33 protein-coding genes (1 of these 33 running past the window's edge) are annotated in these 42,564 nt (G+C 73.8%); 16 read left to right on the plus strand and 17 right to left on the minus strand.

Annotation, left to right across the window (positions count from 1 at the left end; translation table 11 throughout):
* Together IE258_RS25100 and IE258_RS25105 are read left to right on the plus strand one after the other, a co-directional pair.
* Positions 1-79, plus strand: the 3' end of a protein-coding gene (locus tag IE258_RS25100; protein ID WP_189746934.1) for a glycosyltransferase family 4 protein. Its footprint begins 1,049 nt before the window's first position; the window shows 79 of its 1,128 coding nt (coding positions 1,050-1,128); its start codon lies beyond the left edge, outside the window; it ends in the stop codon at positions 77-79.
* Positions 76-1,233: a glycosyltransferase gene (locus IE258_RS25105; RefSeq protein WP_189746936.1), complete on the plus strand. Its 1,158-nt coding sequence runs from the start codon at positions 76-78 to the stop codon at positions 1,231-1,233. Before IE258_RS25100 ends, IE258_RS25105 begins: the two co-directional genes overlap by 4 nt.
* Positions 1,234-1,753: 520 nt before the next feature.
* Here IE258_RS25105 and IE258_RS25110 read toward each other — a convergent pair.
* The 5 genes from IE258_RS25110 to IE258_RS25130 all read right to left on the minus strand — a co-directional run bounded on the left by IE258_RS25110 (position 1,754) and on the right by IE258_RS25130 (position 6,218).
* Positions 1,754-2,623 (minus strand): 5-oxoprolinase subunit C family protein, encoded by an 870-nt coding sequence (locus IE258_RS25110; RefSeq protein WP_189746938.1) that lies wholly within the window; start codon positions 2,621-2,623, stop codon positions 1,754-1,756.
* Entirely contained in the window at positions 2,620-3,246 is a 627-nt protein-coding gene (locus IE258_RS25115) for a 5-oxoprolinase subunit B family protein (RefSeq protein WP_189746940.1), read from the minus strand. Before IE258_RS25115 ends, IE258_RS25110 begins: the two co-directional genes overlap by 4 nt.
* Positions 3,243-4,001, minus strand: a complete 759-nt coding sequence (locus IE258_RS25120; RefSeq protein WP_189746942.1) for a LamB/YcsF family protein — start codon at positions 3,999-4,001, stop codon at positions 3,243-3,245. Before IE258_RS25120 ends, IE258_RS25115 begins: the two co-directional genes overlap by 4 nt.
* 64 nt (positions 4,002-4,065) lie before the next feature.
* The gene (locus tag IE258_RS25125) at positions 4,066-4,899 is read right to left on the minus strand and encodes a putative hydro-lyase (RefSeq protein WP_189746944.1); all 834 of its coding nucleotides are present in this window, start codon (positions 4,897-4,899) and stop codon (positions 4,066-4,068) included.
* Positions 4,896-6,218 carry an MFS transporter gene (locus tag IE258_RS25130; protein WP_189746947.1) on the minus strand — a complete coding sequence of 441 codons (1,323 nt, stop codon included), beginning with the start codon at positions 6,216-6,218 and terminating at the stop codon, positions 4,896-4,898. Before IE258_RS25130 ends, IE258_RS25125 begins: the two co-directional genes overlap by 4 nt.
* A gap of 129 nt (positions 6,219-6,347) precedes the next feature.
* Between IE258_RS25130 and IE258_RS25135 the strand changes: the two genes are divergently transcribed.
* The 4 genes from IE258_RS25135 to IE258_RS25150 all read left to right on the plus strand — a co-directional run bounded on the left by IE258_RS25135 (position 6,348) and on the right by IE258_RS25150 (position 14,443).
* On the plus strand, positions 6,348-7,043 hold the full coding sequence (locus tag IE258_RS25135) for a GntR family transcriptional regulator (protein ID WP_159325187.1): 696 nt from the start codon (positions 6,348-6,350) through the stop codon (positions 7,041-7,043).
* A gap of 91 nt (positions 7,044-7,134) precedes the next feature.
* Positions 7,135-8,661 carry a hypothetical protein gene (locus tag IE258_RS25140; protein WP_189746949.1) on the plus strand — a complete coding sequence of 509 codons (1,527 nt, stop codon included), beginning with the start codon at positions 7,135-7,137 and terminating at the stop codon, positions 8,659-8,661.
* Positions 8,662-8,761: 100 nt separating this feature from the next.
* The gene (locus tag IE258_RS25145) at positions 8,762-9,643 is read left to right on the plus strand and encodes a hypothetical protein (protein ID WP_159325185.1); all 882 of its coding nucleotides are present in this window, start codon (positions 8,762-8,764) and stop codon (positions 9,641-9,643) included.
* A 105-nt stretch (positions 9,644-9,748) separates the two neighbouring features.
* A complete protein-coding gene (locus IE258_RS25150; protein WP_189746951.1) occupies positions 9,749-14,443 on the plus strand; it encodes a hypothetical protein in 4,695 nt (1,564 codons plus the stop codon).
* Here the strand turns inward: IE258_RS25150 and IE258_RS25155 are convergent.
* The 5 genes from IE258_RS25155 to IE258_RS25175 all read right to left on the minus strand — a co-directional run bounded on the left by IE258_RS25155 (position 14,440) and on the right by IE258_RS25175 (position 21,403).
* Positions 14,440-15,570, minus strand: coding sequence for an aromatic ring-hydroxylating oxygenase subunit alpha (locus IE258_RS25155; protein ID WP_189746953.1), 1,131 nt, complete (start codon positions 15,568-15,570; stop codon positions 14,440-14,442). The genes IE258_RS25150 and IE258_RS25155 overlap by 4 nt on opposite strands.
* A complete protein-coding gene (gene solA / locus IE258_RS25160) occupies positions 15,567-16,715 on the minus strand; it encodes an N-methyl-L-tryptophan oxidase (protein ID WP_189746955.1) in 1,149 nt (382 codons plus the stop codon). The genes IE258_RS25155 and solA overlap by 4 nt, the downstream gene beginning before the upstream one ends.
* Positions 16,716-16,735: 20 nt before the next feature.
* Entirely contained in the window at positions 16,736-19,189 is a 2,454-nt protein-coding gene (locus IE258_RS25165) for a GcvT family protein (RefSeq protein WP_189746957.1), read from the minus strand.
* Positions 19,186-20,271 (minus strand): S-(hydroxymethyl)mycothiol dehydrogenase, encoded by a 1,086-nt coding sequence (locus IE258_RS25170; protein ID WP_189746959.1) that lies wholly within the window; start codon positions 20,269-20,271, stop codon positions 19,186-19,188. Before IE258_RS25170 ends, IE258_RS25165 begins: the two co-directional genes overlap by 4 nt.
* Positions 20,272-20,575: 304 nt before the next feature.
* Positions 20,576-21,403 carry an IclR family transcriptional regulator gene (locus tag IE258_RS25175; protein ID WP_229892386.1) on the minus strand — a complete coding sequence of 276 codons (828 nt, stop codon included), beginning with the start codon at positions 21,401-21,403 and terminating at the stop codon, positions 20,576-20,578.
* A 207-nt stretch (positions 21,404-21,610) separates the two neighbouring features.
* Here IE258_RS25175 and IE258_RS25180 point away from each other — a divergent pair, with 207 nt between their 5' ends.
* On the plus strand, positions 21,611-21,934 hold the full coding sequence (locus IE258_RS25180) for a bifunctional 3-phenylpropionate/cinnamic acid dioxygenase ferredoxin subunit (protein WP_189746961.1): 324 nt from the start codon (positions 21,611-21,613) through the stop codon (positions 21,932-21,934).
* Complete coding sequence (locus tag IE258_RS25185) at positions 21,931-23,121, plus strand: NAD(P)/FAD-dependent oxidoreductase (RefSeq protein WP_189746963.1); 1,191 nt, start codon at positions 21,931-21,933, stop codon at positions 23,119-23,121. The genes IE258_RS25180 and IE258_RS25185 overlap by 4 nt, the downstream gene beginning before the upstream one ends.
* A gap of 39 nt (positions 23,122-23,160) precedes the next feature.
* On the opposite strand, the gene IE258_RS25190 is transcribed toward IE258_RS25185, so the two are convergent.
* Positions 23,161-23,730 carry a hypothetical protein gene (locus IE258_RS25190; RefSeq protein ID WP_189746965.1) on the minus strand — a complete coding sequence of 190 codons (570 nt, stop codon included), beginning with the start codon at positions 23,728-23,730 and terminating at the stop codon, positions 23,161-23,163.
* A gap of 419 nt (positions 23,731-24,149) precedes the next feature.
* Between IE258_RS25190 and IE258_RS25195 the strand changes: the two genes are divergently transcribed.
* Genes IE258_RS25195 through IE258_RS25210 form a run of 4 tightly spaced genes read left to right on the plus strand, consistent with a single transcriptional unit; the run spans position 24,150 to position 28,350 of the window.
* Positions 24,150-26,858: a sensor histidine kinase gene (locus tag IE258_RS25195; protein WP_189746967.1), complete on the plus strand. Its 2,709-nt coding sequence runs from the start codon at positions 24,150-24,152 to the stop codon at positions 26,856-26,858.
* Positions 26,855-27,289, plus strand: coding sequence for a roadblock/LC7 domain-containing protein (locus tag IE258_RS25200; RefSeq protein ID WP_087810458.1), 435 nt, complete (start codon positions 26,855-26,857; stop codon positions 27,287-27,289). Before IE258_RS25195 ends, IE258_RS25200 begins: the two co-directional genes overlap by 4 nt.
* Positions 27,290-27,299: 10 nt before the next feature.
* Positions 27,300-27,695: a DUF742 domain-containing protein gene (locus IE258_RS25205; RefSeq protein WP_087810459.1), complete on the plus strand. Its 396-nt coding sequence runs from the start codon at positions 27,300-27,302 to the stop codon at positions 27,693-27,695.
* A gap of 49 nt (positions 27,696-27,744) precedes the next feature.
* Positions 27,745-28,350 carry a GTP-binding protein gene (locus tag IE258_RS25210; protein WP_189746969.1) on the plus strand — a complete coding sequence of 202 codons (606 nt, stop codon included), beginning with the start codon at positions 27,745-27,747 and terminating at the stop codon, positions 28,348-28,350.
* A gap of 22 nt (positions 28,351-28,372) precedes the next feature.
* Here IE258_RS25210 and glpK read toward each other — a convergent pair whose 3' ends face one another.
* The 3 genes from glpK to IE258_RS25225 form a co-directional block, all read right to left on the minus strand.
* Positions 28,373-29,896 carry a glycerol kinase GlpK gene (gene glpK, locus IE258_RS25215; protein WP_189746971.1) on the minus strand — a complete coding sequence of 508 codons (1,524 nt, stop codon included), beginning with the start codon at positions 29,894-29,896 and terminating at the stop codon, positions 28,373-28,375.
* Between the two features lie 95 nt (positions 29,897-29,991).
* The gene (locus IE258_RS25220; RefSeq protein WP_189746973.1) at positions 29,992-30,741 is read right to left on the minus strand and encodes an MIP/aquaporin family protein; all 750 of its coding nucleotides are present in this window, start codon (positions 30,739-30,741) and stop codon (positions 29,992-29,994) included.
* A 358-nt stretch (positions 30,742-31,099) separates the two neighbouring features.
* Positions 31,100-32,725, minus strand: coding sequence for a GGDEF domain-containing protein (locus IE258_RS25225; RefSeq protein ID WP_189746975.1), 1,626 nt, complete (start codon positions 32,723-32,725; stop codon positions 31,100-31,102).
* 149 nt (positions 32,726-32,874) lie between these two features.
* Here IE258_RS25225 and IE258_RS25230 point away from each other — a divergent pair, with 149 nt between their 5' ends.
* Together IE258_RS25230 and IE258_RS25235 are read left to right on the plus strand one after the other, a co-directional pair.
* Positions 32,875-33,699, plus strand: coding sequence for a M15 family metallopeptidase (locus IE258_RS25230; RefSeq protein ID WP_189746977.1), 825 nt, complete (start codon positions 32,875-32,877; stop codon positions 33,697-33,699).
* Positions 33,700-33,746: 47 nt separating this feature from the next.
* A complete protein-coding gene (locus IE258_RS25235) occupies positions 33,747-34,283 on the plus strand; it encodes an NUDIX domain-containing protein (protein WP_189746979.1) in 537 nt (178 codons plus the stop codon).
* Here IE258_RS25235 and IE258_RS25240 read toward each other — a convergent pair.
* Complete coding sequence (locus IE258_RS25240; protein ID WP_189746982.1) at positions 34,274-36,652, minus strand: glycoside hydrolase family 31 protein; 2,379 nt, start codon at positions 36,650-36,652, stop codon at positions 34,274-34,276. The genes IE258_RS25235 and IE258_RS25240 overlap by 10 nt on opposite strands.
* Positions 36,653-36,865: 213 nt before the next feature.
* On the opposite strand from IE258_RS25240, the gene IE258_RS25245 reads away from it, so the two are divergent.
* Positions 36,866-38,842 carry an acetoacetate--CoA ligase gene (locus IE258_RS25245; protein WP_189746984.1) on the plus strand — a complete coding sequence of 659 codons (1,977 nt, stop codon included), beginning with the start codon at positions 36,866-36,868 and terminating at the stop codon, positions 38,840-38,842.
* A 121-nt stretch (positions 38,843-38,963) separates the two neighbouring features.
* Positions 38,964-39,866, plus strand: coding sequence for a DUF8829 domain-containing protein (locus IE258_RS25250; RefSeq protein WP_189746986.1), 903 nt, complete (start codon positions 38,964-38,966; stop codon positions 39,864-39,866).
* Between the two features lie 74 nt (positions 39,867-39,940).
* Here IE258_RS25250 and ptsP read toward each other — a convergent pair whose 3' ends face one another.
* Complete coding sequence (gene ptsP, locus IE258_RS25255) at positions 39,941-41,611, minus strand: phosphoenolpyruvate--protein phosphotransferase (protein ID WP_189746988.1); 1,671 nt, start codon at positions 41,609-41,611, stop codon at positions 39,941-39,943.
* 86 nt (positions 41,612-41,697) lie between these two features.
* Positions 41,698-42,147 carry a PTS sugar transporter subunit IIA gene (locus IE258_RS25260; protein WP_189746990.1) on the minus strand — a complete coding sequence of 150 codons (450 nt, stop codon included), beginning with the start codon at positions 42,145-42,147 and terminating at the stop codon, positions 41,698-41,700.
* Between the last annotated feature and the right edge of the window lie 417 nt (positions 42,148-42,564).

Consider the following 42,564-nt stretch of genomic DNA (forward strand, 5'->3'; position numbering starts at 1 on the left):
CTGGGCGGCCGTCGGCGACCGGCTGATCGGGCACTACACGGACGTGCTCGCCTCCCGGAAGGCGGTGCTGGCGGCATGAGCGCGCTGCGCATCGTCCGGCTCGCCAACTTCGTCACTCCCGCGTCCGGCGGACTGCGCACCGCGCTGCGCGAGCTGGGCAGGGGGTACCGCGCGGCCGGACACGAGCCGGTTCTCGTCGTCCCCGGCCCCTGCGCCGACGACCGGGAGACCGAACAGGGCCGGGTGATCACGCTCCCGGGGCGTCTGCTGCCGGGTACCGGTGGATACCGCGTCCTCACCGACGGGCGGCGTGTGGCCGCCCTGCTGGAGGAGCTGGCCCCCGACCGCCTGGAGGTGTCCGACCGCACCACCCTGCGCTGGACCGGCAGGTGGGCCCGGCGGGCCAGGGTCCCCGCCGTGATGGTCTCCCACGAGACCACCGACGGCGTGCTGCGCACCTGGGGCCTGCCCGAAGGCGCCGCCCGGCGCACCGCCGACGCCCTCAACGTCCGTACGGCGCACGCCTACGCGCGCGTGGTGTGCACCACGGAGTTCGCCGAGCGGGAGTTCGTCCGCATCGGGGCCCGCAACGTCGTACGGGCCCCGCTCGGCGTCGACCTCACCGGACGGCACCCCGGGCTGCGCGACCGGGGGACGAGGGCCCGGTACGCGCGCGGGGACGAGACGTTGCTGGTGATGTGCTCCCGGCTGTCCGTGGAGAAGCGGCCCGGCACGGCCCTCGACGCGCTGGCGGAGCTCCGGCGGCGCCGCGGGCGGGCGGTGCTGGTGGTGGCCGGTGACGGGCCGCTGCGCCCGCGGCTCGAACAGCGGGCGCGGGACCAAGGGCTTCCGGTGACCTTCCTCGGCCACGTCGCCGACCCCCGGCTGCTCGGTGCCCTCCAGGCGTCGGCCGACGTGTGTCTGGCCCCGGGACCGGCCGAGACCTTCGGGCTCGCCGCACTGGAGGCGATGGCCTGCGGTACGCCCGTGGTGGCGAGCGCGTCCTCGGCCCTGCCCGAGGTGATCGGCGCGGCCGGGGCCGTTGCCGCCGACCGTGCGGTTGCCTTCGCGGACGCCGTGGAACTGCTCCTGGCACGCCGGGAGACGGACCGGCGGGCGGCGGCACGCGCGCGTGCCGAGTGCTTCGGCTGGAGTACGGCCGTCGAGGCGTTCCTGGCAGCGCACGACGCGCCCTTCCCTGCGCACCCGGTGCTGCCGGAGGCCGTGTCCTGAGCCGCGGTCCTGAGCCGCGCCCGCTCCGCGGCCCGGCAACCCGGGACGCGCCCGCCGCGCCCCTTCGCGGCGCTGCCTGCCGCCGGGCCCCGCGCACAAGGCCGACTCCGGACTGCGGCCCTTCTGCACGCCGCCGATGTGTCGCATGCGCCGGCGTGCGGCGTGGGTGGCTCGCGTTGTGTGGTTTGCCGCGCGGGCGGGTGCGGTGCTGCTCGCCCGTGCGGGTTCCGTGTACGGCGTCGACCCGCCGCGCGGGCCCGTCCTTCGCGCCGGGCCCGCCTACGGCCTCGGGCCTGGCCCGGGGCACCGCTGCTCTCCGCTGAGGTGCCGTGTGTTCCCGTGCGTGTCGCAGGCGGGCCGCCCTGTGCGGTCCGCCCGAGGCGAACCCGGTGCTCGCCGCGTGCTGGGCACCGGCTGCTGGGTTCGCCGTGCGGTCGGCGGCACCGCGTGTCGACGCAAGTCGGTTCTGGCGCCCGTGGTCAGGACGGTCCCGGACTCGCCCACCCCGACGGGCGGGGGGTCAGCGCCTGCGTACCGCCATGAAGTGCACCGGGGTGCCGGGAACCGCCTGGGCGGCCGCCGGGAGGTCGAGGGTGCGCACGACGCCGATCACCGGATAGCCGCCGGTCGTCGGGTGGTCGGCCAGGAAGACCACCGGCATGCCGTCGGGCGGCACCTGCACCGCGCCCAGCACCGTGCCCTCGCTGGGGAGTTCGCCCGGGCGGGCGCGTTCCAGCGAGGGGCCGTCGACCCGCAGGCCGATGCGGTTGCTCGCCGACGACACCCGGTACGCGCCCGAGGTGAAGGCCCGTACCGCCTCCGGAGTGAACCAGTCGGCACGCGGACCCGGCGTCACTCGCAGCACCAGCTCCGCCGGGGGCGCCGGCTGCGGGGCGACGTCCACGCGCGCGTGCCGCCCGCCGGGTCGTCCCAGGGGAAGTACCGTTCCGTCGGCGAGGGGCGGCGGGCCGAGGCCGGAGAGCAGGTCGGTGGAGCGGCTGCCGAGGACCGGCTCGACCAGGACGCCGCCGGAGACGGCCACGTAGGAGCGCACCCCGGAGTCGGCCGCCCCGACGTCGAGCACCGCTCCGGCCGGTACGTGAACGGGAGCGGCCCAGGGCACCGGTCGCCCGTCCACCGTCACCGGGCAGGGGGCGCCGCCGACCGCCACCGTCACCGCGCAGCGGGGGCGCAGGGTGCAGCCGGTGAGCGTGGTCTCCAGGACGGCGGCCCCGGGGGGATTGCCCACCAGCCGGTTGACCAGCGCCGCCGCGGGCGCGTCGAGCGCCCCGGAACGCGGGACGCCGAGATGGGCGTGACCGGGCCGGCCCCGGTCCTGCACGGTGGTGAGGGCCCCGGCGCGGACGACGGCGAGCGCACGGTCCGTCATGAACCCCCCTGGCGTCCTCGGGGGACGAACCGCACGCGCGTGCCGGGCGACAGCAGCGCCGCCGGCACCCGTCGGTGGTCCCACAGCACGGCATCCGTGGAGCCGATCAACTGCCAGCCGCCCGGCGACGAGCGCGGATACACGCCCGTGTACGGCCCCGCCAGCGCCACCGAACCGGCCGGAACGGCGGTGCGCGGGGTGTCCCGGCGCGGCATGTCGTAGCGCGCCGGGAGGCCGGTCAGATAGCCGAAGCCCGGTGCGAACCCGCAGAAGGCGACCCGGAACTCGGTGCCCGCGTGGACGCGTGCCACCTCGTCCGCCGCGACGTCCCAGTGCGCCGCCACCTCGGCCAGGTCCGGGCCGTCGTAGCGGACCGGGATCTCGACGACGTGCCCCGCGCGCGGGGGAGCCGGCGGCACCTCGGCGGCCCTCAGTTCGGACGCGAGCCCGACCGGGTCGGTGAGACCGTCGAGGAGGACGGTGCGCGCCGCCGGGACGATCTCCCGGGCCGCGAGCCTGCCCTCCGCGCGGCGCCGCGACAGCTCGGCGTGCCACGCCTCGGCCTCCTCGCCCGAGGACACCTCGACGAGCAGGGCGTCGTCGCCGACCGGCAGGACGTTCACGCGAAGGCCTCCACCCGGACGCCCGACGCCTCCAGGCGCTCCCGGACCCGGCGCGCCAGCTCCACCGCCCCCGGCGTGTCGCCGTGCACGCACAGGGAACGCGCCCGCACCTCGACCGGCACGCCCGAACGGGCGGTGACCGTACCGGAGCGGGCCATCCCGACCGCGCGTTCCACGACGGCGTCCGGGTCGGCGATCACGGCGCCCTCCTGCCCGCGCGGCACGAGCGTCCCCCCGTCCGTGTAGGCACGGTCCGCGAACGCCTCCGCGACGACCGGCAGCCCCGCCCGCCCGGCCCGTTCCAGCACGCGCGAGCCGGGCAGCCCGAGGACGGGCAGGGCACCGCCCGCCAGGAGCACCCCGTCGACCACCGCGGCGGCCTGCTCCTCGTCCCCGACCACCCGGTTGTAGAGGGCGCCGTGCGGTTTGACGTACGCCACGCGCGTGCCCGCCGCCCGGGCGAAGACCTCCAGGGCGCCGATCTGGTAGGCCACCTCGGCCGCCAGCTCGGCGGACGGCACGTCCATCGCGCGCCGCCCGAAACCGGCCAGGTCCCGGTAGGAGACCTGGGCGCCGATCGTCACGCCCCGCTCCGCCGCCCACTCGCACACCCGGCGCATCGTGGCCGGGTCCCCGGCGTGGAAGCCGCAGGCGACGTTGGCACTGGTGACGACGGACAGCAGTCCCTCGTCCTCGGTGAGCCGCCAGCGGCCGAAACCCTCGCCGAGGTCCGCGTTCAGGTCCATCGGGGTCATGTCCCCAGTGTCTCCGAAGTCGCGTGCCGCGGGCGGTCCCGCACCCGCGCCGTGGCACGCGGGATCACGCCACGCGGTACTGCTCGTCACGGGCGTCGGTGAGGAACATCTGCCCCGGCGCGTGGGTGAGCGCGAACGGCGGCCGGGAGGCCATGACCGCCGCCTGCGGGGTCACGCCGCAGGCCCAGAACACCGGGATGTCGTCCGCCCCGAGGTTCACCGCGTCGCCGAAATCCGGCCGGTCCAGGTCGTCGATGCCCAGCGCCGACGGGTCGCCGCAGTGCACCGGGCTGCCGTGCACCGCCGGGAGCAGACTGCTCTCGCGGATCGCCGCCGACAGGTGCGCGGGCGGCACCGGACGCATCGACACCACCATCGGCCCGCGCAGCCGCCCGGCCGGACGGCACCGGCGGGAGGTGACGTACATCGGGACGTTGCGGCCCTGCTCGACGTGCCGGATCGGGACGCCCGCCGAGGCCAGCGCCCACTCGAAGGTGAAGCTGCACCCGATCAGGAACGTCACCAGGTCGTCCCGCCAGTGCTCCAGCACGTCCGTCGGCTCGTCCACCAGCTCGCCGTCCCGCCACACCCGGTAGCGCGGCAGATCGGTGCGCAGGTCCGCGCCGTCGGCGAGCACGGTGGTCCAGCCCCCGGCGTCGGTGACGTCCAGCACCGGGCAGGGCTGCGGGTTGCGGGTGCAGAACAGCAGCATGTCGTAGGCCCAGTCGGCGGGCACCGAGATCAGGTTGGCCTGGGTGTGGCCGGCGGCGACCCCGGCCGTGGGGCCCGTCAGCCCCTTCCGGAAGCGGGCGCGGGCCGTTTTCGGGCTCCACGCGTGCGCGTGCTCGTCGACGAGGGCGAGCGGCCGGTCCCCGGTCGCGGGGTGCGGACGGTTCATGCCAGTTCCTTTCCGCGGGTCTCCGGCAGCCCCAGCAGGGCCAGTGCCGCGATGCCGTAGCCGATGGCGCCGAAGACCAGCGCGCCGCCCACGCCCCAGCTGTCGGCGAGGAAGCCCACCGTGGTGGGGAAGACGGCACCCACGGCGCGTCCGGTGTTGTACGTGAAGCCCTGGCCCGCGCCCCGCACAGCCGTCGGGTACAGCTCGCTCAGGTACGAACCGAACCCGCTGAAGATGGCCGACATGCAGAAGCCGAGCGGGAAACCCAGCACAAGGAGCAGGGTGTTGGCGCCGCTGGGAATGTTGGCGTACGCCAGGATGCAGACCGCCGACAGCAGTGCGAAGAGCCAGATGTTGCGCCTGCGGCCGAGCACGTCGGTGAGCACACCGCCGGTGAGGTAGCCCAGGAAGGCACCCGAGATGAGGAACGTCAGATAGCCGCCGGTGCCGACCACCGACAGGTCGCGCTCGTCCTTCAGATACGTCGGAACCCAGGTGGCGAGGGTGTAGTAGCCGCCCTGGACGCCGGTGGAGAGCAGGCTCGCGAAGAGCGTGACGCGCAGCAGCCCCGGCGAGTCCGCCGTGCCCGGCTTGAAGATCGCCGCGAACGAACCCTTGCCGCCACCCTTCTCCCGGACCTCGGCGGCCCGCGGCGCGTCCTGGACGCTGCGCCGCACCCACACCACGAGCAGCGCGGGCAGTGCACCGGTCCAGAACATGACACGCCAGGCCAGGTCGTCCGCGGCGAGCGAGAAGACCAGCGTGTACACCACCACCGCGAGCGCCCAGCCCACGGCCCACGAGCTCTGGATCGCGCCGAGCGTGCGCCCGCGGTGCCTGGGACTCGCGTACTCGGCCACCAGGATGGCGCCGACCGCCCACTCGCCGCCGAAGCCGAGACCCTGGAGGGCGCGGAAGACGAGCAGCGTCTCGTAGTTGGGCGCGAAACCGCAGGCCACCGTGAAGACGGCGTAGGTGATCACGGTGAGCAGCAGCGCCCTGACCCGGCCGACGCGGTCCGCCAGCACACCCGCGAGCGCGCCGCCGATCGCCGAGACGACCAGCGTGACCGTCGTGAGCAGGCCGGTCTGACCGCTGTCCAGACCGAAGTACGCGGCCAGCGCGACCATGGTCAGCGGCAGCGTGAAGTAGTCGTACGAATCGAGGGCGTAGCCGCCGAACGCGCCGCCGAAGGCCCGGCGGCCCCGCGGGCCGAGGGCTCGCAGCCAGCCGAACGGACCGCCTTCCGGGGGGCGTTCGCCCGCGCCGGGACGGCGGATGTCGGCGGGGAGGGCCGACGGGGAAGGGGGTGTGCTCATGGTGCACCTCGCAGGGGGAGGACGGAGAGTGCGGATCGAGCGGGGACTTGAAGGCACCGTAGGGGATCGTTCAACGATCCCTCAATACCCCTGTTGTTTCGTTCTGGTATCTGCGATTGAATTCCGGGCATGGCAGAGCAGTTGACGGGACTGGCCGACGACCGTGCCCTCCTCGGGCGGACCAGCACCGCCGAGCGCGTCTCGGACATCCTCAGGAGTCGGATCGCCGAGGGCTACTTCCCGCCCGGGACGCGGTTGTCGGAGGACAGCATCGGCGGTGCCCTCGGCGTCTCCCGCAACACCCTGCGCGAGTCGTTCCGCCTGCTCACGCACGAACGCCTGCTCGTCCACGAGCTGAACCGGGGCGTCTTCGTCCGGGTCCTCACCGTCGAGGACGTCGAGGACATCTACCGCACCCGCTCCCTCGTCGAGTGCGCCGTCGTCCGCGGCCTCGGAGAGCCCCCGTACCCGCTCGACGGGCTCGCCGAGGCGGTCGAGGACGGGCGCCGGTCGGCCCGCGAAGGTGACTGGAAAGGCGTGGGTACCGCCAACATCCACTTCCACCGGGAGCTGGTCGCCCTCGCCGGCAGCGAACGCACCGACGAACTGATGCGCAGCGTCTTCGCCGAACTGCGCCTCGCCTTCCACGTCGTGGACGACCCGCGGCGCCTGCACGAGCCGTACATCGCCCGGAACGCGGAGATCCTCGCGACCCTGGAGAGCGGCGAGAGGGAGACGGCGGCGCGGCTGCTCGCGGTCTACCTGGAGAACTCGCTCGAGCGCGTCGTGGAGGTCTACCTGCGGCGGGTCGGGGACGAAGGGTAGTCCCGGGCGGCACGGCGGCCGGCCACCCTGCCCGCGGGGCCCATCTGCGCCGTTTGGGCCGATGTCAGACCGAGGACCTAGTCTGTGCACCGTGACTTCGCCTGCATCGACGGACAGCGTTCCGCCCCAGCTCAGCGCGGGGCCGCGCCCCGCCCCGGGCCCGGCCGCCGACGAGGGACTGGCGCGGCGGCTGCGCGCGCTCGCCTGCACGGCGCCGCTGCACGACCTCGACGCGCGCAAGGCCAACCTCGCCGGCGAGTACTCGGTGTACGGCATGGCGGAGGTCGCCCTGGCCGCCATCGACCTGGTCACGCTGAACATGGACTTCGACACGGGCGCCGACCACGACCAGATAGTGGCCAGGCTGATCCCGCGCGTCGCCGCCCAGGCCCCGCGCCGCCCCGCCACCGAGCACGAGCGGGTGGCCCGCTGGGTCCTGGAGAACCTGATCAACGTCGGCAGCGTGGACCGCGGCTTCCGCGCGGTGTACGGCACCTTCGGGCCCGACGGCACCTATGTCCGCCGCGACTACGACTTCAAGCTCCTTGAGGAGGTCCCCGGCCCCGGCGGCACGGTCTACCTGCGCACCACCGACGAGGCGGTCAACGTCCTCGTCGGCGCCCTGGACACCGACGTCACCAGCGCCCAGATCGCCGCCGAGGTCAAGCTCGAGGTGCTGATCAGCCGGGGCCGCCTCGCCGACGCCCAGCTCGCCGCCGAACAGGCCAGGTACCGGACCGTCCAGTACTCGGAGACCCTGCGCCGCGCCCTGGACGCCACCCGGCGCAACGTGCGCGCGGTGGACTGGCTCAGCGCCGTCCCCGACATGATCGCCGAGGCCCTGGACCACGTCGCCGACCGCTACCGGCACGAGAACGCGATCCTCACCAACATCCGCAAGGCCCGCGACGAGACCGAGGACGCCGAGCACAAGCGCCGCGCCGCCGAGCTGGTCGACATCGTCAAGGACTGCATCCGCCGCCACACCCAGCTCCAGTCCCGCCTCCTGGAGGCCGGGCCGCTCTTCCGCGCCGAGCAGGACCGGCAGGCCTTCGCCACCCCGCTGACCACCTCGGGACTCGACCTGTACGGCCACCTCGTCGCCCCCGTGCTGCCGTTGCCGGTGGAGCGGGCGCTCCGCGTCACCGACGCCTTCTTCGCCCGGGGCACCGGGCTGCGCACGCCCCTGGCCGTCCGGGTCGGCGACCTCGTCGACATACTCCTCACCCCGCCGGTGGAGCGGGAGCACCTGGGCGCCGAGATGCCGGAGCCCGACCTGATCGCCACCCCGGACGACAGCCGCTTCAGCGAGGAGCAGCTCGCCGCGGCCATGGAGTTGCTCGACCTGCCGCACGACGCCCCGCGCCGGCTGTCCGGGCTGCTGGCCGACGCCCGTGACCGCGACCGCGAGCTGCCGTACCTCGTCGCGCTGCTCGCCGTCCACGCCGCCAGCCCGCCGGTCGGCACGGCCTACCGCCAGGGGGAGCCGAAGCTGCTGTTCGCCGTCGACGACGGCACCGAGCTGGACGACCCCGAGTTCGGCGGCGCCGACCTCATCGTCGGCACGGCGCTGCTGGACGCCGCGGGAATGGCGGCGGACCGCACGGAGGCGGCATGACCGGACGGCACCGCTTCCGCGACCGCCTCCCCCGCCACCTCGGCCACCGCATCGGCCACCACCCCACCCCCGAGCCACAGCACAGCGAGGAGTACCGACCGTGACCGAGCACGTCGACCGGAGCGAGCCGGAGGCGGGTGCCGCGCCGACCACCGCGGCCGTCACGCCCGCCGACGCCGCCGACGCGGCGCGGCTCGTCGCCTTCGGTCTCCAGCCCAAGCTGCTGCCCGCCCGCGACCAGGAGTACGCCGACCTGCTGCGCCGCTACCGCGAGGACCCGCCCTTCGCCCGGCTCGCCGACGCCGTGGCGGCCGGACTCGGGCTGGTCGTCCTGGAGGTGTCCCCGCGCGCGGGCATGGCGGTGACCGCCGCCGAGGACTCGGTGTTCGCCGTCCGCATGGGCGACTACGCGCGTCGTGCCGCCACCGACTCCGGCGACCGCTTCCTGCACGGCCTCGCCCACCTCGCCGTGGCCGCCATGGCCTACCCGCGCCCCGAGGACCTGGCCGACGACGGCTACATCGGCCGCGTCACGGTCAACGGCGTGGACGCGTTCGTCCGCCAGGCATGCCGCAGACTCGAGGAGCGGGCCGAGGAGCAGGGCGAGAACACCGACCCGGCCACCGACGCCCCGGGCCTGGAGGCCGCCTGGCGGATCTGGGTCAGGCGCAGCGCGACCGGCGCCACCAAGGACGCGCGCAGACTCCCCGGCTCCACCACCGGCATCGTCGGCAAGGCGGCCGCCTTCCTCACCGAGTCCGGCTTCCTCCAGCGCACCGGCGACGACCACGGCGGCACCTACCGCACGACGGCCCGCTACCAACTGCAGGTGCGCGACATGGCGGGCAGCGCCGCCCTGACGGAACTGCTCGACCTGGGCGTCGTCCCGGTCACCGACGGCACCGCGACGCTGCTGCCCGCCGAGGAGACCGACGATCTGGAGCTGGTCGCCGACGCCGGCCTGCCCTTCCACTCCTCCTGACCCACGTCCGTCCGCACCACCGCACGCGTCCGCACAACCACACCCGCCCGAACCACCGCACCCGCCCGACCGTCCCCGACGTCCGAAGACTGACGAGAGTCCGCCATGTACGAGCTGTCCCGGGTCCGCCTCTACTCCATCGGACCCGCCGGTGCGCGCTACGCCGACACCGTGCTTGACCTGCGCGGCGTGGGCGAGCCCGTGCCCGACCCCGCGCCGACGCAGGCGGAGTTCTTCGAGGAGGAGCCCGTAGGCCCGCCGCGCCGGCCCGCGCCCGCGGGCGTGCTCTTCCTGGAGAACGGCGGCGGCAAGTCCGTGCTCCTCAAGCTGATCTTCTCGGTGATGCTGCCGGGCCACCGCAACACCCTGGGCGGTGCCAGCTCCGGAGTGCTGCGCAAGTTCCTGCTCGCCGACGACTGCGGTCACGTGGCGCTGGAGTGGCAGCACGTGCAGAGCGGCGAGTGCGTCGTCGTCGGCAAGGTCAGCGAGTGGCGCGGGCGGCAGATCTCGGGCGACCCGCGGAAGTTCGCCGAGGCCTGGTACTCCTTCCGGCCCGGCCCGGGACTGACCCTGGACAACCTGCCGGTCGCCGAGGCCACCGCGGTCCGCCCGCCCGTCGAGGGCGCCTCCGGCGCGCAGGGCAGGCGGCGCACCATGAAGGGCTTCCGGGACGCGCTCACCGAGGCCGGCAAGGCATACCCGCACCTCGAGGTGCACTGGGAGGAGATCCACGACCGCTGGAACGAGCACCTCGGCGACCTCGGTCTCGACCCCGAACTCTTCCGCTACCAGCGCGAGATGAACGCGGACGAGGGCGAGGCCGCCGGCCTCTTCGCGGTCAAGAAGGACTCCGACTTCACCGACCTGCTGCTGCGGGCCGTCACCGACACCCGCGACACCGACGGCCTCGCCGACCTGGTCGGCGGCTTCGGCAACAAGCTGGGCCGACGCGCCGAGCTGATCGCCGAACGGGACTTCACCGCCGGATCCGTCGACCTTCTGGGCCGGATCGTCGAGGCCGCCGAGGCGCGCACCCGCGCGCGTGACATCCACACCGCCGCCGAACGCCGCACCAGGAACCTGGCCCGGCGCCTCACCGCGCGCGGCGCCCAGGAGCGGGTGCGGGCCTCGGATCTCGCCCAGCGGGTCACGGCCGCCGCGTACGCCGTCACGCACGCCGAGTCCGCCCGGGACCGCAGCGCCCTCATCGCCGCCGAACTCGCCTTCCGGCACGCCTCACTGGCCCTCGCCGGTGCCGAGAAGTCCGCCGCCGCGCAGAAGCGCGAACTGGCCGAGGCCCGCACCCTGCACTCCGCCTGGCAGGCCGCCGAGGCCGTCCTGCGCCACCGCGCCGCCGCCGATCGCGTCGCCCGCGTGTCCGCCGCCATCCGGGAGGCCGAACGGGACGCGGCCCCCGCCCTCGCCGCCCGTACCGAAGCCGCCGTCGACCTCGTCCGCGCCCTGCACGCGGCGGCCGCGAAGGCCGAGGACCACGCCAACGAGGAGGAGGAGCGGTCCGCCGCCCTCCAGGACGTCAGCGACGCCGCCCACCGGGACTCCACCACCGCCGCCACCGAGGCGCAGCGCGCCCGCAGCGAGGCCGGACACCTGCGCCAGCGCCTCACCGAGGTCGAGCAGGAGACCGCCGAGGCCGTCCGCGCCGGCTGGCTGGACGACAGCACGCCCGACGCCGACCCGGCCCGCGCCGCCCTCGCCGCCAGCGACGCGGAGAAGACCACCGTCGCCGCCTGGGACACCGCCCGCGAGACGGCCCGCCGGGCCACCGAGCACGCCCGCGAAGCGGCCGCCGCCGAAAGCCGCGCCGAACTGACCGCGGCCCGCGCGGCGGACGCGGCGACCGCGGCCGAGCGCGCCCACCTGGGCGAGCGGCGCACCGCCGAGGCACTGGCCGCGGAGGAACGGCTCGCCGAGCTGCTCGGCCTGGCCACCGGAACCCGACCGGGCATCCCCCAGCCCCGCCGGAACGCCGACCGCGACGACCCGGCCGCCGCTCCCACCGAACCGGACGGCGCGCTGACCCCGGAGGAACTCGACCGCTTCGCCGACGAGTTGCGCGAACTGCTCGACGGTACCGTCACCTCCGCCGAACGCCAGCTGTTCGAGCTGCGCACCGCCGCGGCCGACGACTCCCGCATCCTCGGCGCGCTCGGCGACGGCGGACTGCTGCCGCCGGGACCGGACGTGCTGGCCACCGTCGAGTTCCTCGGCGAACACGGCATCCCCGCCCTGCCCGGCTGGCGCTACCTCGCCCAGGCCGTCGACCCCGCCGACCACGCCCGGGTGCTGGCCGCCCGCCCCGAGCTGGTCGACGGCGTGATCATCACCGACCCCGACGCGCACACCCGTGCCCGCGAGGTCCTCGGCGACGCGGCCCTGCTGCCGCGCTCCGCCGTCGCCGTCGGCACGGCCGCCGCGCTGCTCGCCCCGACCCCGGCCCCCGAGTCCGGCACCGGGGGCGTCTTCCTCGTACCGCCGAACCCGGCCATGCACGACGAGCAGGCCGCCGACGAGGAGCGGCACGCGCTGCGCGCCCGGGCGGGGGAGCGGGACGAGGAGATCCGCACCCTCGCCGCCCGCCTCGGCAAGGACCGCGAGCTGGCGGCCAGGCTCGCCTCCTGGCGCGCCGGCTGCCCCTCCGGACGCCTCGCGGAGCTGGCCCGCACCGCAGAGGAGGCCCGCGCCTTCGCCGAGGAGACCGAGGCCGAACTGACCGAGGCCCGCACCGTACGGGCCGAGGCCGACGAGAGTGCCGCCGAGGCCGTCCACCTGCGAGACGAGCGCCAGGAGGCCGCGCAGAAGGCCCGCCGCGCCGCCGACGCCCTCGCCGGACTCGCCTTCCGGCTGCGCGAACGCGCGGGCTGGCAGGTCAGACTCCGTGAACTGGCCGACGAGGGCGCCGAGTCCGAGGCCCGCGCCCAGGCATGCCTGGAGCGGGCCCGCGCCGCCGACGAGGACCGGCGTGCCGCCCAGCGCGCCGCCGACGACGCCCGCCGCACCGCGCGGGCACTGCGCGCCGAGCGCTCCGAGATCGCCGGCGCCCCCGACGACGTACCGGAAGCGGCTCCCGGGGACGGTGCCGGGGCGCCCAGGGCGAAGGCGTCCCTGCCCGACCTGCGCGAGGCATACCGCGCCGCCTCCCAGGTGTACGAGAAGGTCGGCGTCGGCGCCGACCTGCGCGCCGAACAGGCCCGCGCGGAGAGCGACGAGAGCGCGGCCCGCGCGGATCTCGACCGGCTCAGCAACAAGGTCCGCACCCGCGCCGGGCAGCTCCTGGAGTCGCCCGACGGCTCCGACGGCCCCTCCCGGCAGGCCGCCGCCGCCCGCGCCGAGGAGCTGGTGCAGCTCCTGGAGACCCGCATGTCCAGCGCGAGCGAGCAGCTCGGCCGGCTGCGCGGCGAGGCCGAGCGGCACGCGCCCGAGGACGGCGACACCCACACCGACCTCCCCGAGGAGCTGCTCCCGCGCGACACCGAGCACGCCCAGACCCTGCTGCGCACGGCGACCGCCGAACTGTCCGCCCGTACCGAGGCGTTGGCCCAGGCCCGCGACGCCCACGCCGAACTGCTCGACGCGCACCGCGCCGCCGAGGACGCGGCCGGCGGCTTCGACGAGATCGCCGCCATGCTCCGCGACCTGCTGCGCGAGCACGCCGTCGAGGAGGAGCAGGAGGAGCCCGAGCCCTACGCCGGCGACCTGGAGGAGGCCCGACGGTCCGCCGCCGAGACCCGCCGCTCACTGCGCGGCTGCGCCGCCGACCTGTCCGCCGCCGAGGCCGCCGTGCGCGAGGCGAGCGACGTCCTCGTCCGGCACGCCAACTCGACGCGTTACGAGCAGGTCCGCACCCCCGCCCGCCAGCAGATCCGCGAACTGCCCGCCGCCGCGCTGCCCGAACACGCCGCCAAGTGGGCCGACGCCTTCGCACCCCGGCTCCGCGTCCTCACCGACGAGCTGGCCCAGCTGGAGCGCAACCGCGACTCGATCGTGGACCGGCTGCGCGGCCTGGTCGAGTCCGCCCTTGCCACCCTCCGCTCCGCCCAGCGGCTGTCCCGGCTGCCGGAGGGCCTGGGCGAGTGGTCCGGGCAGGAGTTCCTGCGCATCCGCTTCGAGGAACCCGACCAGGCCACCCTCACCGAGCGGCTCGGCGAGGTCGTCGACGAGGCCACCCGCGCGGCCGTGAAGAAGAACTCCGACCTGCGCCGCGACGGCATGTCCCTGCTGCTGCGCGGCGTGGCCGCCGCCCTGCAGCCCAAGGGCGTCGCCGTCGAGATCCTCAAGCCCGACGCCGTACTGCGCGCCGAGCGTGTCCCCGTCGGCCAGATGGGCGACGTCTTCTCCGGCGGCCAGCTGCTCACCGCCGCCATCGCCCTGTACTGCACGATGGCCGCGCTGCGCAGCAACGACCGGGGCCGCGACCGGCACCGCCACGCCGGCACCCTGTTCCTGGACAACCCCATCGGCCGCGCCAACGCGACCTACCTGCTGGAGCTCCAGCGGGCCGTCTCCGACGCGCTCGGCGTCCAGCTCCTGTACACCACCGGCCTGTTCGACACGACCGCGCTGGCCGAGTTCCCGCTGGTCATCCGGCTGCGCAACGACGCCGACCTCCGGGCGGGCCTGAAGTACATCAGCGTGGAGGAGCACCTCAGGCCGGGCCTGCCCCAGCCGACGCCGGCCACCGAGGGCGAGGGCGAGGCGGTGCACAGCGAGATCACGGCCACCCGCATGTACAAGCGCCCCGCCCAGTCACCGGCCCAGGGCCTGTCCGCCGGACAGGCTTAGGCCGGCTCCTCGCCGAGCCGGTCGAGCAGCCACGCGTGGAAGTTCCCGATGTGGTGCTCGGTCGGCACCAGCACCCCGCCCGCCCGGTAGGCCCGGGACGCCATGGCCGGCTGGGTCCGCTCGCAGGCCGCGAAGTCCTGGGTGTTGACCCGGTGGAACAGCTCCACCGACTTCGACAGGTCCGCCCCGGACGCCACGACCTCGGGCGCGTACAGCCAGTCGCACTCGACCAGCGTGCGGTCCTCGGCCAGCGGGAACATGCGGTGCAGGATCACGTGGTCCGGCACCAGGTTCACGAAGACGGTCGGCCGCACGGTGACCGCGTAGTAGCGGCGGTCCTGGTCCTGCGACACCTCGGGCAGCCTGTCGAAGCCCTCGCTGCCGTCGACCGTGAAGCCCTTCACCCCCGAGCCGAACTCGGCCCCGTGCCCCACGTAGTACTGCGCCGCGTAGCCCTCGGCGAACTCGGGCAGTACGTCGGTGAGTTCGGGGTGGATGGTGGCGCAGTGGTAGCACTCCATGAAGTTCTCGACGATCAGCTTCCAGTTGGCCCGCACGTCGTAGCTCACGCGCCTGCCCAGCGCCAGCCGCTGGGTCCCGTACCGCTCGATGGCGGCCGGATCGCCGAGCCGTTCGACGGCGGCGCCGTGCACCGTCTCCTCGAAGGAGGGCGGCTCGTCGGCCAGGCACACCCAGGCGTAGCCGAGCCACTCGCGCAGGGCGACCTCGACCAGGCCGTACGCGGACCGGTCGACATCGGTCATCTTCGTCAGATTGGGCGCGGCGACCAGCCTGCCGTCCAGGTCGTACGTCCACGCGTGGTACGGACACTGGAGGGTGCGGCGCACCTCGCCGGACTCCTCCAGGCACAGCCGGGCGCCGCGGTGCCGGCAGATGTTGAGGAAGGCGCGCAGGTCGCCGCTGCGGGTCCGGGTGACGATCACGTTCTCGCGGCCGATCTGCACGGTGCGGAAGGCGCCGGGCCGTTCGAGGTCGGCGCCGCGCACGGCGCAGCACCACATCGCCTCGAAGACGTGCCGCTGCTCCCGGCGGAAGACCTCCGGGTCGGTGTAGTAGCGGCCGGGCAGCGTCGGGACGAGGCTGGGGGACAGGGGCGTCGTCGTCACGTGCGTACTCCTCGGGCGGGGTCGAAGAGGCCGATGGGGTGCGCGGTGGTGCCGGTCAGGGCCAGGTCGGCGAGGATCTCGCCGACGACCGGTACGAACTTGAACCCGTGCCCCGAGAAGCCGCACGCCACCGTGACCGAGTCGGGGTGCGCCGGGTGGCGGGCGATCACGAAGTGCTCGTCGGGGGTGGTGGTGTACATGCAGGTCGCGGCCCTGCGGAAGGTGCCGGGCAGATCGGGGACGCGGCCGGACATGTGGTCCGCCATGGCCCGGATCTCGTGGTCGTGCACGGTGCGGTCGACGGTCTCGGGCGTCGTGTCGTGCCCCTTGCGGAAGAAGGCGACCTTGGCGCCGTCCTCGGGGCCGTCGATGGCGGGGAAGCCGTAGACCTGGACGCCCGCGGCGTCCTCCCAGACGTAGATCGGATGGCTCGCGGGGCGGAAGGGGCGGAGGTCGCCGCGCGGCCGGAACCAGTACATGACCTGCCGCTCGACCCTGAACGGCACCCCGAGGTCGGCGAGCAGCCGCGGCGCCCACGCCCCCGGGCAGACCACCAGGTGGGAAGCGGTGTAGGTGTTCTCGGCGGTGTGCACCCGCACGCCGTCCCGGTAGGGCTCCCAGCGGGTCGTCGGTTCGTCGAAGTGCAGGTCGGCGCCCTGCCGCGTGGCGAGCTGGAGATGCGCGGCCACGGTGTTCTCCGGGCGGAGCAGCCCGGCCCTTGCCTCGTACAGCGCGACCTCGTCGTCGCCCGGCGCGAGCGTCGGGAAGCGGCGGCGGATCTCCCGGGCGTCCAGCATCTCGTGCGGCAGGTCCCACTCGCGGGCCGAGCGCAGCGATCCGGAGACGGTCCACGAGTCGGGGCGGCCGACCATCACCCCGCCGCAGAGCAGGGCGATGTCCCGGCCGGTGGCCCGCTCCAGGTCCTCGTACAGCTCGTAGGCGCGCAGCAGCAGGGGTACGTACGCGGGGTCCTCGAAGTACGACTGCCGGGTGATCCGCGAACCGCCGTGGCTGGAGCCCCGGTTGTGCACCGGGCCGAACCTCTCCAGGCCCAGCACGCGGACACCCCGGGCGGAGAGATGGTGGGCGGCGGCACTGCCCATGCCGCCGAGACCGATGACGATCACGTCGTAGGTGGGGGACAACTCGGGGCCTCCTGGGGCGGTCAACGGCGGATGCGGGTCATCTTCGGGTCGAACAGCGGCTCCTCGGCGACCGTGGCGGACACCTTCTCGCCGAAGTACTCGACGTCCACGCCGGTGCCGGTGGCCACCGCGGCCGGGAGCCACGCGTACGCGACGCAGCGGCCGAGTGTGCAGCCGTACGCGGCGCTGGTCACGTACCCGGCCGGAGTGCCGTCCACGTACACCGGCTCCTTGCCGAGCACCACGGCGGCGGGGTCGTCGAGGAGGAGGGGCCTGAGCCGCCGCTCCGGTTCTCCCGCGCGCTCCAGCGCAGCCCTGCCGACGAAGTCCGCCTTGTCCATGCGGACGGCGAAACCGACGCCCGCCTCGTAGGGATTGTCCTCGTCGGTCATGTCCGTGCCCCAGGCCCGGTACCCCTTCTCCAGCCGCAGCGAGTTGAAGGCGGACCGCCCGGCCGCGATCACGCCGAGCCGCTGCCCGGCCTCCCACAGGGTGTCCCAGAGCCTGAGCCCGAGGTCGGCCGTGGTGTACAGCTCCCAGCCAAGCTCACCGACGTAGCTCAGGCGCAGCGCGGTGACCGGCACATGGCCGACCCAGGTCTGCCTCGCCCTGAAGTAGCCGAACGCCTCGTGCGAGAAGTCGTCCGGCGTCAGCGGCTGGACGAGGTCACGGGCCAGCGGTCCCCAGACGCCGACGCAGCAGGTGCCGGAGGTGACGTCCCTGATCCGGACACCGTCGGGCGCGTGGCGGAGCAGATGGTCGAGGTCGGCGGGGGAGTTGGCGCCGACCTGGAACCGGTCGGAGGCCAGGCGCGCGACGGTCAGGTCGGAGCGGATGCCGCCGGTCTCGTCGAGGAGGAGGGTGTAGGTGACCGCCCCGGGCTTCTTGCGGAGGTTGTTGCTGGTCATGCGGTCGAGGAAGTCCAGGGCCGCGGGACCGGTGACCTCCAGACGACGCAGCGGGGTCATGTCGTACAGGGCGACCCGCTCGCGGGTGGCGCGTGCCTCCGCGGCCGCGATCGGGGACCAGTGGCGGGCCGACCAGGCGTCGCGGTCGGGCAGGCCGAGGTCCGCGGCGAGCGGGGCGTTCGCCTCGTACCAGTGCGGCCGTTCCCAGCCGCCGCTCTCCAGGAAGTACGCGCCGAGCCGCTGCTGACGTGCGTGGAAGGGGCTGACCCGGAGCGGACGGGGCCGCTCCACCGGCTGGAGCGGGTGGACGACGTCGTACACCTCCACGAACTGCTGCGCGCCGCGGTCACGGACGTACGCCGGTGAGCGCTGCGCCTCCTCGAACCGCGTGAGGTCGCACTCGTGCACGTCGATCGACGGACGGCCGTCCACCATCCACTCGGCGACGGCCTTGGCGACCCCGGCCGAGTGGGTCACCCAGACCGCCTCCGCCAGCCAGAAGCCGCGCAGCGCGCGGGACTCGCCGAGGATCGGCATGCCGTCCGGGGTGAAGGAGAAGAGGCCGTTGAAGCCCGACTCGATCCGGGCCGTGCGCAGGGCGGGCATCAGACGGCGGCAGTCCTCCCAGCTGGGCGCCCAGTCCTCGGGGGTGAAGGGGTACGACGAGGGCATGTCCATGTCCCGGGCGCGGGCCTCGTCGTAGCCGGGGACGGCGAACGGGTCCACCGGCAGCGGACGGTGGGCGTAGGAGCCGATGCCGAGCCGGTCGCCGTGTTCACGGAAGTACAGGTCACGGTCCTGGAAGCGGAGGATCGGCTTCGAAGCGTCGGCGGTGGCACCGCCCAGCTGGGGCAGCGGCCCGGTCCGCGCGTACTGGTGGGCGAGCGGTTGCAGTGGTACGTCGACCCCGGCCATGCGGCCGACGACCGGTCCCCAGAAGCCCGCCGCGGAGACGACGTGGTCGGCGGGGAAGGTGCCGCGGTCGGTGACGACTCCCGTGACCCTGCCGTCCACCCGCTCGATGCCGGTGACCGTGTGCCGGTCCAGGGCGCGGGCGCCCCGCGCGACGGCGCGGTCCAGCTGGGCGCGGGAGGCGTGCAGGGCCCGCGCCAGGCCGTCCTCCGGGGTGTGGAAGCCGCCGAGGACCACCGACGCGTCCAGCAGTGGCCAGAGTTCCGCGCAACGGGCGGCGTCGACGATCTCGCCGCGCACACCCCAGGCGGCGGCGAATCCGGCCCTGCGGTGCAGGTCGGCGAGGCGCTCCGGGGTGGTCGCCAGCTCCAGGCCGCCGACCTGCTGGAAGCACGGCACCCCGTCCTGGGCGAGGGAGGTGAACTTCTCGACGGTGTACTGGGCGAAGGCCGTCAGGGTGCGGGACGGGCTGGTCCGGAAGACCAGGCCGGGCGCGTGCGAGGTGGAGCCGCCGGGTGCGGGCAACGGGCCCTGGTCGAGGACGGTGACGTCCGTCCACCCGCGGGCGGTCAGTTCGTCGGCGAGCGAGCAGCCGACGATGCCGGCACCGACGACGACCACGCGGGGCGGACGACCGGGGTCCCGGGGGCTCACAGGACCACCACCGAGCGCAGTGCCTCGCCGCGGTGCATCTTGGCGAACGCCTCCTCCACGCCGTCCAGCGTCGTCGTCTCCGAGACGAAGGCGCCGAGGTCCAGCAGCCCGTGCAGGTACTGGTCGATCAGAAAGGGGAAGTCGCGGCTGGGCAGGCAGTCCCCGTACCAGGACGACTTGATAGCGCCGCCGCGCGAGAACACGTCGAGGAGCGGCAGTTCGACGGTGGTGTCCGGCGTGGGCACCCCGGCCTGGACCAGTACGCCCGCGTGGTCGCGCATGTAGAACGCCTGACGGAAGGTCTCGGGGAGCCCCACGGCGTCGATCGCGAGGTCCACGCCGTGGCCGTCGGTCAGCGCGCGGACGGCTTCGACCGGGTCGGTGCCGCGGGAGTCGACGGTGTGCGTGGCGCCGAACCGTTCCGCCCGGTCCAGTTTCCGGCCGTCCACGTCGACCGCGATGATCTTCACGGCGCCGTTCAGGGCGGCGCCCGCGATCGCCGCGTCCCCGACGCCGCCGCAGCCGATCACGGCGACCGAGTCGCCCCGGCCCACCCCACCCGTGTTGACGGCGGCGCCGTACCCGGCCATCACCCCGCAGCCGACGAGACCGGCGGCCTCCGGACGGGCGGCCGGGTCGACCTTCACCGCCTGCCCGGCCGCGACCAGGGTCTTCTCGGCGAAGGCCCCGATGCCGAGGGCCGCGGTCAGCCGGGTGCCGTCCGGCAGGGTCATCGGCCGGGCGGCGTTGCGGGACGCGAAGCAGTACCAGGGGCGGCCGCGCCGACAGGACCGGCAGCCCCCGCACGGAGCCCGCCACGCCAGGACCACGTAGTCCCCCGGCGCCAGTCCGCCGACGCCCTCACCGACCGCCTCGACCGTGCCGGCCGCCTCATGGCCCAGCAGGAACGGGAAGTCGTCCGTGATCGCGCCCTCCCGGTAGTGCAGGTCCGTGTGGCAGACCCCGCATGCCTGCACCGCGACCAGCACCTCGCCGGGCCCCGGGTCGGGGACGACGATCGTCCGCACCTCGACGGGTGCGCCCCTCTTCACAGCGACTACGGCACGGACCTCGTGTGGCACGACAAGCTCCTCTGCTGTTGCGCATTGCACGATGGGTTGCGCGATGGGGAACATAGTGGGAATGCCATCAAGTGGCCGTCAAGAGGTGCGGGTTAACCCTTGGCAAAAGGCACGGGACGGCCGAAATCCGCTGCCGCCGGGGTCGGCGCACGGCACACGGAACGGCGCGGGGCGGCGGGCCCTGTTCAGAACACAAGACGGCGCGGGGGCGGCGGGACCTGTTCGAAGTCCGCCGCCCCCCGCGCCGTGATCGCCTTCCGTTCGCCCTCCGGTCTCTCCTGTTCGTGCCGTCCCGGGCGCCCGGTCAGCCGCCGTAGCCCATCCGGCGGGACAGCTCGACCCCCGCCGCGGCGGTGCGCTCGGCCAGGTCGGGCAGCCGCTGCGGGGTCAGCCGGTAGACCGGGCCCGAGACGCTGATCGACGCGATCACCTTGCCGTCGTGGGACCGGACGGGGGCGGCGACGGCAGCCAGCCCGATCTCCAACTCCTGCTGGGTGATCGCGTAACCCTGCCCGGTGACGGTCTCGAGTTCGCCGCGCAGCACCGCCGCGCCGGTGACGGTGTGCTCGGTGAACCGGTGCAGCGGGCGGGCCAGCAGGCCCTCGCGCAGCGTCGGCGGCAGATGGGCGAGCAGCACCTTGCCGCTGGCGGTGGCGTGCAGCGGGGTCCGGCGGCCGAGCCAGTTCTGCGCGGTCACGGAGGCGGTGCCGCGGGCCTGCATGACGTTGACCGCCGCGTCGTCGTCCAGGACCGCGATGTTCGCCGTCTCGCCCAGTTCGTCGGCGAGTTCCCGGCAGACGGGCACACCCTCCTGCGAGATGTCCAGGCGTACCGCCGCCGCTCCGGCCAGGCGCAGCACGCCGGCGCCCAGGTAGTACTTGCCGCGTTCCTTCTCCTGGGCCACCAGGCCGCGGTTCTCCAGCACCCCGAGCAGCCGGAAGGCCGTGGACTTGTGCACCTCCAGCTCGTCGGCGATCTCGGTGACACCCGCCTCGCCGAGCCGGGCGAGGATCTCCAGCACGCTCACGGCGCGGTCCACCGACTGCACGGCGCTGGCCGCGCCCCTGCCGCCGCCCTGCTTGTTCGTCACCTGGGCCTCACCACGGTCGGGCTGCCTCTGTGCGCGGGTCATGGCTCAACTCCCACCACCTGACGGCCCCGTGGGACCGCATCTGCGGGAAGCCCTTGACGCCATGGGCCCCCGCCCCGGATTCTGTTGCGCATAGCGCTCTCCAATGCGCCATGAGAAACATCATGTTACCGAAGCGTCCGGATCCCGGAAGGGTACGCGCCCTCGCGGCCCGGCAGGACACGCGTTCCGGACCGAGAGGGGAGCCCCATGATTCCCGTCTGCCGCCTCGAAGACCTCCCCAAGGGCGAGTCCGTCCGCGTCGCGACGCAGCCGCCGATCGCCGTCTTCCACACCGACGACGGCGAGCTCTACGCCCTCGACGACACCTGCACCCACCAGGACGCCTCGCTGTCCGAGGGCTGGCTGGAGGGCTGCCTGGTGGAATGCCCCTTGCACGCCGCCTCGTTCGACCTGCGCACCGGCCGGCCGACCTGTCTCCCGGCCCGCAGGCCCGTGCGCACCCACCGGGTCACCGTGGACGACGGCGTCGTCCACGTCCACCTCGCCGCCGAGGAGGGAAGCGCCGCATGAGGACCGTGACCGTCGTCGGCGCCTCGCTCTCCGGCCTGTACGCCGCCCGGGAACTGCGGGCCCAGGGGTTCGACGGCCGGCTGGTGATCGTCGGCGACGAACCGTACCGGCCATACGACCGGCCGCCCCTGTCCAAGGAGTACCTCACCGGCCGGGCCGACGAAGACCGGCTGGCGCTCACGGACGCCGAGGAGATCGCCGGCCTGGACGCCGAGTGGCTGCTCGGCGTCCGCGCCCGCGGACTGGACGCGCGAGGGCGGACCGTAGTGCTCGACGGCGGACGCACCGTCTCCACCGACGGCGTCGTCGTCGCCACCGGCGCGTCGGCCCGGCGCCTGACCGGGAGCCACTCGCCCGGAGGCGGCCCGTCCGGCGTCCACACCCTGCGCACCCTGGACGACGCCCGCGCCCTGCGGGCCGAACTCACCCGCGGCCCACGCCGGGTGGTCGTCGTCGGCGGCGGCTTCATCGGCGCCGAGACCGCCTCCTCGTTCGCCGCCCTCGGGCACGAGGTCACCGTCGTCGAGGCCGCCGCGCTCCCGCTCGTGCCCCAACTCGGGCCCGAGATGGCCGCGGTGTGTGCCGCCCTGCACCGACGCGGTGGCGTCCGGCTGGTCACCGGCGCCTCCGTGGCCGCACTGCACGGCCGCGCTGCCGTCACCGCGGTGGCACTCACCGACGGGCGCACGCTCCCCACCGATGTGGTGGTCGTCGGCATCGGGGCCGCGCCCAACACCGCCTGGCTGGCGGGCTCGGCACTGGTCCTGAAGGACGGCGTCCTGTGCGACGACGGCTGTGTGACCTCCCTGCCGCAGGTGGTCGCCGTCGGAGACGTGGCACGCGTCGGCGGCACCCGCGAGGAGCACTGGACCTCCGCCACCCGGCAGCCCCGCGCCGCCGTGGCCAACCTGCTCGCCGGACGCACGGTGGAGAGCGCGAGGTCGGTGCCGTACTTCTGGTCCGACCAGTACGGCACCCGACTCCGCTTCGCCGGGCGGCGCCGAGCGGGCGACACCGTCCGTGTAGTCGAGGGCGGGGTGACCGACGGGGCCCCGGGCGAGGACGGCCTCCTGGCCCGCTACGAACGCGACGGCCGGACCACCGCGGTACTCGCCGTGGACCGCCCTCGCTCCTTCACGAGGGCCCGGCGCGAACTCGCCCACGGGACCGACCGAATACCGGCGTAGTCCACGGCTCCCGCCGTGCGCGGGACGCCGCCCGGCCGCTCAGGGATGCGACAGCTGGCCCGCGCCGCCCCGCCGACCTATCCGCCCCTGGCCCCGCTCGGCGGCCCGGGCCAGCCGCCTGGCCCGGCGACGCTCGCGGCGCATGGCCCGCGCGGTGCTGCTCGGTACCGACACGACACCGTGCCGCTGGTTCCACACCTGTCGTGTCACCCACACGTCCAGCACGCCCCAGGTGGCCACCACCGTGCCCGCCACACTGGCGAGCACCATCGGGAACGCCAGCCAGGACTCCGCCAGCGTGCTCAGGAAGGCCACCATCGCCAGTATCAGCGTCACGGCGACGACCAGCACCGCCCGCACGGCCGCCGTTCGCACCGGATCGGGCAACCGGCGGCGCCGCGCGGGCTCCTCCGTCCACAACGGCCGGTACGCCGAAGGTCGCTCGTCCGCCCGGCTGTCCGGTCCGGCCGCCGGACCGTCGCGATCCGGGGCCTTCCGAGCCACCGGTACGGTCGCCCCGGTCGCCCCGGTCGCCCCGGTCGCCCCGGTCGCCCCGGTCGCCCCGTCGTCCGCGGGCGCCCCGCGCCGCTCCACCGTGCCCATCAACATGTCACTCCCCACCGCCAGCAGACAGCTCGTCCGTGTCCCAAGACACGGCTCCCCTCTGGCTGCCCGGCTTGCGCTGCTTTACGCCGCCCGGGGGCGGGATGCGGCTCCTGTGGCCGATTCCGCCTCCATTTCCCGTAGTGAAGGACGAACGACGGGTCCCCAAGATTCCCGGAAATCCCGCGCAGTCGAATAATTTCGGCCAATCCGCCCGTCACACCGCCCCGGCGGCCCCGCGTCCGTCGGCCGATCCCGGGAGGCAATCTCCCGCAATGACCGGACAACTGACCATCGCCGTCCCCGGGTGCGGAAGTTCGGCCTCCGGACGGGTCTTCGAGTTACCTGTGCGTCAGTAGTAGGCTCGCGCCGTTTGTTGACGCACATGTGTACCCCCGCCGGTGGGGGTCGAGCTGGGGGAGGCCATGCGCTTTCGCGGGAAGTCGATCCGCCGGAAGATCGTGGCGCTGCTCCTCGTGCCGCTGGTGTCCCTGACCGCGATCTGGGCCTTCGCCACGGTACTGACGGGCCGTGAGGCGGCCCGTCTGTTCAGCGTCTCCAACGTCGTCGAGGAGATCGGCTACCCGGTCGAGGACACCGTCCGGGTCCTCCAGCAGGAACGACGCCAGACCCTCGTCCACCTCGCCGACCCCCGCGCCTCCGACGGACTCGCAGCCCTGCAGCGCAGCCGCACCGCCACCGACGAGGCCGTCGCGGAGATCCGCCGCAACGCGGCCGACGCCGACGTGCGGGACGACCTCGGCCAGGCCGGGGAGGAGCGGCTCACCGCCGTACTGGACGCCTTCGACGGGCTGGGCTCCCTGCGCCGCAGCGTCGAGGACGGCACCGTCGACCGGGCCCAGGCCCTCGGTCTCTACAACCGCCTGGTCGACCCCTGCCACGACCTGCTCGCCAACCTCAACGTCGTCGACGACGTGGGCCTCGACAAGCAGTACCGCGCGCTGGTCAACGTCTCCCGCGCCCGCGAGCTGCTCTCCCGCGAGGACGCTCTCCTCGGCTCCGCCCTGGTCACCGGGCGGCTCACCCGCACCGAGATCCGGGACGTCTCCGACCTCGTCGCGCAGCGCACCGTCATGTACGCCATCAACCTGCCGCTGCTGCCCGCCACCGAGCGCGGCCGCTACCAGCGCTTCTGGCAGAACGCCGCCTCCGCCCCCCTCCGGGTCGCCGAGCAGGCCGCGGTCTCCTCCGACACCGGCACGCCGAGCGGAGTCACCGCCCAGAGCTGGGACACCGCCGCCGGGAACGTCCTCAAGGAACTCGGCGAACTCGACGACAACGCCGCCGACCGCTACCAGGACCGCGTCGACCCGGTCGCCACCAGTACCATCGCCAAGGCCGTCGTCGCCGGAGCGCTCGGCCTGATCGCCCTGCTGTACTCCCTCTTCCTGTCGGTCCGGGTCGGCCGTTCCCTCATCCGCGACCTCAAGCAGCTGCGCCTGGAGGCCCACGAAGCCTCCGGCGTCCGCCTGCCCAGCGTGATGCGCCGCCTGTCGGCGGGCGAAGAGGTGGACGTCGAGACCGAGGTGCCGCGCCTCGAGTACGACCGGAACGAGATGGGCGAGGTCGGCCAGGCCCTCAACACCCTCCAGCGCGCCGCCGTGGAAGCCGCCGTCAAACAGGCCGAGCTGCGCGCGGGCGTCTCCGAGGTCTTCGTCAACCTCGCGCGCCGCAGCCAGGTGCTGCTGCACAAGCAGCTCACCCTGCTCGACACCATGGAACGCAGGACCGAGGACACCGAGGAACTCGCCGACCTGTTCCGCCTCGACCACCTGACCACCCGCATGCGCCGGCACGCCGAGGGCCTGGTCATCCTCTCCGGCGCCGCACCCTCCCGGCAGTGGCGCAAGCCCGTCCAGCTCATGGACGTGGTGCGGGCCGCCGTCGCCGAGGTCGAGGACTACGAGCGCATCGAGGTCCGCAGGCTGCCCCGCGTCGCCGTCACCGGACCCGCGGTCGCCGACCTCACCCACCTGGTGGCGGAACTCCTGGAGAACGCCACGGTGTTCTCGCCCCCGCACACCGCCGTGCAGGTGCTGGGCGAGCGCGTCGCCAACGGCTTCACCCTGGAGATCCACGACCGCGGCCTCGGCATGGCCGCCGACGCCCTGCTCGACGCCAACCTCCGGCTGGCCGAGACACCCGAGTTCGAGCTGTCCGACACCGACCGGCTCGGCCTGTTCGTGGTCAGCCGGCTCGCCCAGCGGCAGAACGTCCGGGTGTCGCTGCAGCCGTCCCCGTACGGCGGCACCACCGCGGTCGTCTTCGTCCCCGACGCGCTGCTCACCGACGACGCCCCGGACACCAACGGGGTCGGCTTCCGCCTCGACCGCCCCCAGCACGTCAAGGACAAGGAGCGGGAGGACAGCCGCCGTTCCGCCCTCTCCCACGTGCCCGCACGACTCCCGGAGCGGCCGGCCGCGCTGCTGGACGGCCCGGTCGAGCTGGAGGCGCCCGTCGACCTGGACGCCCTCGACGACCTCCCGGGCGTACTCGACGACCAGGACGGGGAGCGCGGCGGCCTGTTCCGCCCCCGCCGTTCCCTGGCCGCGGCCGACGACGACGAGGCCGCCCGCCGTACCGGACCGCGGCGCCCCGAACCCCGGCCCGGTGGCGAGCGGCCGGCCGAGGACGGAACCGAGGAGAACGCACCGGTCGCGCTGCCCCGCCGCCGCACCCCCAAGCTGGTCAGCTCGCACGGGCGCCCCGTCCCGGAACGGACCGCCGGGGACACCGCCGGCGAACTCCCCGCGCTGCCGTCCCGTCGCCGCGGCGAGGCCACCGCCGACCGCACCGCGGGCCCCACGGCCGACCGCGGCGACGGCGTGCCGCCCGCCGACGAGGACGCCCCGTGCGCCGACGCCGAGGCCGGGGCGCTGCCCCGACGCGTGCGGCAGGCCAGCCTGGCCCCCCAGCTCAGGCAGAGCCCCGAGCCGGCCCCCGAGGACCGCTCCGACCCCGCCGACCGCGACGCCGACGAGGTACGCAGCCGTATGGCCTCGCTCCAGCGCGGCTGGCAGCGCGGCCGCAAGGAGAACGCCGCGGGTGACGACCCACCCGGCGGCACGGCACCATCAGCACCACGAGGAACGACAAAGGGGGACGGTCGATGACCGCACCGAAGACGACCGGCCACACCGCGACCAAGTCCGGCGAGCTGAACTGGCTCCTCGACGACCTGGTGGACCGTGTCGCGAGCATCCGCAAAGCCGTCGTCCTGTCCGGCGACGGCCTGGCGACGGGTGTGTCCAAGGACCTGACCAGGGAGGACAGCGAGCACCTCGCCGCCGTGGCGTCCGGGTTCCACAGCCTCGCCAAGGGCGTGGGCCGGCACTTCGAGGCGGGCAGCGTCCGGCAGACGGTCGTCGAACTCGACGAAGCCTTCCTGTTCGTCACGGCCGCCGGTGACGGAAGTTGCCTGGCCGTCCTGTCCGACGCCGACTCGGACGTCGGACAGGTCGCCTACGAGATGACCCTGCTCGTCAAGCGGGTCGGCGTGCACCTGGGCACCGCGCCGCGCACCGATCTGCCCTCGGGCGGGTAAGTGGGATGACATGAGTGCTGACGGTCAGGGAACAAACCACTGGTTCGACGACGAGGCCGGCCCCGTCGTCCGTCCGTACGCCATGACGCGTGGCCGCACCACCAGCGCGGCCCAGCACCGCCTCGACCTGATCGCGGTGGTCGTCACGGAACCCCACGCGGACGATCCCGAGGCGGACGTCACGCTCTCCCCGGAGCACGTGGACATCGTCGGCCTGTGCCGCGACACCCCGCAGTCGGTCGCCGAACTCGCCGCCGAACTCGACCTCCCCGTCGGGGTCGTGCGGGTCCTGGTCGGCGACCTCGTGGACATCGAACTCGTGCACGTCAACCGGCCCGTGCCCCCGGCCGAACTGCCGGACGAGAACATCCTGCGCGACGTGATCAACGGGTTGAGGGCACTGTGAGCCGGCCCCCGGGCACGTCGGGCGGCGGCACGTTAAGGAGAAGAGACCGATGATCTTCGGGCGTTCCCAGCGCGGCAAGCCGCCGGTCGAGCCCGTCACGCTCAAGATCCTGGTGGCCGGCGGGTTCGGGGTGGGCAAGACCACCCTCGTCGGCGCGGTCAGCGAGATCAGGCCGCTGCGCACCGAGGAACTGCTCACCGAGGCCGGGCGGCCCGTCGACGACATCAGCGGCGTGGAGGGCAAGCACACCACCACGGTCGCCATGGACTTCGGACGGATCACCCTGCGCGAGGACCTGGTGCTGTACCTCTTCGGCACGCCCGGCCAGGAGCGGTTCTGGTTCATGTGGGACGAACTGTCCGAGGGCGCGCTGGGCGCCGTCGTCCTGGCCGACACCCGGCGCCTGGAGGACTGCTTCGCCGCCGTCGACTACTTCGAGCGGCGCTCCATCCCGTTCGTGGTCGGCGTCAACTGCTTCGAGGGATCGGCGCGCTACCCGGTCGAGATGGTCCGCCAGGCCCTCGACCTCGACGCGGGCGTGCCCCTGGTGATGTGCGACGCCCGGGACCGGGAGTCCGTCAAGGAGGTCCTCATCGGCGTCGTCCAGCACGCGATGGCCCAGGCGGCGGACCGCCGCCGGCCCGTCACGACGTGAACGGCCCGGCGGGTCAGTACAGCTAGGCCGTGTCCTCGTCCTCCGTCCAGCCGAAGCTCTTCTCCACCGCCCTGCGCCAGTTGCGGTACTCCCGGTCGCGCACCGACGCCTGCATGACGGGCGCCCACTCGGCGTCCCGCTGCCAGTGCGCCCTGAGTTCGTCGAGGCCGCTCCACACGCCGGTGGCCAGGCCGGCCGCGTAGGCGGCACCCAGGCAGGTGGTCTCGGAGACCCGGGGGCGGATCACCGGCACGCCCAGCACGTCCGCCTGGTGCTGCATCAGCAGACCGTTCTTGGTCATGCCCCCGTCGACCTTCAGGGTCGTGATCCGCACCCCCGAGTCCTGGTACATGGCGTCCACGACCTCGCGGGTCTGCCAGCTCGTCGCCTCCAGCACCGCGCGCGCGAGGTGGGCCTTGGTGACGTAGCGGGTCAGGCCCGTGACGACTCCGCGGGCGTCGGAACGCCAGTACGGCGCGAACAGTCCGGAGAAGGCCGGCACGATGTACGCGCCCCCGTTGTCCGCCACGCTCGCGGCCAGCGGCTCGATCTCGTCGGCGTCGCGGATGATGCCGAGCTGGTCGCGGAACCACTGCACCAGCGCCCCGGTGACGGCGATCGACCCCTCCAGGCAGTACACGGGCGCCTCGTCGCCGATCTTGTAGCCCATCGTCGTCAGCAGTCCGCTCTTCGACGGGACCGGCCGGTCGCCGGTGTTGAGGAGCAGGAAGCTGCCCGTGCCGTACGTGTTCTTGGCCGCGCCCACGTCGAAGCAGGCCTGCCCGAACACCGCCGCCTGCTGGTCCCCCAGGGCGGAGGCCACGGGCACACCGGCGAGCCGGCCGACCGCGGTGCCGTACACCTCGGCGGAGGACCTGATCTCGGGGAGCACGGCCTCGGGGATGTTCATGGCGGACAGGACGGACGGGTCCCACTGGAGGGTCCTCAGGTCCATCAGCATGGTGCGCCCGGCGTTGGTCACGTCGGTGACGTGCCGTCCGCCGTCGGTGCCGCCGGTGAGGTTCCAGACGAGCCAGGAGTCCATCGTCCCGAAGGCGATCTCACCGCGCTCGGCACGGGCCCGGAGACCGGGCACGTTGTCGAGCAGCCAGGCCACCTTCGGCCCGGAGAAGTAGCTGGCCAGCGGCAGCCCGGTCGACTCGCGGAACCGGTCCTGGCCGTCCGTGCCGCCCAGTTGCCGGCACAGCGCGGACGTACGGGTGTCCTGCCAGACGATCGCGTTGTGCACCGGCTTGCCGGTCGTGCGGTCCCACAGGACCGTCGTCTCCCGCTGGTTGGTGATGCCCAGCGCGCTGAGCCGGTCGGCGCCCAGCCCGGCCCTGGCGAGTGCTCCGGCGACCACCGCCTGCACCTTGGACCAGATCTCGGTGGCGTCGTGCTCCACCCAGCCGGGCCTGGGGAAGATCTGGCGGTGTTCGCGCTGGTCGACGGCGACGATCGCGCCGTCCTGGTCGAAGACGATGCAGCGGCTGGAGGTGGTGCCCTGGTCGATCGCGGCGACGTACTTGGTGGAGTGGTCCGTCATGCTTGCCCCTCGGGCCGGGTGCGGAGGACTGCTGGGCGAGTGCCGGCCGGCTGCCGGGCGAGCCCCGGGCCGGCGCCGGGCGGCCGCTGGGCGGCTCAGAAGGCCGCGTTGTAGACGAGTCCGGCGAGCGCTCCGCCGATCAGCGGGCCGGCCACCGGGATCCAGGCGTAACCCCAGTCGGACGTGCCCTTGTTCGGGATCGGCAGGAAGGTGTGCACGATGCGCGGGCCGAGGTCACGCGTCGGGTTGATGGCGTAGCCGGTCGGCCCGCCCAGGGAGAGTCCGATGCCGACGACGAGCAGGGAGACGATCAGCACCAGCGTCCCGGACTCGCCGAGGCCCTCGGTGAGTCCGAACGCCAGGATCGGCAGCACGAGCGCGGCGGTCGCGATGATCTCCGTCACCAGGTTGGCGACCGGGTTCCGGATCTCGGGGACGGTCGAGAAGACGCCGAGCGTCGGAACCGGTTCGTCCGCGGTGCCCTCGGTCGTGCCGGTGCCGCGGACGTTGGCCTGGAACTGGGCGAAGTACGTGAGGTAGCAGAGCACGGCGCCGAGCATCGCCCCGACGAACTGCCCCAGCACGTAGACCCAGACCTTGTCCCACTCGCCGGTGTCGACGGCGATCCCGAGCGTGACGGCGGGGTTGAGGTGCCCGCCGGACAGCGGGGCCGCCGTGTACGCGCCGGCCAGCACGCCGAAACCCCAGCCGAACGAGATCACCACCCACCCCGACGCCCGCGCCTTGCTGTACCTGAGGGTCACGGCGGCGCAGACCCCGGCGCCGAAGAGGATGAGGATCGCGGTACCGATGACTTCGCCGACGAAGATGTCTCCGTTGCTCATGGCGGCTCCTAGGCCCTGGCCCGGGACGGTCGGCCCCGGTCCTCAGGTGCGGGGTGCGTTCCCGTGGCGGCGTCCGCCGAGGGGGCGTGAGTGACGAGCGTGCCTGGCGTAGCAGTCGAACCGCCCGTGGGGGAGGGGCCCCGAAACACAGGGGTCCCGTGCGCCACGGCGCCCAAATGCGCCGAGATGTACGGCGATGTCGACCGACACGGGAAGTGTCGACCGGAGCCCGGAGAGCGTCAAGGTGGCCGACCGCACGGGTTCCCCGGCGGCCCGGTTCCGTCCCGGGCGATCCCGGGTTCGCAGTCCCTTGGCGGGACCGGCCGGTGTACGGCGGTCGCGGTGGCCGGCCGGCCGCTCAGCCCGCCGGCGCCGTCGTCCGGTCCGTGCCGCGCCGGACCTCGTGGCCCGGTGCGTCCGCCCGGCCCAGCACCCAACTCGCCCCGCGCAACGCCTTCGCCGCCTTCTTCAACGGCGCTAGCCGGGCCGCCGCCCCCCGATGGTCCGGCACGCTCCACGGCGCGCACAGCACCGTCGCCAGGGACAGTGTCACCGCCCGACCACCCGCCGACCACGGTACGTCCAGCACCGAGGCGGCCAGCGGATCCAGCCCCTCCGGATCGGTGAGCACCAGGAAGTCGTCCCCGCCGATGTGCCCCACCCGGGTCTCCCCGGCCGCCGTCCGCAGCAGCGCCCGCCCGACCGCCCGGATCAGCTCGTCGCCCGCGGCGAACCCGGCCCCGTCGTTGACCTGCTTGAAGCGGTCCACGTCGAGCCAGCTCAGCGCGAACGCCCGCCCGGCCGCGATGCGCCGGTCCACCTCGGCCGTGATCGCGTCCGAACCGGGCAGCCGCGTCAGCGGATTGAGCCCGGCCGCCTCCTCCACCCGGCTCTCCGCCAACGCCCGCACCAGGTCCGCGAGCCGTACGACGCCCACGCACCGCCCGCGGGCATCCACGACGGCCACGTCGTCCGACGTACGGTTCGGACCGCCCACGGCGACCACGTCCAGCACCTCCCAGGCCGTCGCGTCGACGCCCACCGTCCGCGGCGGGTCGCCGAGCTTGGCGGCCGGCCGGTCGGCGTACAGGGCGTGCCCGTAGCGCCCCGACATCGACAGCAGGAAGCGGGAGCGGTGCACCGAGCGCACCGGAACCCCGTCCCGGTCCACGAGCAGTACCCCGGACACGTCCGGCGACCCGGTCAGCAGCGCCCGCACCCGTCCCGCCGAGGCCGTCGCCGGCAACAGCGCGGCCGGCCGGACGAACTGCCGTACCGGCGGCCCCGACCGCGGCGTCGGCACGAGGCCGGGGGAGCCGGGCGGAACGTATACGTCCACCCTGGGCAGCCGCGCGGGCGGCGCGAACAGCTCACCCTGCGCCAACTGCGCCCCCGCCGCCCGCGCGACGGCGCACTGCGCCTCCGTCTCCACGCCCTCGACCGCCAGCAGCGCCCCCGACTCCTCGCACAGCACCCGCATCGCCCGCACGGCCGCCGGCCGCGCCAGCAGCGACGCGTCGAGCTTCACCAGCTCCGGCGCCAGATCGGTCAGCAGCCGCAACGGCGCGTCGCCGTCGCCGACCCCGTCCGCCGAGATCCGGAACCCCTGGCCCCGCAACACCGTCACCGCGTCGAGCAGGGCCCGCCACGGCACGTGCGTGTAGGGCGGGCACACGTCCAGCGTCACCTCCCACGGGAGCCGGCCCGCCTCGCGCACCGCGTCGTACAGGGGGCGCAGACCACCGAGATCGGCGAGCGTGCCCGCGAACACGTTGACGTGCAGCGGCAGCAGCGTCTCCCGGCGCACCGCCGCGCGCAGCGCCGACACCGCGAGCAGACCGTCGAGTTCGGCGTCGCGCCGCGCCTCGGCGAGCACGTCTCCGCTCTCCGGCCGGGCCAGTATCTCCAGCGCCGCGACCCCGCCGGTCGTCAGGTTGACCACCGGCTGGAAGGCGAAGCGGAGAGTGTCCGTCCAGGAGCGCACGGGAGCAGGATGACGCGAGGGCCTCCGGCCCGGGGCCAGTTCACGCGACGTTCACGCAGGATTCCGGCGCGCTCACGCAGCGTGTGTCCGGCGAGTCGCGGCCCCGCCCCCTTCCCCCGCGGAGCCCCGCCCTGATAGATGCAGGGGACATGACACGACTTTCCGCCGCGCTCCGCGGTCTGGCCACCGCCTTCGCCGCCCTGCTCGCCGTCACCGCCCTCCCCGCCGCGGCAGCCCCCGCCACCGCGCAGGCACGGCCCGAACCGAGGGCGCCGGAGGACTTCGTCGCCCTGCGCGCCGTCGACCCGACGATCATCGAGGAGATGCGCTATGTCACCGCGCACAACTTCGTCGGCGAGCGCGTCGACGGCTACCGACAGCCCCTGTGCATCCTCACCCGCCCCGCGGCCGAAGCCCTCCACCGCGCCCAGACCCGGCTGCTCCGCCAGGGCTACTCCCTCAAGGTGTACGACTGCTACCGGCCCCAGCGCGCCGTCGACCACTTCGTGCGCTGGGCCGAGGACCTCGACGACCAGGACATGAAGGCCGAGTTCTACCCGGACGTCGACAAGACCCGCCTGTTCGCCGACGGCTACATCGCCGAGAAGTCCGGCCACAGCCGCGGCTCCACCGTGGACCTCACCCTCGTCCGGCTCCCGGCGAGGCCCACCCGCCCCTACCACCCGGGGCAGCCCCTGGTGCCCTGCTTCGCGCCGCAGGACGAACGCTTCCCCGACAACTCCGTCGACATGGGCACCGGCTACGACTGCTTCGACACCCGCTCGCACACCCTCGACCCCCGCATCCAGGGCGTGCAGCGCGCCAACCGGCTGCTGCTCAAGGACACCCTGGAGGACGCCGGCCTGGTGAACCTCCCCGAGGAGTGGTGGCACTTCACCTACAAGCCCGAGTCCTACCCGGACACCTACTTCGACTTCCCGGTCTCCGCCAGGTCGCTCGCCGGCCGCCACTGACCGGCCTGCCGGAGCCGTCCCTTCCGTGATCGGATACAGTCCGCCGCGTGTCCGAAACTGAAACCTCCGTTCCCAACTCCGCGCCCGACTCCCACTGTTCGAGCTGCGGATCGCCCTACGGAGAGGGCGTCTCCGGCTGGCCCCGCACCTGCGCCGCGTGCGGCACCGTGGCCTACCGCAACCCGCTGCCGGTCGCGGTGGCCCTCCAGCCCGTGTACGACACGCAGGGCACCGCCCTGGTCGTCATCACCCGCACCGTGGCCCCCGCCCTCGGCGGCGTCGCCCTGCCCGGCGGCTACGTCGACGACCGCGAGGACTGGCGGCAGGCCGTCGTGCGCGAACTCAAGGAGGAGACGGGCATCGACGCGGCGAGCCGCGACGTACGGCTCGCCGACGCCATGAGCTCGCCCGACGGCCACCTGCTGCTCTTCGGGCTGCTGCCCGAGCGGCCGGCCGAGGGTCTGCCGCCCTCCGCCGCCACGGACGAGACCGAGGGTTGGCACCTGCTGCGCGGGTCGGAGGACCTGGCCTTCCCGCTCCACACCAGGGCCGTACGCGCCTTCTTCGAGGGCCGCTACATCTGAGCCGCGCGCTCGCCGAGCCCTCGGACGCGGACGGGGCAGGACGGCTCGCTCAGACCGTCCTCGCCCTCCCGCTCCACGACCACCCGCCGCCCCTCCCAGCGGGACACGTACCGTTCGATCTCCGGTTCCACCCAGCCGTCGCCCGCGTCCGGCACGACCAGCCCTCCGCCGGTCCGCCCCCGCGCGGGCGCCCACACCTCCAGTTCCGGCGCGCCGTCCTCCCCGCGCACCGGAACCACCGCTCCCGCGCGCGCGAACACCGGGATCCGTGCCGCGGAAGTGTCGACCAGCACCTGTGCCGGCCCCTCGTACGCCCGCTCCGTCGCCACGTCGTACCAGCGCCCCCGCGGCAACCGCACCGCACGCCGGTCCGCCCCGGCACCGAGCACCGGCGCCACCAGCAGACAGTCGCCCAGCAGAAACGCGTCCTCGCAGTCCCGCAGCGCCCGGTCCTCCGGTGCCTGCCACCACAGGGGACGCACATAGGGAGCACCCGTACGCCGGGCCAGGTGCGCCAGCGTCACAAAGTACGGCAGCAGCCTCCGCCGCTCGACGAGCGCCACGCGCGCGTGCTCCAGCACCTCGGCCCCGAACTCCCACGGCTCCCGCCGCCCCGAGCGCGTTCCGGACGAGGTACGGAACAGCGGCAGATAGGCGGCCAGCTGCAACCACCTCAGATAGAGCTCCGGCGACGGACTCCCCTCGGCCCCGCCCACGTCCGGCCCCGCGAACGGCACCCCGCACAGCCCGAGCCCCAGCACCTGTGCCAGCGACGCCCGCAACCCCGGCCAGCCCGTGGCCACGCCCCCGGACCAGGCGCCGCCGTAGCGCTGCAGGCCGGCCCATCCGGAACGGGAGAGGACGAACGGCCGCTCGTCGGGCGTCAGCGCCCGCGACCCCTCGTACCCGGCCCGTGCCATGCACAGCGCGTAGACGTTGTGCGCCTCCCGGTGGTCGCCGCCCCGGCCCTCCAACGCGTGCCGGGCCGACCGGGGCAACGTCGGCTCCCCGAAGGCGGCGAACGACGTGGGCGCGTCCAGATCGTGCCAGACCCCGGAGAACCCCCGGCCGAGCCGCTCCTCGTGGAGCCCGCCCCACCACTCCCGCGCACCCGCGTGCGTGAAGTCCGGGAAGACCACTTCCCCGGGCCGCCCCACGCCCCGCACGACCGCCCCGGTGGCGTCCCGCACGAACACGTCCCCGCGCGTCCCGCCGTCGTACACCGCCGTGCCCGGCGCGACCGCGACCGCCGGCTCGACGGCCGACACCAGCCGGACGCCCTCCCTGCGCAGCTCCTCGGCGAGCACGGGCAGCTTCGGGAACCGTTCCTCGTCGACCGTGAACACCCGCTCGGCATCGGCGTGCCCCAGGCCCAGGTGCACCGCGTCCAGCGGCAGGTCCCGCTCCTGATGGCCGGCCACGACCCGCCTCAGGTCCTGCTCGTCGCCAAGACCCCACCACGCGTGCTGATGCCCGAGCGCCCACGCCGGCGGCAGCGCGGGCGCCCCGGTCAGCGACGCCCAGGTCAACAGCACGCGCGCGGGCGTACCCACGGTGACCCAGCACCGCAGCGGACCGCCGTCCATCCGCAGCACGCTCCGCCCCGGTCGGTCGTGCCCCGACCCGGCCCCCTCTTCACCCTCCCGCAACGCCACCGTGCCGTCCCACGTGCTGTCGTGGAAGACCAGGTGCGTCCCGGCGTCCGCCACCACCAGCTGCACGGGCATCGTGACCGACGACCCTTCCTCGGCGGCTGCGAAGGGCAGGCCGGGGCCGGTGTTCCACAACCGGTACGTGCCGTCGCGCAGCCGGGGCCCCGCGGACCGCCCGCCGAGCCCGAAGAACCGGGCGTCGGCCGCCACCTCCGACCGCTGCGTCCAACGCGCGGGACCGCCGTCGACCGGCTCCCACCAGCGGGGCGGCAGCTCACGCCGCAGGACCACACCCCCGGGCGTACGCACCTCGACGGCGCCGTGCCGGGACACGGCCACCGTGGCGCGCTCCGCCACCACCCGCCAGCCACCGTCCTTGTCCGGCTCCAGCACCGCCCGCGGATCCGGCTCCGGACAACGGCCCGCCAACGCGTACGACGGCTCCGGGCCCACCCCGTCCCAGCCCCAGAACACGGCTCCGTTCACCGCGACGAGGATCCGCAACTCCGAACGCCCGAACCGCACCACACCACCCCCGGGCCCCGGCTCCACCTCCCGCATCGGGCCCGGCACCCGCGCCCGCTCCGCACCGCGCGACGGCAGCGCGGCCGCATCGGCACGCCGCCGGCGCCACGCCGCCCGTACCGTACGCAACCCCTGCGCCACCCCCACGGAACCGACCGTCTTCATCGAACGCACCAGGTCACGACCGTCCATGCTGCTCACCCTGCCATCGACCAGCGCGCACAGCGGCGTCGTTCAACTGCCGTTCACCCGTGACCGGACCACATCTTCATGTCGCCGACTATGTGGGGCGCGCCCTGGTGCGGAAGTCGATCACATGGCATCGTCCCTGTCAGCCGCGTCACGCGCACACCCCAGCCCGTGCGCGCAGGACGCACACGACGCGCACAGTCCGGGAGCCGCCCCATGTCGACCGAGAACCCCCAGCCGCTCTGGCAGCCGGATGCAGGACGCATCGCCCAGGCACGCATCACCAGGTTCCAGACCTGGGCGTCCGAGCACCACGGAGCGCCCGCCGACGGCGGGTACGCCGCCCTGCACCGCTGGTCCGTCGACGAGCTGGACACCTTCTGGAAGGCCGTCACGGAGTGGTTCGACGTCCGCTTCTCCACCCCATACGCGCGCGTGCTCGGCGACCGGACCATGCCCGGCGCCCAGTGGTTCCCCGGCGCCACGCTGAACTACGCCGAACACGCCCTGCGCGCCGCCGCCACCCGCGCGGACGAACCGGCACTCCTCCACGTCGACGAGACCCACGAGCCGACCCCCGTCACCTGGGCCGAGCTGCGCCGCCAGGTCGGCTCCCTCGCCGCCGAACTGCGCGCCCTCGGCGTACGCCCGGGCGACCGCGTCAGCGGCTACCTCCCCAACATCCCGCAGGCCGTGGCCGCCCTCCTCGCCACCGCCGCCGTGGGCGGCGTCTGGACCTCCTGCGCACCCGACTTCGGTGCCCGCAGCGTCCTGGACCGCTTCCAGCAGGTCGAACCCGTCGTCCTGTTCACCGTCGACGGCTACCGCTACGGCGGCAAGGAACACGACCGCCGCGACACCGTCGCCGAACTCCGCCGGGAACTGCCCACCCTCCGCGCAGTGATCCACATCCCGCTCCTCGGCACCGAGGCGCCCGAGGGCGCGCTGGACTGGGAAACGCTGACCACCGCCGACACGGAGCCCGTGTTCGAGCAGGTGCCCTTCGACCACCCGCTGTGGGTGCTCTACTCCTCCGGCACCACCGGCCTGCCCAAGGCCATCGTCCAGTCCCAGGGCGGCATCCTGGTCGAACACCTCAAACAGCTCGGCCTGCACTGCGACCTCGGGCCCGAAGACCGGTTCTTCTGGTACACCTCGACCGGCTGGATGATGTGGAACTTCCTCGTCTCCGGCCTGCTCACCGGCACCACGATCGTCCTCTACGACGGCAGCCCCGGCTTCCCTGCCACGGACGCCCAGTGGCGGATCGCGGAACGCACCGGCGCCACCCTCTTCGGCACCTCCGCCGCCTACGTCATGGCCTGTCGCAAGGCCGACGTCCACCCGGCCCGCGACCTGGACCTCTCCGCGATCCAGTGCGTCGCCACCACCGGCTCCCCGCTCCCGCCCGACGGCTTCCGCTGGCTGCACGACGAGTTCGCCGCGAGCGGCGCCGACCTGTGGATCGCCTCCGTCAGCGGCGGCACCGACGTCTGCTCCTGCTTCGCGGGCGCCGTCCCCACCCTCCCGGTCCACATCGGCGAACTCCAGGCACCCGGCCTCGGCACCGACCTGCAGTCCTGGGACCCCAGCGGCAACCCCCTCACCGACGAGGTCGGGGAACTGGTCGTCACCAACCCCATGCCCTCGATGCCGATCCGCTTCTGGAACGACCCCGACGGCAGCCGCTACCACGACAGCTACTTCGACACCTACCCCGGCGTCTGGCGCCACGGCGACTGGATCACCCTCACCTCCCGCGGCTCCGTCGTCATCCACGGCCGTTCCGACTCCACCCTGAATCGCCAGGGCGTCCGCATGGGCTCGGCCGACATCTACGAGGCCGTCGAGCGGCTCCCCGAGATCAGGGAATCCCTCGTCATCGGCATCGAACAGCCCGACGGCGGCTACTGGATGCCCCTCTTCGTGCACCTGGCCCCCGGGGCCGCCCTCGACGACGCCCTCCTGGACCGCATCAAGCAGACCATCCGCGCGAACCTGTCCCCGCGCCACGTCCCCGACGAGGTCATCGAGGTGCCCGGCATCCCGCACACCCTCACCGGCAAACGCATCGAGGTCCCGGTCAAGCGCCTCCTTCAGGGCACCCCCCTGGACAAGGCCGTCAACCCCGGCTCCATCGACAACCTCGACCTGCTCCACTTCTACGAGGAACTCGCCCGCAAGCGCTCCTGACCAGCTCACCGACGAGTCGGCCGCCCCGCCCGGCGGCCGGCTCCCCGCGCCCGCCCGGCCCCGTTGTCAGTGCCGTCGATTACTGTGAGTGAGCATTGATCGCCGTGCACAGGGGGAAGAAATGGCGCACACCGACCAGACCGACCACACCATGCGACGCGTCCTGCGCCGCGAGATCGCGGGCACCATCGGCCTGCTCACCGACGAACACGACTTCCGCGCCATGCGGCGCTACCGCAGCTTCACCTTCCACGACCACACCGCCTACCTCCACCAGGTCGAAGCCCTCCTCAGGGCACGCGCCGCCCAGGGCACCCACACCACGGTCGCGCTCTTCGACCCGGAGGAGTACGCCGACTTCTGCACGCTCGCGGGCCTCGACGCCGACGCCCCCGCCAGCCGCGCCCGCTTCACCGCCGAACTCGCCACCCACGGCCCCACCGTGCCCTACGAGGGCCAGTCCCTCGCCGACCTGCTCCCGGCCCTGATCGACGAGGCCGTCCGCCAAGCCACCTGGGAGTACACGTCGGCCCTGCTCGCCCGCCTCGGCGACTGCGCCACCTGCGGCGAGGACCTCGGCCGAGCCGCCTTCACCCGCGCCACGCGCCTCCTGCGCCGCGTCCTCGAAACGGCACCACCGGGCAACCGGCACCTGGTCTGCAGCGTCTCCGGCCATCCCGAGGAGACCCTCGTCTCCGCCCTCCTCGTCGACACGGAGACCGACGGCACCCCGCACCTCGACGAGGCCGAGGCCCTGGAGTTCACCAGCGTCCTCGCCCTCGGCCTGGCGACCCACAGCCCCGGCGGACTCGTCATGCGGATCAGCGCCCCCGGCAGCCCCGACCGCATCCACGGCTGGCGCCTGCGGGGATACGCCCTCGAACCCCTCACCGCCGCCGAGGTCTTCGACGCCTACTGCACCGACATCGAGTCCGGCGACCTCATCTCCCCGGAATCCAACGTCGACTACTGCGCACCGCCCGACCTCGGAGACGACCGCCTGCCACCGGGACACCACCACTGAAAACGCGAGCGGGGCGCCCCACCCGAAGGTGGAACGCCCCGCACCACAACCCCAGCGGCAGGCCGCACCCGGCGCTACTCGCCGGAGAGCACCGCCTGCGCGGCGTTCCGCGCCTCCTCGGCACTGTCCGCCGCGCGAGCGGCGGCCGCGGCACGCTCGCACTGCGCCAGCGTGAACTTCGCCATCGTCGCCCGCACATACGGCAGCGACGCCGCACCCATGGACAGGGAGGTGACACCGAGACCGGTCAGCACACACGCCAGCAGCGGATCCGAAGCGGCCTCACCGCAGACACCGCAGCTCTTGCCCTCCGCCTTCGCGGCCTCGGCCGACAGCGCGACCAGGTCGAGCAGCGCCGGCTGCCACGGGTCCTGCAGCCGGGACACCGCACCCACCTGTCGGTCGGCGGCGAAGGTGTACTGCGCGAGGTCGTTCGTCCCCAGCGACAGGAACTCCACCTCCTGCAGCACCGAACGGGCCCGCAGCGCGGCCGACGGGATCTCCACCATCGCGCCGAACTTCGCCCGCAGCCCGGCCTCCCGGCACGCGTCCGCGAACGCCTTGGCGTCGGCACGGTCCGCCACCATCGGCGCCATGACCTCGAGGTAGACCGGCAGACCCTCCGCCGCCTTCGCCAGCGCCGTCAGCTGCGTACGCAGCACGTCCGGGTGGTCGAGCAGCGTCCGCAGACCCCGCACGCCCAGCGCCGGGTTCGGCTCGTCGCCCGGGGTGAGGAAGTCCAGCGGCTTGTCGGCGCCGGCGTCCAGCACCCGCACCACGACCCGGCCCTCCGGGAACGCCTCAAGGACCTGGCGGTAGGCGGTGACCTGCTTCTCCTCCGACGGCGCGTTCTCGCTGTCGTCGAGGAACAGGAACTCGGTCCGGAACAGTCCGACGCCCTCGGCGCCCGCCTCGACCGCCGCGGGCACGTCGGCGGGACCACCGATGTTCGCCAGCAGCGGCACCTTGTGACCGTCCGAGGTCGCACCGGGCCCGGTCGCGGCGGCCAGCGCGGCCTTGCGCTCGGCGGCCGCGGCCGCCAGCCGCGCCTTCTTCTCCTCACCGGGATTCACGAAGATCTCACCGGTACTGCCGTCGACGGCCACGACGGTGCCCTCGGGAAGCTCCCCGGCGCCCGGCAGGGCCACCACGGCAGGAACGCCGAGCGCCCGAGCAAGGATCGCGCTGTGGCTGGTCGGCCCACCCTCCTCGGTGACGAAACCGAGGACGAGCGTCGGGTCGAGCAGCGCGGTGTCGGCGGGCGCGAGATCCCGCGCGATGAGGACGTACGGCTCGTCGCTGTCCGGCACTCCCGGCATCGGCACCCCGAGCAGACGGGCGACGATACGATTCCGCACGTCGTCGAGGTCCGCCACCCGGCCGGCCAGGTACTCCCCGGCACCGGCCAGCAGGGCGCGGTACGCGGCGAAGGCGTCGTACACGGCGCGCTCGGCCGTGCTCCCGACGGTGATCCGACGCTCGACGTCGGCCAGCAGCTCGGGATCCTGAGCCATCATGGCCTGCGCCTCGAGCACGGCCTGGGCCTCGCCACCGGCCAGATTGCCGCGCGCCATCAGATCGGCCGCCACGGCTTCCACGGCCTTGCGGGCACGCCCCTGCTCGCGCTCCGCGTCCTCGGCCGGAATCTGCTTCGCCGGCGGCTCCAGGACCGCCGTCCCCATGTGCCGAACCTCGCCGATCGCCACCCCGTGGCTCACGCCGACGCCTCGCAGCGTTGTCTCCATCTCACCCGTCCCGATAGTGCGGCGGGTCCCGCCGCCGCGGTGGTTGTCCTACCAACAGTCGATGCCGTCGTGCCACGGCATCGACGTCACTTCCAGAGGAAGAGACTCTCGCCGGCCTTCACTTCGCCGTCCTCACGGAGGTCGGTGAGGGCCTCGGCGGTGGCCTCCAGGGCCACGATCGGGCAGATCGGGGACTTGCCCGCGGCCTCGACCGCGGCCGGGTCCCAGCGCACCACGCCCTGACCGCGCACGACGGTGTCGCCCTTGTTCACGAGCAGCTCGAAGCCCTCGCCGTTGAGCTGCACGGTGTCGATGCCGAGGTGGGTGAGCACGCCGTGTCCGCTCTCGTCCACGACGACGAAGGCGTGGGGGTGCAGGGAAACGATGACGCCGTCGACCGGAGCGACCGCCTCGGAGGGCTCCCGCACGGGGTCGATGGCGGTGCCCGGGCCGACCATGGCCCCGGAGAAGACGGGATCGGGCACAGCGGCCAGGCCGATGGCGCGTCCTGCGAGCGGGGACGAGACGGTGGTCATGGGAAGCCTCCCAGGGCGGAGATCTGTACGGGCCGTCACTGCCTGTCCCGGACGGCACACTGAGCAGCAGGGTATGTCATAGGAAGTACCGGTTCCGCATGAGTGTTCCGATTAGAGGTCTAGACCACACTCGTCACGGATTTGCACCCGTTCTGCGGCTCCGTGTACAGTTGTTGATCCTGCCTGAGGATGAGTGACGCGCAGCAAGGCGTCCTCGCCCCGGCAGCACCCAACTCATCAGATCCTATCGCTGGATCGCCTTCTGCATGCCCGCAGGACGGTGGTCAGAAGCACCGGGAAAGCCTGATAGTGTTGGAAACACCGAAGGGAAGCGCCCGGAGGAAAGCCCGAGAGGGTGAGTACAAAGGAAGCGTCCGTTCCTTGAGAACTCAACAGCGTGCCAAAAGTCAACGCCAG

The organism is Streptomyces tendae, from assembly GCF_014650435.1.
Taxonomy (GTDB): domain Bacteria; phylum Actinomycetota; class Actinomycetes; order Streptomycetales; family Streptomycetaceae; genus Streptomyces; species Streptomyces tendae.

What these genes read in the sequence shown, in the direction of transcription:
- IE258_RS25105 (WP_189746936.1), top strand. Translation starts at nt 76, where the DNA reads ATGAGCGCGCTGCGCATCGTCCGGCTCGCCAACTTCGTCACTCCCGCG.
- IE258_RS25110 (WP_189746938.1), bottom strand. Translation starts at nt 2,623, where the DNA reads ATGACGGACCGTGCGCTCGCCGTCGTCCGCGCCGGGGCCCTCACCACC.
- IE258_RS25120 (WP_189746942.1), bottom strand. Translation starts at nt 4,001, where the DNA reads ATGACCCCGATGGACCTGAACGCGGACCTCGGCGAGGGTTTCGGCCGC.
- IE258_RS25125 (WP_189746944.1), bottom strand. Translation starts at nt 4,899, where the DNA reads ATGAACCGTCCGCACCCCGCGACCGGGGACCGGCCGCTCGCCCTCGTC.
- IE258_RS25130 (WP_189746947.1), bottom strand. Translation starts at nt 6,218, where the DNA reads ATGAGCACACCCCCTTCCCCGTCGGCCCTCCCCGCCGACATCCGCCGT.
- IE258_RS25135 (WP_159325187.1), top strand. Translation starts at nt 6,348, where the DNA reads ATGGCAGAGCAGTTGACGGGACTGGCCGACGACCGTGCCCTCCTCGGG.
- IE258_RS25150 (WP_189746951.1), top strand. Translation starts at nt 9,749, where the DNA reads ATGTACGAGCTGTCCCGGGTCCGCCTCTACTCCATCGGACCCGCCGGT.
- IE258_RS25175 (WP_229892386.1), bottom strand. Translation starts at nt 21,403, where the DNA reads ATGACCCGCGCACAGAGGCAGCCCGACCGTGGTGAGGCCCAGGTGACG.
- IE258_RS25180 (WP_189746961.1), top strand. Translation starts at nt 21,611, where the DNA reads ATGATTCCCGTCTGCCGCCTCGAAGACCTCCCCAAGGGCGAGTCCGTC.
- IE258_RS25185 (WP_189746963.1), top strand. Translation starts at nt 21,931, where the DNA reads ATGAGGACCGTGACCGTCGTCGGCGCCTCGCTCTCCGGCCTGTACGCC.
- IE258_RS25190 (WP_189746965.1), bottom strand. Translation starts at nt 23,730, where the DNA reads ATGTTGATGGGCACGGTGGAGCGGCGCGGGGCGCCCGCGGACGACGGG.
- IE258_RS25195 (WP_189746967.1), top strand. Translation starts at nt 24,150, where the DNA reads ATGCGCTTTCGCGGGAAGTCGATCCGCCGGAAGATCGTGGCGCTGCTC.
- IE258_RS25200 (WP_087810458.1), top strand. Translation starts at nt 26,855, where the DNA reads ATGACCGCACCGAAGACGACCGGCCACACCGCGACCAAGTCCGGCGAG.
- IE258_RS25205 (WP_087810459.1), top strand. Translation starts at nt 27,300, where the DNA reads ATGAGTGCTGACGGTCAGGGAACAAACCACTGGTTCGACGACGAGGCC.
- IE258_RS25210 (WP_189746969.1), top strand. Translation starts at nt 27,745, where the DNA reads ATGATCTTCGGGCGTTCCCAGCGCGGCAAGCCGCCGGTCGAGCCCGTC.
- glpK (WP_189746971.1), bottom strand. Translation starts at nt 29,896, where the DNA reads ATGACGGACCACTCCACCAAGTACGTCGCCGCGATCGACCAGGGCACC.
- IE258_RS25220 (WP_189746973.1), bottom strand. Translation starts at nt 30,741, where the DNA reads ATGAGCAACGGAGACATCTTCGTCGGCGAAGTCATCGGTACCGCGATC.
- IE258_RS25230 (WP_189746977.1), top strand. Translation starts at nt 32,875, where the DNA reads ATGACACGACTTTCCGCCGCGCTCCGCGGTCTGGCCACCGCCTTCGCC.
- IE258_RS25240 (WP_189746982.1), bottom strand. Translation starts at nt 36,652, where the DNA reads ATGGACGGTCGTGACCTGGTGCGTTCGATGAAGACGGTCGGTTCCGTG.
- IE258_RS25245 (WP_189746984.1), top strand. Translation starts at nt 36,866, where the DNA reads ATGTCGACCGAGAACCCCCAGCCGCTCTGGCAGCCGGATGCAGGACGC.
- IE258_RS25250 (WP_189746986.1), top strand. Translation starts at nt 38,964, where the DNA reads ATGGCGCACACCGACCAGACCGACCACACCATGCGACGCGTCCTGCGC.
- ptsP (WP_189746988.1), bottom strand. Translation starts at nt 41,611, where the DNA reads ATGGAGACAACGCTGCGAGGCGTCGGCGTGAGCCACGGGGTGGCGATC.
- IE258_RS25260 (WP_189746990.1), bottom strand. Translation starts at nt 42,147, where the DNA reads ATGACCACCGTCTCGTCCCCGCTCGCAGGACGCGCCATCGGCCTGGCC.